Origin of the sequence: Streptomyces sp. NPDC056738, assembly GCF_042790435.1 — a bacterium.
In the GTDB taxonomy this organism is placed as follows: Bacteria; Actinomycetota; Actinomycetes; order Streptomycetales; family Streptomycetaceae; genus Streptomyces.
In genome coordinates, this window is record NZ_JBHTZF010000008.1 from 1 (window position 1) to 57104 (window position 57104).

A 57104-nucleotide genomic window follows, 5' to 3' on the forward strand; every position below is an offset into this window, starting at 1 on the left:
GCCCCGCACCGAGGTGCGGGGCCGCCGACGGCTCTCGGGCGCGAGGACCGGCCGCCCGGTCTCAGGCGTCCGTCTCCTCGAGCGCGGCCAGCACGGCCGGCACCGGGATGCGTCCGGAGGCGACCATCTGGGCTCCGCCGCGTCGCAGCGCGGCGGCGAAGGGCGCCGCCCACACGTTCTCGTAGACCAGGATCCCGGCGGAGTTCCCGGGCTCCAGCGCGTTCCCGGCCTCCGCGATGTCGTCCTCGCCGAGCAGGCCGGAGGACACGCCCTCGAACACGGCGAGGTCGAGGGCTCCGTCGCCGTCGAAGTCGGCGACCTCCATGCCGACCACGGAACCGTCCTCGTCCTTTCTCACGAACAGAAGGTCGAGAATCCGAATGATGCCGCGGTCGACCAGGTCCACCAGGATCGGAAGTCCCTCACCCGTCATTCGATTACCGGGAAACTCCACGACGATATAGTCGATCGGTCCCATCTCGACGAATTCATCTTCGCTCACGGCTTCACCCCTGCGTGGTCATGGTTTTACCCTGCCCCTGATCCATGCCATTGCAGCATCGGTCGGAAGCGGCCGCATTTCGGTACGGCACCTCACGCGGTGAGCTGGTAGATGCTCTTGCCGACCAGCCACAGTCCCAGGAACAGGAACAGCGACACCAGCGCCTGGTCCTGGTGCCGTTCCATCCAGGCACGCAGTCTCCCGAGGCGGATGTGGGCCGTCCGTGGGGCGAACGTCGCGTAGAGCTCCATCGTGAGCAGGCTGGAACTGGCCAGCAGGACGTAGCCCATCAGGGCCGCGTACGACGCCGCGTGGTTGAGGTTCGCGTCCACGACGGTGGAGGCCCCGGCCGCGATCATCCCCCACGGCTGGAGCAGCAGCGCGAGGCCGGCCGCCGTCCAGGGGGAGATGTGTTCGATCCGGGACATGAAGCCGGAGGACGTCGGCCGCTTGCCGAGGTTGCGCCGCCGCCGCTCCGCGTAGAGCACGAGTCCCACGCCGATGGCCAGTTTGCCGGCGAGCGCGGCCGTGGACGGCGCGGACCTCGGGGGCGGTGGCTCGCCGCCGGTCATGAGCAGGACGGCGGCGATGATCGCGACGAAGGAGGCGAGCCAGGTCAGGATGAAGGCGAGGCCCTTCCAGATCCCCCGGTCCGCGGAGAGCACCAGCACGAATCCGGTGATCGGCAGGGGGTCGAGGGTGATCGCCAGAGCGATGAGCAGCAGGTCAAGGACCATCGCCGCCCCCGCCTGGTCCCGCCCGGCCGAGCGCCGCGGTGTCGCGCATGCCCCCATCGTCACCTTCCCCATGCACGTCCACAAATCCGGTCCCCCGCCCGGCACGGCGCGGCCCGGCACCTGCCCGTCGGACCGGACGGCACCCTCCCCGTACGGCCCAACGCCGCCCGTGCCGCGGGGCTCGCGGCCCGGCCGGACGGCACCCTGAGAGCGCGGCCACCCGCGGGGGCCCGGCCGGGGCGACACGGGGAGCGGCATGCGCGCGGACGAGGAACCCGGCTCGAACGGCGGCGGCCGAAGCCGCCCGCGCGGGCGCGTCGCTGCGCTGAAGGCCCGGCTGCTGGGACTGCGCGCAGGCGCCGAGAGACGGTTCCCGGTGATCACCCGCCTCGTCTCGCACATCGGCGCGGTGAACCTGCTGGACTCCGCGACACGGCTCGCCGCGCAGGCGTTCCTGACCGCGGTTCCGCTGCTCTTCGCGGTCGCCTCGTTCGCCCCCGCGCCGGTGCGCGACGAGATCGTCGGCTCGGTGCGGGACATCCTCGGCATCACCGGCGCCGCCGAAGAGGAACTGCGGAAGGTGTCCGGGGCGCGCTCCTCAGGCCTGCGCCAGAGTGTCGGGGCGGTCAGCCTGCTGATGGTGCTGCTCTCCGCCACCGCGTGCAGCAGGGCGATGCAGCGGCTCTGCCAGCGCGCCTGGCGGCTGCCGGCCGCGAGCGCGCGCCTGGCCGTCTGGCGCTGGTTCGTGTGGATCGTGACCATGCTCGTCGTCATCGCGCTGCAAGGACCGCTGCGCACCGGATTCGGGGCGGGGTCCTGGCTCGGCATCCCGCTGCTCCTGGTCACCGAGGTCGGTGTCTGGTGGTGGACCCAGCATCTGCTGCTCGCGGGGCGACTCCCCTGGCTGCCGCTGCTGCCCGGGGCGCTCCTGACCGGCGTGGCCCTCACCGTGCTGTCGGTGATCGCCAAGCTGTACGTGCCCAAGGCGCTCAACAACAGCCTGGAGCGCTACGGATCGCTGGGCGCCGTCTTCACCGTGCTGTCCTGGCTGATCGGACTGTGCGTCGTCATCTCCGCGGGCATCACCGTGGGCGCCGTCATCGCCCGGGAACCCGCCGTGGCCCGCCGTCTGGGCTCGCCCGATTAGGTCGACTCGCCGGACATATCGCCCAGAGCTACCTTGGTGATCCAGGCCGGAAGCCCCCTCCACGGGCGGGCCCGGACCACGATCCGAGGACGGTGACCGGCGGAGTCGACCGCCGGGCGCCAACCGGCGCCAGCCGCGTCGGCGACCACACGCGGAGCGTCCCCCATGACCCCCAAGCATCCGGCCGGCAGCCGTCACTCGCACCACACCCCGGCGGAGCGTGCCGCGCTCGGCAAGGCCGCCCGGTCCGCCGTGCCGCGCTCCAGCCACGCCGACTTCACGCCCTCGCCGAAGCGGCCCGACCCGGTGGACATCGTGGAGGCGCAGTCCGCGACCCGGGTGCCCGAGCTCGTACCGATCCGCTACGGCAGGATGACCGAGTCACCGTTCCGCTTCTACCGCGGAGCCGCCGCCATCATGGCCGCGGACCTCGCCGGCACCCCCCGGTCCGGGATCAGGGCGCAACTGTGCGGGGACGCGCACATGCTGAACTTCCGGCTGCTGGCCTCGCCGGAGCGCCGCATGATGTTCGACATCAACGACTTCGACGAGACGCTGCCCGGCCCCTGGGAGTGGGACGTCAAGCGGCTGTCCTCCAGCCTCGTCATCGCGGCCCGGGCGAACGGCTTCAGCCGCAAGGAGCGGGCCGACATCGTCCGGACGACCGTGCGGTCGTACCGCGAGTGGATGAGGCGTTTCGCCGGGCTCGGCAATCTCCCCGTCTGGTACACGCATTTCGACGAGGACTGGGTGCGGACCCACATCGCCGGAGAGCTGGGCTCTCGGGGCCGCGACCGCTGGAAGAAGACGACCGACAAGGCGCGCAGCCGCGACAGCCTCCAGGCGTTCAACAAGCTCACGCACATAGTCGACGGCCAGGCGCTGATCGCCGCGGATCCCCCGCTGATCGTGCCGCTGCAGGACCTGCTCACCGACGTCCAGCGCGGCGGGCTGGAGAAGCAACTCCGCCGGCTGATCGGCAGCTACGGCCGGAGCCTGCCCTCGGACCGGCGGTTCCTGCTGGAGCAGTACCGGTTCGCCGACGCGGCCCGCAAGGTGGTCGGGGTCGGCAGTGTGGGCACGCGTTGCTGGATCATCCTCATGCTCGGCCGGGACGACTCCGATCCGTTGCTGCTCCAGGCCAAGGAGGCGGACGAGTCGGTGCTCGCCCCGTACGCCGGCGCGAGCGAGTACCGGACCCAGGGCGAGCGTGTGGTCGCCGGTCAGCGGCTCATGCAGGCCACCAGTGACATCTTCCTGGGCTGGGAGCGGGCCGAGGGCATCGACGGCCGCCGACGGGACTTCTACGTACGGCAGTTGCGCGACTGGAAGGGCATCGCCGAACCCGAGCTCATGGTGCCGGCGGGCATGCGGGCCTTCGGCGAGCTGTGCGGGGCCACGCTGGCCCGCGCGCACGCGAGGTCCGGCGACCGGATCGCCATCGCCTCCTACCTGGGCGGGGGCGACGTCTTCGACCGCGCGCTCGTCTCCTTCGCGGAGGCGTACGCGGACCAGAACGAGAAGGACCACCAGGCGCTCGTGGACGCGGTGCGTTCGGGGCGCGTAAAGGCCGAAGCGGCCTGACGCCCCGGCCCCCGGCGGGCACTCGCGGCTCTGCCACGCGCGCCCCGCCGTGCCCCGGTCCCACGCTGACCGCTGCCCGCCGCCCGACGCGCGCCACCCGACCCTTTCACCCCGTCCAGCGCTTCCAGCGCTTTCACCCCTTCCACCCCTTCCACCTCTTCCAGCGCTTCCCCCCCCTTCCGCCCCTTCCGCCCTTCCACCCTTCCGCCCTTCCACCCCTTCCAGCGCTTCCGTCCCTTCCAGGCTTCCGCCCCTTCCGGCGCTTCCCTCCGACAAGGAGACCCGCATGGATCGCTATCCGCCCATCGCCGACCACGGCCTGGTCGGGGACCTGCAGACCGCGGCTCTGGTGTCGTCCCAGGGCGTGATCGACTGGTTCGCGGCACCGCGCTTCGACTCCCCCAGCGTCTTCGCCGCGCTGCTGGACCACGACGGCGGCGGATACTTCCGTCTCGCCCCCGAAAACCCCGGGGGAACCTGGAAGCAGCTCTACTACCCGGACACCGCCGTCGTGGTGACCCGCTTCATGTCACCGGACGGCGTGGGCGAGGTCATCGACTACATGCCGGTCCTCCCGGGCCCGACGCCGACCGACCGGCACAGTCTGGTGCGCGTGGTCCGTTCGGTCCGCGGGACCGTGCGCTTCGGTCTCGAGTGCCGGCCGCGGTTCGACTACGCGCGGGCGGGCCACGAACTCGACCTCACCTCCCTCACGGCGGCCTTCAGGTCCCCGGTGGCGACCGCGCACCTCCAGGGCAACATCCCGCTCGAACGCGACGGCGACGACGTCCGGGGCGGCATCACCCTGCACAACGGCGAGACGGCCGCCGTCGTGTTCACGGTGTGCCGGCCGGGCGGCGAGGCCCCGCCGCCGCCCACCGTCGACGGGATCACCGAGGACCTCTGGAACAACGTCGACTTCTGGCAGAAGTGGGTCCGCACGTCCAACTACCGAGGCCGCTGGACGGAGATGGTGCACCGCTCCGCGATCACCCTCAAGCTCCTGACGTACGCGCCCACCGGGGCGCCGGTCGCCGCCGCGACCATGGGGCTGCCCGAGCAGATCGGCGGTGAGCGCAACTGGGACTACCGGTACACGTGGGTGCGGGACGGCTCGCTGTCGGTGCGGGCGCTGCTCGACCTCGGTTTCATGGAGGAGGCGGCGCACTTCACCCGCTGGCTGGGCGAGCGCCTCCAGGAGCGCGAGGGACCGGAGGACGAGCCGCTGCAGATCATGTACCGGGTCGACGGCGACCCGCATCTGACGGAGGAGATCCTGGAGCACTTCGAGGGCTACCGGGGGTCGTACCCGGTACGCGCCGGGAACGGGGCCGCCGGCCAGTTGCAGCTCGACATCTACGGCGAGGCCCTCTACGCGCTGGCCGAGGGCCGGGCGGTGGGGGAACAGGGCGGATACCACGGCTGGAAGGCGCTGAGCGGCATCCTCGACTGGCTCGCGCACTCCTGGGACCGCCCGGACGAGGGCATCTGGGAGACCCGGGGCGGGCGCAAGGACTTCACCTACAGCCGCGTCATGTGCTGGGCCGCGTTCGACCGGGGCCTGAAGCTGGCCGCGGAGTTCAGCCGGCCGGCCGACACCGCCCTCTGGACGAAGGCGCGGGACGACATCTTCGAACAGGTCATGGCGCGGGGCTGGGACGACACCCATCAGGCGATGGTCCAGCACTACGGCGGCGACGTCCTGGACGCCTCCCTGCTGCTGGCGCCCCGCGTCGGCTTCGTCTTCGCGCGGAGCCCCGGCTGGCTGCGCACCCTGGACGCCATGGAGCGCGTCCTCGTCTCCGACAGCCTCGTCTACCGCTACGACCCGCAGGCCTCCCCGGACGGACTGCGCGGCTCCGAGGGGACGTTCAGCCTCTGCACGTTCCTGTACGTCGACGCGCTCGCCCGCGCGGGACGGCTCCCCCAGGCCCGCTACACCTTCGAGAAGATGCAGACGTACGCCAACCACGTCGGCCTGTTCGCCGAGGAGATCGGCCCGAGCGGGGAGCAACTGGGCAACTTCCCGCAGGCCTTCACCCATCTCTCCCTCATCATGGCCGCGACGACGCTGGACGAGGCCCTCGACGCGCTGCGGCCCTGAACGGCGGGATGTCCGGACCCTGCGGAAGCAGTTCGACGGTCACGAAGGACACCACGGCGGCGAGCACGATCACCGGCACCGTTCCCGAGTTGCCCACGAGGAGTACGACCAGCACGACGCAGCTCACCGGCAGCCTGAGCGCGGCGGCGGACGCGGCGGCCATGCCCGCCGCCATCGCCGGCGCCACGCCGAACCCCGGGAGCGGTGCCAGCAGGGCGCCCGTCGCGCCGCCGAGGAACAGCGCGGGAAACACCGGACCGCCCCTGAGGGTGCCCAGACACAGCGCGTACGCGACGGACTTGAGCAGCACCACGGCCACGAGGCTGCCCACCGACCACGCGTGCGGGTGGGCGGCGAGCTGGGAGAGGGTGGCCTGGCCGGACAGGGCCACGTCGGCCGGTGAACGTCCGGTGAGGGCGGCGTAGAGCGCCGCGCAGCCGCCGGCGCCGAGCGCGCACAGCACCGTGGTCCGCATCGTGTGGGCGGACACGGCGCGGGCCGCGTACCGGCCGCCCATGATCACCCAGTGGACGCCGATCCCGATGACGAACGCCATGAGCACCGACCAGACCACGTCCCCGGTGTCCAGGGTCGAGGGCGCGGGGATCCCGACCCTGAGGCTGCCGGTCGACAGTCCGGTCCAACTGCCGAACCCGGTGAACACGATGGCCCCGACTCCGCTGGCCAGCAGGGCGGGCAGCATCACCGCGAACAACTGCGGTCCGCCCACCCCGGCGACCTCCATGAGCAGCACGGCGGCGACCAGGGGACTGCCGAAGATCGCCGAGATGGCCGCCGCGGCGCCCGCCGCACCGAGCAGGGCCGTGCCCGCCTGGGTCGCGGGAGCCCGTACGAGATCTCGGAACAGCAGCGCCAGGCCTCCGCCGAGGGCGATCAGCGGCGACTCGGGGCCGAGCACGGCTCCCAGCGGAAGGCTGGCCAGCGCGGCGAGCGCGACGCCCGGCAGAGCGGATGTCGTCGTCCCGCCGGCGTGGAGTCCCGAGGCCGGGATGTGTCCGCCCCGGCCCGGAAACCACAGCACGATCAGGCCCACCAGGATGCCCGCCAGGAGCATCGGGGGAAGCGGCCACCACCACGGCGGATCCGACCACCCGAGATCGTGCGGCCACTGCTCCCACATCAGGTGTTCCAGCTCGTGGAGGAGCACCAGGAACCAGAACGCGGCGAGCGAGACCGGGACGCCGATCACGGCGCAGAACACCAGCGCCTTCCGGTAGGCGGGCTGGACCAGCATGTTCCTGAGCTGCTCGGCCTCCGTGGGCTGGTTGCCCGGCGGGGACTCGGCCTCGCCGGACCGCTCGCCCGAAGCGGGCCCGGGCTCCTCGGACTTCGGCTCGGTGATGGGTCTTCTCCTGCACGCGTTCGGAGGGACGGCTCGGGGCGCGAGCGTACCCACGGGATCCGCCGTTGCCGCGCGGCCCGCGCACGGGTCCTCGAAATCCCTCCGGGTGGACGCGTGATCCCCACCCTCACGGCGCAACCCGCGCCGCCGGCGCCGGGGGTACGAGGGACCAGGCTTCCCGCCGTCCGGTCCGCCGGGCGCGGCCAACGTCCTCTCCGTAAGGCCAACTTCACTCCACAGGACGCGGCCTGATGCGTCGTCACGTGTGCCGACCGTCCGGTCCAGGACCTCACCGGTCCCGTACAACCCTTCGGATTCACCGGGAGTCTTCGGACCGTACACATGTCACGGAGAGGAACTCATGTCCCGCTCGCATCACAAGCGTTCCCCGCGTTCCGTCGTCCTCGGCGTCGCCGTCGTCACGGCCGCCCTGGCCGGTGGTCTGCTCGTCACCCTGCCCGACGCCGCGAGCGCCGCCCCGTCGGGCCTCGCCGACGACTTCAACGGTGACGGCTACCGGGACCTGGCGACCGGCGCGCCGGGCGCCGTCGCGAACGGGAAGGCGAAGGCGGGCGCCGTCGTGGTCGACTACGGCTCGGCCGCCGGTATCAGCGCAGCCCGCCACAAGACGACGTCGCAGAGCTCCTCCGGCGTGCCGGGCGACTCCGAGACCTCCGACCGCTTCGGCACCGAGCTCGCCCACGGCGACCTCAACCGCGACGGCTACGGCGATCTCGTGGTGGGCACACCGCTGGAGGACGTCGGCGGCGACGTCGACGGCGGCTCGGTCACGATCCTGTGGGGCGGCTCGTCCGGCCTGTCGGGCGGCACGACGGTCAGCGACCCGAACCCCTCGGGCCACGACCGGTTCGGCCAGTCCCTCGCGGTCGGCGACTTCACCGGCGACGGCAAGGCCGATCTCGCGGTCGGATCCACCGGCAAGGACGTGTGGATCTTCAAGGGCGGCTTCACCAAGGCGGGCGGCGCGGCCGGCAAGGTGCGCTTCGACGCGGGGATCGAGTCCGGCGCGTATCCCGACGGCGCCGTACAACTGGCCGCCGGGGACTTCGACGACGACGGCACGGACGACGTCGTGGTGGGTTCCGCCTCCGGCAACTTCGTCTACCGGGGCACCTCGACCGGGCCCGTCTTCCAGACCGAGGCGGGCCCGGGGTACACGAGCGCGTTCGCCGTGGCCGACTTCGACCGGGACGGACACGACGACCTGGTCGTCGGCACCGACTTCGTCGGCATCGTGAACCCGCCCGCGAAGGGCGGCTACGCCACCGTCTTCTACGGCGGCACGGCAGGCGTCGACACCACGCGCAGCGCCGTCTTCAGCCAGGACACGCCGGGCGTGCCGGGCTCGGACGAGTCCGACGACTGGTTCGGAGCCTCGCTCGCGGCGGGCGACGTCAACGGCGACGGCTACCCGGACCTCGCCGTCGGCGCGGACAACGAGTCCATCGGCTCGGCGGCCGGCGTCGGCAACGTCTGGGTGCTGCGCGGAGGTTCCTCGGGCCTGACGGCGACCCGGGCCCAGTCCTTCAACCAGGGCACCTCGGGTGTGCCGGGCTCGAACGAGTCGTCGGACGGGTTCGGCGACGCCGTCCACCTCGCCGACCACAACCGGGACGGGCGCGCGGACCTGTCGGTGGGGGCGGCCGGAGAGAACAGCGACGACGGCGCCGTGTGGGTGCTGCGCGGCTCCACCTCCGGCGTCACGACCACCGGCGCGGTGAGCTTCGGCCCGGCGTCGGCGGGCGTCGGCCGGTCCGGCGAGGACCCGATGCTCGGGGACGTCCTGTCGGGTTCCTGACATGTCCTGTCGGGTTCCTGACCGGAACGGCCGCCTTCCCTGGTCGCGCGGTCAGGACGGGGGCAGGGGCTGTTCCGTCCAGACCGTCTTGCCGTCGTGGGTGTAGCGGGTGCCCCAGCGCTCCGTGAGCTGCGCGACCAGGAAGAGGCCGCGTCCGCCCTCGTCCGTGCTGAGGGCCCTTCGGAGATGCGGGGACGTGTGGCTGGTGTCGGACACCTCGCAGATCAGGCACTGGGCACGGATGAGGCGCAGGGTGACGGGGCCGTCCGCGTACCGGTAGGCGTTGGTGACGAGCTCGCTGGCGACCAGCTCGGTGGTGAAGGCCAGGTCCGACAGCCCCCATTCGGCCAGCTTCGCCGTAGCCAGCTCCCTGGCGCGGGCGGCGGCGGTGGCCTCCAGAGGCAGGTGCCAGGTGGCGACGTTCTCCGGCGGCAGCACCCGGGTACGGGCCATGAGCAGGGCGATGTCGTCGGTGGGGCGGCGGTCCGTGGGGAGCAGCGCCTCGACCACCTCGTCGCAGGTGCGCTCCAGCGGATCGGCGCAGGGGGTCAGGCATTCCCCCAGCTTCTCCAGTGCGGCGTCGATGTCGCCGTCGCGCGCCTCCAGGAGGCCGTCGGTGTACAGCGTGAGCACGCTGCCCTCGGGGAGGTCGAGGTCGTACATCTCGAACGGCAGCCCGCCCAGGCCGAGGGGCGGCCCCGCGGGCAGGTCGAGCACGGACACCCGGCCGTCCGGCATGGACACCAAGGGGGCCGGGTGGCCGGCGCGTGCCAGGGAGCAGTGCCGGGAGACCGGATCGTAGACCGCGTAGACGCAGGTGGCCCCGAGCACCTGCTCGATCGCCGACTCGTTGCCCTCGGTGTTCGCCTCCATCTCGGCGGCCAGCAGACTGACCAGATCGTCCAGCCGGGCCACCACCTCGTCCGGTTCCAGGTCGAGGCTGGCCAGGGTGCGCACGGCGGCGCGCAGGCGCCCCATCGAGGCCGCGGCGTGGATTCCGTGGCCGACCACGTCTCCCACGACGAGGGCGACCCGGGCCCCCGACAACGGGATGACGTCGAACCAGTCGCCGCCGATGCCCGGTTCACCGCTCGCCGGCAGGTACCGGTGGGCCACCTCGACGGCCGGCAGGTCGGACACCGTGCCCGGCAGCAGACTGCGCTGCAGCGTCAGGGCGGCGCTCTGCTGCTGGGTGAAGCGGCGCGCGTTGTCGATGCAGACGGCCGCGCGCGAGGAGAACTCGTGGGCCACCGCGGCGTCGTCGTCCTCGAAGGGCTCCGCATGGCGCACTCGCCACAGGCTCACCACGCCGAGGACCAGGCCGCGTGCCATCAGGGGCACCGCGATCAGGGAGTGGACGCCGAGCCCCAGGGCGACCTCGATCCGCCGCCGGTCCATGGCGTACCACTCGGGGCGCAGCGACAGCAGCCGTTCGAGGATCGGACGGCGCTCGGCGAGGCACCGCTCCTGCGGAGACCCCGGAAGGAGCGGGACCACCTCGCCCACCTGGAACGGGACCCGTGGTTCCGGCGGTGAAAGGGCCACCCGCAGGAGCGCCCCCGCCATGTCCGAGGGCAGTTCGTCACCCAGTGTCACCGGTTTCAGGAGGTCCACCGAGCAGTGGTCGGCCAGACCGGAGGCGGCCACCTCGGCGAGTTCCCAGGCGGTCTGCGTCACGTCCAGCGAGGTGCCGATCCGGGCGCTCGCCTCGTTCAGGAGGGTGAGTCTGCGGCGGGCGCGGTAGCGCTGGGTCACGTCCTCGATCGTCTCCGCCACGCCGAGAACCCGGCCCGAGGAGTCCTCCATCCGGAACGCGGAGACGGACACCATCCGTTCCTTCCCGGGAGCATGGCGTGTGCGCGCCGACTGCTCGGTGAAGATCAGCGGTTCGCCGGTCTCCAGGACGTGGCGCACCCGTTCCTCGGCCGGACCCGCGTCCTCGTCGACCAGGAACTCACCGGAACTGCGGCCCACCGGCGCCTCGGCCGTGATGCCGCTCGCCTTCTCGATCGCACGGTTGACCCGGATCACCTTCCGGTCCGGGCCGTGGATGGCCAGACCGATCGGGGACCGGTGGTACAGGCCGTCCAGCAGGGCGCGGTCCCGCTGCCAGGCGACGACCTCCGCGGCGGGGGCACCGACCAGGAACCACTCCTGGCGGTCTGCGTCGCGGGCGATCGCGCGGGCCCGGAAGCCCATCTCCACGCGCCGTCCGTCACGGTGCAGGACGGGCACGACTCCGAACCAGCCCCCCGCCCTCATGGCGTCCACGACGACGGACCGCGCCACGGGCAGGTCGCGGGCGTCGACGAGGAGGTCCCGCCACGCCCGTCCGATCACTTCCTTGGCCGGGTAGCCCAGCAGCTCCTGCGCACGCGCGCTCCAGCCGACCACGGTGCCGTGATCGTCGAGCACGGCCGAGGCGGCGTGCCCGAGGGCGAACGGATCCTCCGGACTCTCGCTGAAATGCATAGACGGCGTCCCCATAACCACCCTTTTGTCTCCGTGCCTCCGATGTTCCTCCTCCCGGTCCCCATCCGCGACTCTCTGTCGCCCCCGGATATCCGGTCGCTCCGGGCAGGCGGGCGCCGTACCTTCATGCCCATGAACAGGCCACTCGTCGCCGTCCTCAGTGGGGCGGGTATCTCCACCGACTCCGGGATCCCCGACTATCGCGGGCCAGAGGGGCTGTGGCGCAAGGATCCCGAGGCCGAGAAGCTCGTCACGTACGAGTACTACATGGGTGATCCGGAAATCAGGCGCCGGGCGTGGCTGATGCGGCGGGAGAGCGGTGCCCTGGGGGCCGAGCCCAATGCCGCGCACCGGGCGGTGGCCGAACTGGAGCGGGCCGGGGTCCCCGTGCGGGTGCTCACCCAGAACGTGGACGGGCTGCACCAGCTCGCCGGCATGCCCGAGCGCAAGGTGCTCGAACTGCACGGCACCGCGAGGAGTGTCGTGTGCACCGAGTGCCACGCGCGCGGGCCCATGGAGGACGCCCTCGCCCGGGTCGACGCCGGGGAGGACGACCCGGACTGCCGCGCGTGCGGCGGGATCCTCAAGCCGGCGACCGTCATGTTCGGTGAACGGCTCGACCCCGTCGTCCTCGGCCAGGCCGCCGCCATCGCGAAGGCCTGCCAGGTGTTCATCGCCGTCGGCAGCAGCCTCCAGGTCCATCCGGCGGCGGGCCTCGCCGACGTGGCCGCCGATCACGGAGCCCGGCTCGTCATCGTCAACGCCGAGCCGACCCCGTACGACGAACGCGCCGACGAGGTGATCCGCGAACCGATCGGCACCGCTCTGCCGGAGCTGCTGCGGGGGCTGCACGCGGCGAACCGATAGCCACGCGCGGCCGCTCGCCAAGGGTCCGTTCGAAGGACCGCCGGGAGCGGCGGGCCGGGTGGTGGCAAGGCCTGCTCCTACGTTCGGTCTCATGACGAACGCGTACACAGACCATGCGCAGACGCTCACCCGGCGGGGTGCTCTCGCCGGGCTCGCGGCAGGGGCGGGGGCAGTCGCACTGTCCGCTGCGTCCGCCGCCCCGGCGAACTCGGCACCGGCGTTCGCGACGCAGCGTGACGCCCACCGTCCGGCCCCGGCCCACGCACCCGACGCGTCGCCGACGCCCGGCGCCATGCAGTTGTTCGCGGACCCGGGGCTCAACTTCAACGCGCTGCTCGCGCTCGGGGGCGCCGGGTTCGGCGCGGCCGAGGTCGGCGAGGTGCTGACCGCCGTCAACGCCATCAACGCCGCCGGGGCGAGCGAGCAGACCTACACCGCGGAGTTCCGCCGCTGGGGCGACCGGCTGACGGCCACCCCCTCGCCCCACGAGCAGACGCGCCGCGCCCAGTCGCTGCGCGCCGCCCAGTACTACGGGCAGGCCCTGTTCTTCGTGCTCGGCTCGGAGACCCCGGGTGACGAGAAGAAGATCTATCTGGCGGGGCGCCGCTCCTGGGACACGTTCGCACGGCTGTGCACGCCGGCGGCGATCACCGCCCAGGTCCCGTACCAGGGCGGGATCTCGATCCCCGTCTGGTTCTTCCGCCCCGACGACTCGGGAAGGCCCCGGCCGACGGTCATCCTCACGAACGGGAGCGACGGCCCGAACGTCGACATGTGGACCTACGGGGTCTCCGCCGCGCTCGCCCGCGGCTGGAACGCGCTCGTCTACGACGGTCCGGGTCAGGGCCAGTTGCTCTTCGTCGACCAACTCGTCTTCAGCCCTCGCTGGGAGCAGGTGGTCTCGCCGCTCGTGGACTGGCTGGAGCGCCGCGGGGACGTCGACGCGCGTCGGATCGCGCTGACGGGCCTCTCCATGGGCGGTGACCTCGCACCGCGCGCCGCGGCCTTCGAGCACCGGATCGCCGCCCTGGCCGCGCTGCCGGGCTGCCTCGCCCCGTGGCTCGGCTTCCCGCCGGAGCTTCGGGACATCGTGACGCCGGACAAGGCGGAGACCAACCGCATCTGGAACGAGGAGGTCGCCCCCGGACTGTCGCCGTCCGAGCGGTTCGTCCTCGAGAAGCGGATCGAGCCCTTCTCGATCCCGGCGATGCTCGCCGCCCGCCGGGGCCGGCTCTTCACCGACTTCTGGACACCGGCCCAGCGGATCATGGCACTCGACATCACCCGGATCGTGGGCCGCATCAAGTGCCCCACTCTGGTCCTCGACTACGACGACGAGGTCTTCTACCCGGGTCAGCCGCGCGAGTTCTTCGATCTGCTGCGCACCCGGAAGGAGTTCCGGCTGATGCGGGCGGCCACCGGTGCCCAACTGCACTGTTCGCCGATGGCTCCGCAGCAGCACTGCGAGGTGGTCTTCGACTGGCTGGAGGACACCCTGGGCCGGGGCGACCGCGGCTAGTCCGCGTCAGGCCGTCGCGTTCCCTGCGACGGGATCCTTCCCTACGGGCGGATCCCGTCGCAGGCGATGGGGAGGTGGCGCGGGCCGCGCAGTACGGCGTTCCGGCGGTACGGGGGGACCTCTTCCAGGAGGCGGGGGTTCTCCAGTCTCCGGGCCAGTTCCGACAGGGCGAACTGGGTCTCCAGCCGGGCCAGCGGCGCGCCGAAGCAGCTGTGGATGCCGCTGCCGAGGCCGAGGTGCTGGATGTCCTTGCGGTCCGGGTCGAAGCGGTCCGGGTCCGCGAAGCGCTGGGGGTCGCGGTTGCCCGACGCCAGGACCAGCCAGATGGGGGCGCCCTTGGGGATGGTGACACCGCGGACCTCGATGTCGGCGAGGGCGGTGCGCTGCGGCACCAGTTGCACGGGCGGTTCGAAGCGCAGCAGTTCCTCGACGACGGGCACCGCCAGCCGCGGATCGGCGCGCAGCCGCTGGAGCACGTCGGGATTGCGCAGCAGGGTCAGCATCCCGTTGGTGATCAGGTTGACCGTGGTCTCGTGGCCGGCGATGAGCAGCAGCGCGGCGGTGCTGAGCAGTTCCATCGTCGTCATGGGACCGTCCTCCCCCTCGGCCGTGGCCAGTTGGGAGAGCATGTCCTCGCCGGGGTTCTTGCGGCGCTCCTCGATCAGACCGGCCAGGTACATGCCGAGCTGCATCCGGGCGTCCTGCGTGTCCTCGCCCCGCTGGGCGGTACCGGCGTCCGGGTCGGGGTCCAGGCTCGCGGCGAGGGTGTCCGCCCAGACGTGGAAGCGCGCCTCGTCCTCGCGCGGCACGCCGAGGAGCCGGCAGATCACCGTCACCGGGAACGGATACGAGAACTGCTCGACCAGGTCGATCCGTTCCGGGTCGCCGATGCCGTCGATGAGTCCGGTGACGATGTCGTGGAGTTCTCCGCGCATCCCGTCGACCCGGTGGGGCGAGTGCGGCGGGCCGAAGGGACGGTTCGTCATCCGCCGCAGCCGGTCGTGCTCCGGCGGGTCGAGCCGCAGGAAGCCCGGCGGGAGGGTGCTCTCCTCCGGGGGCGCCCCGGAGGCCAGCGGGTCGGCCGCGTTGGCGGCCAGGTTGCGGGCGTCGGAGCTGATCCGGGGATCGTGCAGCAGGCTGCGGATCTCGTAGTACGTGCTGACCACGTACGGCCCGTCGGCCTCGTGGTGGACCGGCGTCTTCCGCAGCTCCTTGTAGATCGGGTACGGGTCGGCCCGGTTGGCGTAGTCCAGGATCTGGTGCAGCAGCGATGGCGTCATGGCGGGTCCTAGAGTCCTCGTGGCCGTGCGGTCAGTGCGCCGGGGTGAACGTCAGCCGGCGGTCGGCGGGCGAGTATCCGCTGAGGGTCACGGTGGGGCCGTGGGTGGGGACCGAGGGGTCGGGGAAGTCCGCGTCCATCGGCCGCTGTCCGTCCGGGCGCCGGTCGACCGTGGCGAACGCCGGCGGGAACGGCGCGGTGGTCTCGATCAGCTCCTGGTAGAACGGCAGCCACCGGCCGTGGTCGAAGGCGACGGCGCCGATGACGCGCCCCTGGTATCCGTAGACGCCGAGGAACCGGTGGTCCGCCAGTGAGCCCTGGGCGATGAGGATCTCCGTGCCCATCGAGGGGATCCCGACAGATTTGATGTTGATCCCGAACTGCGAGGACCAGAACGCCGGCACCTCCATGTGGGGCAGCCGGTCGCTGCTCTCGCTGAGCATGTTGTGCGCCGCGATCCGGGCCTGCGAGACGGCGTTGCCCCAGTGCTCCAGGGAGAGGAACTGGTAGCCGAACAGGGCGTGCGGGCTGCGCGCGACGTCGCCGGCCGCGTAGATGTCGTCGGTGACGATGCCGCGGATGTCGAAGGCGCGGCAGCCGGCGTCGCAGGCGATGCCGCGGGGTCCGGCGCCGAGTCCGGACCCGGCGAGCCACTCGGTGTTGCGGAGGGCGCCGAGCGAGACGATCACCACGTCGGCCTCGACGGTGGACCCGTCGGACAGGTGCGCGGCGCGCACCCGTCCCGAGGCGTCGCCCTCCAGGCGGGTCACCATGACCCCGCACCGCAGGTCCACCCCGTGCTCGCGGTGCATCTCGGCGGCGACCGCGCCGACCACCCCGCCCAGCGCGCCGACCAGCGGACCGGAACCGCGTTCGGCGACGGTGACGGGGATGCCGCGTTCGCGGCAGGCGGAGGCGATCTCCGAGCCGGTGAATCCGGCCCCGATGACCAGCACCCGCCGGGGCCCCGCCTCCAGCCGTCGCGCGAGGGCGGCGCTGTCGTCCCGGCCGCGCAGCACGAAGACGCCGTCCAGGTCCGCCTCGTCCTCGTGCGGCCACGGTCGCGCCCGGGTGCCGGTGGCGATCAGCAGCCGGTCGTACGGCACCTCGTCGCCGTCGGCCAGGCGCACCCGCCGGGCCGCCATGTCCAGTCCGGTGGCCGGGGTGCCGAGCCGCCAGGTCGCGTCGACGGCCCGGAGCCTGGGCAGCGCGGTGCCCTCGGCGCTCGCACGGCCGAGCAGCACCTGCTTGGACAGCGGGGGCCGGTCGTACGGTTCGCAGGGCTCGTCGCCGATCAGCGTCAGGGACCCGGCGAAGCCCTTGTCCCGCAGGGCTTCGGCGGCCCGCAGACCGGCCAGCGAGGCGCCGACGACGACGATGCGGCCGTCGCGCTTGAGCCGTTCCAGCGAGCTGTCACCGGGCACCGGACACCGCCTCGGCCGGCCCGTCCGCGGCGCGTTGCGTGCCGTCGGTCCCCGCGTCACCGGGTTCCACCGTTCCGGGTTCGACGGCGTCGACGAGCACGGCCTGGACGGGGCAGGCCGCGGCGGCCCGGTCCAGCTTCTCGCGGTGCGCGTCGTCGGCGTCCGGGTCGTACAGCAGGGCCTCCCGGCCGTGCATGGCGAAGATCTCGGGGGCGAGGAACGCGCACTGCGCGTACCCCTGACACCGGTTCAGATCGACGGCAATCCTTACCACGGGATCGGTCCTCTCCAATGGCCCGTTCAACCCTCCTGCGACCACTGTCGGCGGGAGGAGGGGAAGCCGCGACGAGGGCAAGACCGTTCGAGTGAGCGCCGCGACCGGGGCCGACCGCAGTGGCGGGCGCGCCCGGGGGCAGACGGGCGTGCCCGGGAGGTCGGGCGGGCGTGCGCGGGGTCAGGCGGGCGCGTCCTCGCGTACGGCGGCGGGAGGCCGGCCCCGCAGGATGTTCAGGCTGAGGAGCAGCGCCCAGGCCGGGAAGACCATCTCGGACCAGGGCACGCCCGATCCCGCCACGAGCAGGGTCAGCCCCGCGAGGTAGCCGATGACGACGAGGGGGCGCGGGAGGGCGCCCAGACGGCGGCCGATGGTCGAGGTCGCGATGATGAACACCGCCGCCATGCGCATGGCGTACGTGGTCAGCAGGGCGTACGCGAAGTGGCTGCCGAAGGTGGAGTCCTGCCCGCCCTCACCGAGCACGGTCCCGGCCGCCGCGGCGGCGCCGAACAGCATGGCGACGAAGACGACGCCGCTGCCCAGGAACACGGTGGCGACGAACCGGTCCTCGGCCCGGCCGCCCTGCTCGCGGAGGGCGCCCATGAACCACAGGAAGGCGATGCCGGCGAACGGCACCAGTTCCAGCGCCGTACGGACGCCGCTGCGCTGTCCGGCGTCGAGGGTCACGTCGTCCCCGCCGCCGGGCAGGGCGACGCGCACCAGCGTGATCGCGGCGGCCGTCAGGAGCGCGAAGGCAACCCCCGCCACCCCGGCGGCCCGGCGCGTCGCGAGGCGCTTGTGCTTCCGCTCCATGGTCTCCCGCTTTCTGCCTGCTCCCCCTTCGTACAGACATCAGTGATCGCGGGGCCACGCCACCGGGGTCACCCGGGCGGAAGGTCGCGGTGCGCCATACAGGTCACGCGTTCGCGCTCACCTCGACGGAGAGGTCGTTGTCGACGGTGTAGTAGGGGCGCAGGGCGGCACCGCCGACGTCGGCGGGCGGGTAGACGACGATCTCCTTGCGGTCCGCGAGGTCGTCGAGGAGACGGCCGACGCGTATCCGGGGTGCCTCGGCCCCGGGGCGGACGAAGACGTCCCAGACCCCGGCCCCCGACGGTGTCCCGGCCGCCAGCTCCGCGTAGTCGACGGTGAAGGAGAGGCTCCGTCCCTCGTCCTCGGCCCGCGGCTCCACCGTACGGGCGGTGGCACCGGCACCCCGCAGCCGCAGGCTCACGACGGCTCCCTCCTGGAGCGAGGCGCCGTGCAGGCGTGCCCTGACCGTCATCGACCGCCCGGTCACGTCGACCGCCTCGGCCTCCGCGTGGGCGGGGCGCAGCCAGGCGCGCACCGCGAGGTGGCCGTCCTTGGTGACGTAGGGGATCCGGACGGAGACCGGGGACGGGCGGCGGCGACGGTGTCCGTCGACGAGGGCCCGCAGATCGCGCGGGCCGGGGCGCGGACGCTGCCGCTCGGCTCCCGGTTCCCCAAGCAGGTACACGTCCCAGCGGCCCTCGGCGAGCACGAGGTGCGGGTCGAGGACCGCCCGCCGGCGCTCCCCGGCGGGCTCGAAGTCGAGGACGTGGAGGTCCTTTTCGGGCTGTCCCTTCTTCGGGCGCAGTCGCAGCAGCAGCCGCTGCCCTTCGGGCGACCCGGGTGGCAGGTCGAAGGTGATCCGGCCGTCCGTGCCGATGGAGCAGCCGAGGTGCGGGGGCGTCCCCGTGTCCGTGGTCATCGCTGCCTCCGCAGGGTGCGCAGCACTCCGTCGGCGGCGCTGTGCGCCACGTCGCGCAGCGCGAAGCCGTGGCCGGCCAGGACGCGGCGGGCGGCGGAGCGTTCCCGCAGCACCGGCCGGCCGGCCCTTCTCGCCGACACGGCCTCGGCGAACAGGCGTTCCGCCTGGGTGACGACGGGGCCCGGGGCGAATCTGCGCGCGTTCTTCCTGGCCGCACGGCCCGCGCGCAGGCGCCACTCGTCGTCGCGGACGAGTCCCCGCAGCGCCTCGCCGAGCGCGTCGCGGTCCCCGACGGGTACGAGTCGGCCGTCGACGCCGTCCTCGATGATCTCGCCCGGTCCGTGCGGGCAGTCGGTGCTCACGACCGGCAGACCGCAGCTCATCGCCTCGATGATGGTCATGCCGAACGCCTCGTAGTCGGAGGCCGCCACCGCGATGGAACCCTTGACCCACTCCGCCTCCATGGGGGTGGCCGCGCCCATCAGGAGGACCCTGTCGTACAGGCCGAGGTCCGCTATGAGCCGCCGCAGCGGCTCGTGCTCGTCGCCCCTGCCGTAGATGCGCAGCCGCCAGTCGGGATGTTCGGCGGCGACCCCGGCGAAGGCCTCGACGATCAGGTCGTACCGTTTGACCGGGACCAGACGGCCGGCCGCGATGATCACCTTGGCGGATCCGTCGGCGGGCGGCAGCACGGATTCCGGCACGCTGTTGGGAAGCGCCTCCACCCGGACTCCGGGCATCCGCACCTTGCGCCGGTAGGCGGCGGCGTCCGCCTCGGTCACCGTGGTGAGCGTGTCGAGCCGGCGGTAGGCCCGGCGCAGGGCGGAACGCAGCCGGGGCGGATGGTTGTCCAGGGTGAGGTGTTCCTGGCCGACGCGGGCGACGTGCCGCGGGGTCTGGAGCGCCAGATGGACGTTGAGCCCCGGTCTGGTCCCGATCACCACGTCGGCGTCGGTCTGCGCGAGATACGCGCCGATCCGCTGGTCGGTCAACTCGCTGTACTGCCGGTAGCGGTACTCGGCGCGGGGGAACACCCTCGCGGGTCTCAGGTGCGCCGGATGCTCCTTCTCCTGCCGCAGATCCACCAGCGACCTCAGCGAGACCGCGGGGTCCAGGGACAGCGTCGGCCGCTCACGGTGCCGCAGGGCCGAGACGATCTCCACCTCGTTCCGCGCGGCGAGCGCGCGGGCCAGATTGAAGGTGGTGGAGATCGTGCCCCCGATCCCATAGGCGTTGTGGAGCAGAAAGGAGATCTTCATGGCTGTTCAGACTCTGTCAACTCCCCATGGGTTGCGGCCTGTTACCAACAAGTTTCCCCCAGCGGCGGCCATGGGACGGCCGGCGGTCAGAAGAGTGCCGCTCCGCTCTCGAAGTCCAGGAGCTGCCGCTTGCGGTCCAGGCCGCCGCCGTAGCCGGTGAGACCGCCGCTCGCGCCGATCACCCGGTGGCAGGGCACGATGATCCCGATCGGATTCCTGCCGTTGGCGAGACCGACCGCGCGGGAGGCGCCCATGTTGCCCAGGGCTTCGGCGAGTTCGCCGTACGACCTGGTCTCGCCGTAGGGGATCTTCCGCAGTTGGTCCCACACGCTGAGCTGGAAGGGCGTCCCGATCAGGCACAGTTCGACGGTGAACTCCTTCAACTCGCCCTCGAAATAGGCGTCGAGCTGCTCGGTGACCTCGCCGAAGAGGGTGTCGTCGCGCTCACCGAAGGTCTCCTCCGGCGGACGGTGCCGCTGACCGACCATGTGGAGGCCGCACAGGACGCCGTCGTCGTCGGCGACGAGGGTGAGGGGGTCGTAGGGGCTGTCGATGACCGTGTGCCGTTTCACTGGGCGTCCTCGGTGCGTGAGATGCGTGCGGTGCGTGTCGTGCGTGCGGCGGATGTCGCGCCTGCGCTGCGTGTCGTGGCTGTCGTGCGTGTCGTGCTTGCGGCGCGTGCGGTGTCCGGAGCGCCCGTCGGCGTCGGCAGGAAGTTGATCGGGTGGCTGTCCGTGGCCCACAGGTACTGGACCGCGTACGCCCGCCAGGGACGCCAGGCCGCGGCGCGGGCCGTCAGCGCGGCGGGTGTGGACGGAAGCCCCAGCTCCCCCGCGGCACGCCGGATTCCGAGGTCGGTGGGGAGGAAGGCGTCCGGGTCCCCGAGGGCGCGCATCGCGATCACGTCGGCGGTCCAGGGGCCGAATCCGGGGAGCGCGAGAAGCCTGGCCCGCGCCTCCTCCCAGTCGCTCTCCACTCCCAGGTGAAGTGTTCCGTCGGCGAGCTGCCCCACCAGTGTGGTGAAGGTGGTGCGCCGGGTGCGGGGCATCGCGAGCGACTCGGGGTCCACCGAGGCGAGCGCCTCCGGCGAGGGGAAGAGGTGGGTGAGGCCGCCCTCGGGGTCGTCGACCGGATCGCCGTACGCGGCCACCAGGCGGGCGGCGTGGGTACGCGCGGCGGCCGTGGAGACCTGCTGCCCCAGCACCGCCCGTACGGCGAACTCGGCCTCGTCGACCGTGCGCGGCACCCGGCGGCCGGGGGCCTTGTCCACGAGCGGCGCGAGCAGCGGATCCGTGCGGAGCTGGTCGTCGACCGCCACCGGGTCGGCGTCCAGGTCCAGCATGCGGCGGCAGCGGCTGATCGCGACGGACAGGTCGCGCAGGTCGCTGAGGGCCAGCCGGCACGCGATGTGGTCCGGCATCGGTGTCAGACCGACGACACCGTGCCCGTACGGCAGCCGCAGGGTCCGGCGGTACGCGCCGTCGCGCCACTCCTCCACCCCGGGTACGGCGGTGGCCGCGAGGTGCCCGAAGAGGTTGTCGGGGTTGAGCGGGGCGCGGAAGGGGAGCCGGAGGTTCAGGCCCCCCGGCGTGCCCGGGGCCGCGGCGGTGGCTCCGGCCCGGCTCCTGGGCAGCCGGGCGCGCAGTTCGCTCGGGGACAGCGCGAAGACCTCGCGGACCGTGTCGTTGAAGGTGCGGATGGAGGAGAACCCGGCGGCGAAGGCGATCTCGGCCATCGGGAGCGGTGTGGTCTCGATGAGCAGCCGGGCCGTCTGGGCGCGCTGGGCACGGGCGAGCGCCAGGGGTCCCGCGCCGAGTTCGGCGAGGAGCTGCCGCTCGACCTGGCGGGTGCTGTAGCCGAGCCGGGCGGCCAGGCCCGGTACGCCGTCGCGGTCGACGACCCCGTCCCCGATCAGCCGCATCGCGCGGGCCACCAGGTCGGCGCGCTGGTTCCATTCGGGTGAGCCGGGGCTGGTGTCCGGGCGGCATCGCTTGCAGGCCCGGAATCCGGCCTGCTGGCAGGCGGCGGCGCTCGGGTGGAAGATCATGTTCTGGGGCTTCGGCGGCACGACCGGGCAGCTCGGCCGGCAGTAGATCCTCGTCGTCGTCACCGCGGTGAAGAACCATCCGTCGAAACGCGCGTCCTTGGACTGGACGGCACGCACGCAGCGTTCCCTGTCCGTGTGCATCCCGTTCTGCATGCCTCAAGCATCGGGCACCCCGGAGGGCGGGGCTGGCGAGAATCCGACATCGACGTCGGCGCCGCGGGGACCCGCCACGGGCGGACGGAATCCCGTCAGCGGGCCTCCTCGCCCTGCGCGACCTCCACCTGGTGGTGGAATGCGACGACACCCGCCCCCGACGCCCCGGCCGAGACGGCGGCGCAGGCGGCGAGCAGGAGGGCGATCCAGGCGGCGGCCCGGGGGTGGCGCCGGGGGGTGGAGAGCAGGGCGGCGACCCGCTGGGGCACGGGGCCCGTGGTGGCCGCGGGGGCGAAGCCGGGGCGGGCGGAGCGGGCCTCGCCGACGGCCAGGGCGGCCCGGGCGATGGCCCGGGCGGTCAGCCGCCGGTCCCCCACGACGGCGGCCGCGGCCTCGTCCGCTGCGCGCTCCGCCGCGAGCGCGACGGTCGCGCGGACCGTGCGCAGGCCCGGGTGGCAGTGCGCCGCGAGTTCGGCCACGACGAGGAAGCGGTGGTGACCGCCCGCGTTGTGGGCCCGCTCGTGGGCGAAGAGAACCTCGCGCTCGTCGGCGCCGAGGCTGCGCAGCATCGCGGTGGTGACGACGATGCGGTGCGGCCGGCCCGGGAGCGCGTACGCGTCGGGGTGCGGCGACTCGATGACGCACAGGTCACCGGCGGCGGGACGGCGGTCGGCCTGGCTGCGCGCGACGCGGAAGGCGCGGACCTGGCGCAGCGCCGAGCGGACGACGGTCCACGCGCCGACGGTGAGAACACCCGTCGCCGCGGCGGCGGCGGGCAGGACGACGAGGTCCGAGGCCGTGCGCAACGGGTGGACGAGGTCACCGAGGCCGGCGAACAGGGGCACCTTGAGCAGGCCTGTCAGGACGAGCGCGCCCAGCGAGGCCACGGAGGCGCCGGCCAGCACGACGAGCGCGAGGGTCACCGACCACAGCGCGGCCACCGGGGTGAGCCGGTCCAGGCAGCGCCGGGCCAGCGGTCCCAGCGCGAAGGGGACCAGCAGGGGCACCAGCAGGAGAAGGATCATCCCTCACCCGGTTCCGGGCGGGCGCCGAGATCCGGCTCCAGCAGATCCCGCAGGAGCCGCTCGTCGTCGGGGCTGAGCTGGGCGACGAAGCGGGCCAGCGCGGTCTCCCGGTCGTCGTCGCGGTCGAGCTCGGTGTGCATGCGGCGCGCGGTGAGCCCGTGCGGGTCCTGGACGGGGAAGTACGCGTACCCCCGGCCCAGCCGCTCGCGGCCGACGATCCCCTTCTCGTGCAACCGGGACAGGATCGTCGTCACGGTCGTACGGGCCAGACCGGAGTCGAGCTCGGCCTGCACGCGGCCCGGCGTGAGCGGCACGCCCGCGGCCCAGAGCGCCGCCATCACACCGGCCTCCAGCTCTCCCGCCGGCCGGCGTTCGTCCTTGTCACTGCTCATGGGAACGATCCTCACCCCGCCATCGTCTACAGTTCAGTAGACCGTCTACAGAATTGTAGTCAGTCGGGTCCGGGTTTCGACCGTGCCCGCCCTACCAGTATGAGAGGGTCCGCGACGATGGCCGCACCATTGTTCACAGCGTCCGACCTCGCCGTGAATATTCTCAGCGCGCAGTCCCTGCTCGCCGCCTTCGGTGTGCTGGGGGTGGGCGTGGTGATGTTCGCCGAGACCGGCCTGCTGATCGGCTTCTTCCTGCCCGGTGACTCGCTGCTGTTCACGGCGGGCCTGCTGTGCACCGGCTCGGGGCAGAACGGCCTGAAGCTGTCGCTCCCCCCGCTGCTGATCGCCGCGGCTCTGGGCGCCCTGATCGGCGCCCAGACGGGCTATCTGATCGGACGGAAGGCGGGCGGAGCGCTGCTCGCCCGCGGTTCCTCCCCACGGCTGGCGGCGGGCGCGCACCGGGCCGAGGAGCTCCTGGAGCGGTACGGCCACGCCAAGGCGATCGTCCTGGCCCGCTTCGTCCCCGTCGTGCGTACGGTGCTGAACCCGATGGCGGGCGCCCTGGGCGTGCCGGTGCGGACGTTCACCGTCTGGCAGGTCGCCGGCGGCCTCGTCTGGAGCGTCGGCCTCATCCTCGCGGGCTACGCGCTGGGCTCGTCCATCCCGAACGTCGACAAGTATCTGCTCCCGATCGTCGCGCTCATCGTCCTCGTGTCCCTGGCCCCCCTCGCCGTGGAGCTGTACCGCTCGCGCCGCCGGGCCGCCGCCGCGGGCGAGGAGGAGGCCACCGCGGACCAGGAGGAGGTGCGGGGATGATCCTGGCCTTCGACGGATCCCGGATCGACGGCTCCGCCTACCGGTACGTGACTTCTCTCGCCCGGTCCTCCCCCTCGTGGCTCGACGGCACGGTGTCCTTCTGGTCGACGTACGGCCTCGGTCTGTTCGCCGTGCTGATGGTGCTGGCCTGGTGGCGCGCCCGGCGCGAGAGCCCCGGCGCGGCGCTGCTCGCGCTCACCGTCCCCGTCGTCGTGGTCGTGGCGTACGTGGTGGATCTGGGGATGAAGCTGCTGGTGCGCGAGGACCGGCCCTGCCAGACCCTGCGGGTGGCCACGCTGGAGGCGTGCCCGGCCCGAGGCGACTGGTCGTTCCCGAGCAATCACGCGGCGATCGCGGCCGCGGCGGCCGTCGCGCTCTTCCTCCTCTCGCGCCGCCTCGGCACCGTCGCCGTCGTGGCCGCGGGCCTGATGGCCGCCTCCCGGGTGTGGGTGGGCGTGCACTATCCGCACGACGTGGCGGCGGGTCTGCTCGTCGGCACGCTGGTCGCGATGACGATGGTGGCGGCCCTGCGCCGGCTGCCCGACGTGTCGGGCCATCCGCTCACCGCCTCGCGGCTCGGGGTCCTGCTCCTGGCGCCCCGGCTCGCGAAGAGCGGGTGAGCGGGCTGTATGCGCCGGCGGATCCTGGTCGTCGAGGACGACCACGCGCTGCGTGACGTCCTGCGGCGCGGGCTGTGGGACGAGGGCTTCGACACCGTGCCGGCACCGGACGGCGCCACCGCGCTGCGGCTGGCCGGGGACGGCATCGACGCGGCCGTCCTGGACGTCGGCCTGCCCGACGCCGACGGACGGGACGTGTGCCAGGCGATCCGGGCGGGCGGCTTCAGCTCCCCCGTGATCTTCCTGACGGCCCACCACCACCTCACCGACCGGCTGGCCGGCTTCGCCGCCGGAGGCGACGACTATCTGCCCAAGCCGTTCCACCTGACGGAGCTGGCGGCGCGGCTGCGGGCGGCCCTCAAGCGCGCCGGACCGGTCGCGACCGGCACCGCGGGCGACCTGCTGCTGGACCCGGTCGCGCACAGTCTGACCGTGCGCGGCCGTCCCGTCGCGCTGACCCCGACGGAGTTCCGGCTGCTGGCGGCGCTCATCGCGGCGTCCGGCGCGATCGTCGGCCGGCGCGAGCTGACCCGGGCCGGCTGGCCCGAGGGAGCCCAGGTCAGCGACAACACGCTCGACCAGTATCTGACCCGGCTTCGCCGCAGGCTCCGGGACGGCGGCAGCGAGCTGACGGTCACGACCGCCCGGGGCGTCGGACACCGGCTGTCATGAACCACTGTCCCCCGAACGCGCGGCCGAGGCCGGCGGCGGAGCCCGCTACGCCCGCCGTGCCCTGGCGGGCGCGCGCCTCCCGCTGGGCCCCGGCGACCCTGCGCGGCCGGCTCTCGCTGGTCGCGCTGACCGCCGCCACCCTGCTGATGGTGATCCTCACGGTGGCGTTCAACACGGTCGTACGACAGCGCCTCCAGCACCAGGCGGACGACGAGCTGCGCACCCGGGCCACCGCCGTCGCCGCGACCCTCGACATCAGCGGCACCCGGGTGCGCGTCCTGAAGACACCCGGCGAGGAGTGGCTCGACGCGAACGTGTGGATCTACGCGGGCGGGCGGCTCCTGGAGAAACCGCCGACGGCCACCGCCTCGGGTCCGCTCACCCGCGCCGCCGGCGCACTCGCCGCCCGGGGCGGTACGGGCTGCCTCACCTCCGGCGCGCACGGCCCGGTCCGGCTGTGCGCGCGCCCGGTGCCGGGCGACCGCTCCGGCGCGGCCGTCGTCACCGCCCTCGACCTGTCGCCCTACCGCGCCTCGGCCGACACCCTGCTGTTCGCGTCGCTCGCGCTGGACGCCGTCATGCTCGCCTGCGCGTACGCGCTCACACGCCTCGCGGTCGGGCGTGCCCTGCGGCCCGTGCGCACCATGACCCACCAGGCCACCCGGTGGAGCGCGGTGGCCTCCGAGGAACGCTTCGGACACGCCGACCGGCCCGACGAACTCGCCCGGCTGGGCGGATCGCTGGACGCGCTCCTGGACCGCATACGGGCCCTGCTGCGCCACGAGCGGCAGCTCACCCGCGAGCTGTCGCACGAACTGCGCAATCCGCTCGCCCGGATCATCGCCGAGCTCGACTGGCTGCGGTCCCGGCCCCGGTCGGCCGAGGAGACGTGGGCCGCGCACGAGGCCGTGGCGGACGCGGCCCGGTCCATGCGCACGATCTGCGACACGCTGCTCGACGACGCCCGCGACAGCGCCGCCGCCGCACCGGGCACCAGCGAGGTCGTGCCCGTACTGCGCCGGCTCGCGGACCGGGCCGCGACGGCCCGACCGGAGGTGGAGATCGCCGTCCGGGGCCCCGGGGACGGCCCGACGGCCGGGGTGCCGGACGCCCTGACCGTCGGAGTGCCGGACGCCCTGCTGGAGCGCATCGTCAGCCCGCTGCTCGACAACGCCCTGCGACACGCCCGCTCCCGGGTCGCGATCAGGGCCGCGGCGGTGCCCGGGGGCGTCCGGGTGGAGGTCGGCGACGACGGACCGGGCGTTCCGGAGTCCTTCGCGCCGCAGCTCTTCCTGCCGGGGCGCCGCGCCGATCCCGGGGACGGACACGGCGGAGCGGGCCTCGGTCTGCCGCTCGCGCGACGCCTGGCCCGTTCCGCCGGCGGCGAGGTCCATCACGAGGAGGCGGACACCCCGGGCGCGACCTTCGTGGTGGGACTCCCGTCGGGGTGAACGGCCCGGCGACGCGCCGCCCACCCCGACGGCTCCCGCTGCGTGGCTCATGAGGCCCGAGGCTGTCAGCGGACGTCCGAACACATCCTGACCGCCGTACGCCGCGAGCCCCGGGCCCCGCGTGTGCCGGTCACAGCACCCGGCGGCGGATCAGCACGCCCAAGGCCACCAGGCCCGGGAGCAGGGGCAGCCAGACGGTGAGCAGCCGGTAGCCGATCACCGTGGACGCCGCCGCCTCGCCCGGTGCTCCGGCCAGCGTGAGCGCCAGCGCGAGAGCGGCGTCCAGGGAGCCGATGCCGCCCGGGGTGGGCAGCAGGACGGCGGCGCTGCTGGCCGCGAGGTAGACGAGGGCCACCCGGGCCGGGGACAGCGGCAGCCCGATGGCCTGGGCCACGGCGATGACCACGGTGGCGTGCAGCGCGGCGAAGGCCAGCGAGCCGCCCCACAGCGCGGCGGCCCGCGCGGGGAGTTCGTGCACGGCGCGGACGTCCAGGAGCACGCGGCGCAGCGCCCGCCGCAGCGGTCCGGCGAAGAGGGCGGCGGCGAAGGCGGCGACCACGGCACCGGCCGCCCAGGCGGCCACGGTCCAGGCGTTCGCCGTGAGCCTGGGCAGACGGAGCGCGCCGGGACAGGCCAGGGCGAGTCCGCCGATCAGACAGCCGCGTACGACGGTTCCGGCGCAGGCCTTGACCGCGAGCGCGGTGGCGGAACGGGCGAGGGGCAGTCCGCACCGGGTCAGGAAGCGCAGATTGACCGCGCCCGCCCCGAGACCGGAGGGCAGTACGTGGTTGGCGGAGGCGGCCGCGAACTGCACCGCCACCAGGCGCCCGGCGGGCAGCGGCTCCGGCACCGCGCCCTGCTGGGCGAGGGCGGAGCACACCCAGGTCGCGAGGGTGGCGACGGCCGCCACCAGCAGCCAGCCCCGGTCGGCGTGGGCGAGCCGATCGGCTCCCGCCGCGATCACCGGCCAGTGCCGGTGGGCGAGGAAGCCCGCACACACGAGCACGACCAGCGAAAGCCCCGCGTGCCGCCCCACCCGTCCGTCCCGCCCGACGACCCGCCGCCCGACGACCGCCCACCTGCCGCCCGCGGGTGACACCGCCCCTCCGGGCCCGGCCACGGCCTCGGTCCCCCTTTCCGGCAGCCCACACGCCGACTCGGACAGACCGCCCATGGGCTCGCGCACCCCCGACACCGGCTCGCGCATGCCACGCACCGGCTCCGGCACGGCGGCACCCACCACCCCGGGCGGCGACACCCCCGGGGCACCGGACGACCGGCTCCCTTCCGGCGGTGCGAGCGGCTTCGGCCGAGGGGTCACGGCGTGGGGCTCCCCGCACCCGGAGAGACGTAGATGTCGACCGCGCCCGCACGGTGGGGTGCCCAGGCGTGGGCGTATCCGGGAGGCGAGCCGCCCGGGGTGGTGACGACGGCGACCGGCATGCGCCGGACGGAGCGCGCGATGCCGGCCGCGGTGGCGTTGGCGTTGTGCCCGGAGGTCGCCACCGAGGAGCAGCCGGCGTAGAAGGCGATGGGGACGGACCGGTAGCCGGCCAGCGCGCAGGGCGGCCGCACCCCGAGCCGGTGCAGTTCGGCCGCCGTCGCCGCCCAGCCCCGGTGGCTGTCGGCGGTGCGCCGCACCGTGCTCTCCAGCACCGCGAACTGCACGGCCAGATGCGCGGCGAGCCCGAGGGCCACCAGCGTCACGGTCACCGGCCGCCACCGGCCGCCGGGGGCGGTGACGAGGTGGACGAGCGCGTCGGCGACGGGGATCACGGCGAGTGCGTAGACAGGCAGCAGGAAGCGGGGCGCCGCGTATCCGATCATGAGGAGATACGGGACCGAGGCCGTCGTGGCACAGGCCAGGAGCAGCAGGGTGGGTACCGGGCGACGGGCCCGGACGGCGATCACGAGGCCGAGAGCGGCGACCACCGGCAGGACGAACCACCACACCATCACGGCGGGTTCCGGCATCCCGCCGGTGCAGGGCCGGCACAGCACGCGTCCGCCGAGACTGCGCATCTGGTCGCCGACCGCGATGTTCCAGCCGAGGCCGCCCTGGATGCGCGACCCGTCGGAGAGCCGTTGCCCCAGGCCGCCGTAGCTCACGTACGCCTCGACGATCCACTCGACGGCTCCGGCCGACAGACCCGCGACGAGCGCGAGCAAGGGGCGGAACCGCCGCCACCGGGGGGCCGCCACGGTGAGGACGAGGAGCGGCAGGGTCACCCAGACCGCGTCGGGGGGCCGCATCCACGCCATGAGCGCGGCGCTCAGTCCGATCCCCCACAGGGCCGCCCGGTCGCGGCCGCCCGCCTGGGCCCGGAGGAAGCACCCGACGCAGGCCAGGGCGCCGATCGCCACCCAGTAGTTGGGCATGACCTGCGGGCCGTAGAAGACGGTCACCCACAGCGTCCCGAACAGGGCGCCCGCCAGGGCGAGGACGCGCGCGGGGAACAGCCCGCGCCAGACGCGCAGGGCCACGAACAGGCCGAGCCCGGAGAGCAGGGCGAGGTAGATCCGCAGCAGGGTGGTGGAGGAGGACCAGGAGGCCACCGGGGCGACGAGCAGCGAGATTCCCCGGGCCCGTGGCGCGCTGAAGAACGCCGCGGGGGCGTGCGGGGAGACCTGGCTGACGTACACGGTCTCGTCCCAGCCGAGCCCCATGTCCGGGTGCACGAGGACCAGTTGGGCCAGGGTGAAGGCGGCCGCGACCAGCGCGAGGAGACCCAGGTCACCGGGCCGCCGGGACACCCGGGCCGTCCTGTCCGGCGGTCCGGGCCGCCGGATGCCGATGAGCGGGACGTTCAGGGTCTTGGCCATCGTCCACCCTTCAGCCCTACACGCTGTAGGGTTCCTTCACCCTACAAGACGTAGGGTGAAGCCGGGAGCCGGGGAATCACGGACAAACTACCGCTCACCGGAAGAAGGTGCCGAACGGGACGGGCATCCGGGTGCATCCGGGGAACACGCGCCCCCGCGCACCCCCGTCCCGGACCCCGGACCGGCACCGTTCCAGGGTCGACTACGCGCTGTAAGGTGACGGGCATGGCTGGCACAGGTCCCCACGGAAGGGCGGAACGGCGCAGCGCGGGCGAGCTGGAGAGCGAGGTCCTCGCCGCCCTGTGGGCCACCGACGACGCGCTCACGCCCGCCGAGATCCAGGCCGAGATCGGCGGCGGCCTCGCCTACAACACCGTGCACACCATCCTGAAACGTCTGTACGACAAGGGACTCGTGCTGCGGGATGTTGACGGCCGGCGCGGCGCGTACCGCCCCGCCAAGAACGCGGCCGAGCTGACGGCCGAGGCCATGCACGAGGCGCTGGACCGCGGACCCGACCCGATCGCGGCCCTCCAGCAGTTCGTCACCGGGCTCAGCCGCCAGGAGGAACAAGCCCTGCGCGATCTCCTGGGAGGGAACGGGCCGTGAGGATCGACGTCTACGTCCCCCTCGTCCTCGCGCTGCTCCTGACCTCGGTCGCCCCGCTGGTCGGCAGGCGGGTGTCGCCCGGTCTCGCCGCCCGTGCCCTGGTCGCGGCCGCCGTGCTGACCGCGGCCGCGTCCACCTGGGCGCTGCTGCTGCTCGGGGCCACGCTGATCGACCAGGCGCCCGCGGTGATCGCCGAGGCGGGTGAGGAGGGCCGGGTGCTGCCCGAGCCCGTTCCGGAGACCGTCGCCGTGCTGGCGGTGGCCGCCCTCGCCGTGATCGCCCGCCGGCTCCTCCATGTGGTGCGAGCACACATCGCGACCCGCAGGGTCCTGCTCAGGCTGTGCGAGGGTCACCCGCCGGACAGTGAACTCGTCGTCGCCGCCTCGCCGACCCCGCGCGCCTTCGCGATCCCCGGCAAACCGGGCCGGATCCTGGTGACGGCCTCGATGCTCGGCGCGCTGGAGCCCGCCGAACGACGGGTCCTGCTCGCCCACGAGCGCGCTCACCTGACGCACCGCCACGCGGCGCTGTCGACCGCCGTGGCCCTGGCCGCCGCGGCGAACCCGCTGCTCGTACCCGTCCGCGACACCGTCGTCTTCCTGCTGGAGCGGTGGGCCGACGAGGAGGCCGCGAGCAGCGTCGGCGACCGGAACACGACGGCCCGCGCCCTGGCCCGCGCCGCCCTCGTCTCCCAGCACGCCCGCACCGGATGCGCCCTGCACTTCTCCGGACACGCCGTCAGCCGCCGCATCGCGGCCCTGCAGACCGCTCCCCCGCCCGTCGTACGGTCCGTCGGCGCGGCCGTGCTCGCGCTCGGCGCCCTGCCGGCACTGGGCGCGGTCGACGCCACGAGCGACCTGCTGCACCTGCTGTCCGAGACACTGCCGGGCCTGTGACACGGCCAGGTCGGTGACAGCCTGGCCGGTGGCATGGCCCGGGCGGTGACCGGCCCAGTGCGTGACGCGGCCGGTCGGTGACCGGCCCAGTGCGTGACACGGCCGGTCGGTGACCCGCCCGGCCAACAACACGGGCCCGGCGTGTCTTCGCCCGCCGGTGACACCCCTGTCGGTGACCCGGCCCGCCGGTGCCTTCGCCCGCCGGTGATACCACCCACCCTGGCCGACATCACCCGAGCCGACGGCCCGCGCCGCCGGGGAGTCCCACACCCGGCACCGCCCGCCCCGCCGGAAGAACCGGCCGCCGCTCGGCGATGGCGGCGGGTACGGTCGCGGTCATGACACCTTCCGACACGGCTGATCCGGGCGCCTCGCGCTCCGGGCGGGTGCGGTTCGCGACGTTCAACGTGCTGCACGGACGGACGCTGGTGGACGGCAGACCCGTGTCCGTCCGGACCGCGGACGGCCCCGAACTGCCGCTCGTCCGGGCCGTCGCGTCACTGGACGCCGACGTGGTGGCACTCCAGGAAGTGGACCGGCTCCAGGAACGCTCGGGCAAGGTGGACCAGGCCGCCGCCGTGGCCGCGGGGTGCGACGCGCCGCACTGGCGCTACGCCTCCGCCTTCCACGGCATGGCCCGGGGTGCGGGCGGCTGGCTCCCGGAACCCTCCGTACCCGGCCTGCGGGTGTACGGGCCGCGCGAGGCCGAGGCGGGCGACGGCGTCCCCTCGCACGGCGTCGCCCTGCTGTCCCGGCTGCCGGTACGGCACTGGAGGGCACGCCGGCTGGCTCCGGCACCGGTCCCCATGCCGCTGCGGACGCCCGGACGCCGGGGACTCACCGTGTCCAGGGACCAGCCGCGGGCCGCGCTGGCCGCCGTACTGGAGGGAAGCCGGGGGCCGTTCACCGTGGTGGCGCTGCATCTGTCGTTCGTGCCCGGCTGGAACGTGCGCCAGTTGCTCGCCGTCCGCGCCTGGATCGCCGACCTGCCCGGACCCCGGGTGCTTCTCGGCGACTTCAATCTGCCCGGCGCGCTTCCCAGGACGGTCCTCGGCCTCGCCGGACCGGTCGGCGGCGGCAGGGGATCCGGGGGCACCCCGGCGCTGCCGCGCGGCTGGCAGGACCTGGCCCGTACACCCACCTATCCGGCCCACCGCCCCGTGGTCCAGCTCGATCATGTGCTGGCCGAGGGAATCGCTGCGGGAGCGGCCACCGGACCGCACGCGCCGAGCACCCCCGTCTCGGACCACCGGCCCCTGGTGGTCGACCTGCCCCTGTGACCGGACCGTACGACCGGACGACGGCCAACGGTCCGCCCGGGCGGCCCTCGCCTGCCGCCGTCGAGACCGCGCGCCGCTGCCCCGGCCCTGGGCATGGATCAGATCCGGACGCCGAACTGGAAGGGCATGTTGGCGATCGCCTCGTAGCGGACGACCGCGCCGCTGTGCGGGGCGTGCAGCACCTGGCCGCTGCCCGCGTAGAGGCCGACGTGGTGCTGGTCGCCGTAGAAGATGACCAGGTCGCCGATCTGGAGATCGCTCTGCGAGTAGATGCGGGTGCCCGCGTTGGCCTGGGCCTCCGAGGTGCGGGGTATGGTCACGTCGGCCTGGGCGTACGCCCACGAGGTGAGGCCCGAGCAGTCGAACGAGTTGGGACCCGCGTGGGTGTACACGTACGGGGCCCCGATCACGCTCTGGGCGGCGGCGAAGGCGGCGCCGGCACGGCCCGAGCCCTTGCTGTTGCCGAGGTCGACGCGCTGGCCGGCGCGGGTGGCCCGCTCCTGCTCCTGGGTGGCCAGCGCGGCCTTCTCCTGGGCGGTCAGCGTGTTGAGGAGCTTCTGCGCGGAGCCCAGCTTGCTCTGGACTTCCTTCTTCTTCTTGGCGAGCTCGGCCCGGGTGTCGGCGAGGTCCTTGAGCTTCGCGGAGGCCTCGGCACGCTGCTGGGCGAGCGAACGCTGCTTCTCCTGGACCTTCTTGAGCGACTCGACCTGCTGGGCGCTCAACTGGTCCATGGCCGAGGCCTTGTCCAGGAAGTCGTCCGGGTCGGAGGAGAGGAAGAGGGCCACGGAGGGGTCGATGCCGCCGGTGCGGTACTGGGCGCTGGCCATCGAACCGAGACCGTCACGCAGCTCGTTGAGCGCCTCCTGGCCACGGGCGACGTTGTCCTGAAGGGAGTTGATCTCCTTCTGCAGCTTCCGCTGCTTCTCCTTGGCGCCGTCGAGCTTCTCCGTGGCCTGCTCGGCCTCTTCGTAGAGCTTGTCGACCTTGGTCTTGACCTCGTCCTTGTCGGGCTTCTCGGACGGCGCCGCGTTGGCGGCGTTGGCGCTGAGGACAACAGCGGCAGCGGCGGCGGTGGTGAGCACGGTGACGCGGGTACGGCTCGGCTGCTTGGGTCGACGGTGGGACGCCACGAAAGCAGGCTCCTTTTCCTCCGGCCGCCTGCCGAATACGCCGACGGGCGGTGATCCTTCACTGTCACCCCCAACGAGTGAACGACCGAGCAAAGGTTCGGAGGGGGACTGTAGTGACTCAATCTTCATCAGAGCAAGTGGCGTTGTAGCGAACGGCGCTGAGCGACAAAGACGAGTTGCGGCTTTCCTTCGGAGTTCCTGCCGGGTGGGCGCCAGATGTCGGCCTTGGATTCAACCGGTCGGGGCGACACTCCCGGCTCGCGAAGAAATCCCAGGCACGTTCGCGAGGGATGGTGAGTTTCGTCGCGTCGGCGTCAGGCTCGTCATGTCTGAACGTCGGCAGGCTTGTTCTTTTGGGCAGGTACTGCCGGAGCAGTTCCTCGACCGGTCGGGCATCGGCGCTCTGTGAACGCCACCGGCCTTTCGTCACGCGGCGCACCCCGGTGCCGCCGAACGCCCGTTCCCGCGCGGCAGTCTCCCGTTGGGCACGCGTCACCCGCTCGCCCGCGTATGCCATCCTCGACCAGCGCTGTCGCCGGCCGGGTGCATCCAACTCCGTCGAAGCGGATCCGACTCAGCGGGAACCTTCAGCCGGTTGCCGGACACGTATGGAGCATGGAACTGAACCACGCTGGTCCCGCTGCACCGGTCGGAGGGGTCTCTGATCGTGAGCTGTGGGCGAGGGCCGTCGACGGCGACCGGGAGGCGTTCGGCCGGATCTTCGACCGCCATGCGAAGGCCGTCTACAACTACCTGTTCCGGCGGACGGCCGACTGGTCTGAGGCTGAAGACCTCACGTCGACCGTGTTCTTGCACGCGTGGCGTCGGCGATCGGAGACGGTGCTGGACCGCGACTCGGCCTTGCCGTGGCTGCTGGGCATCGCCGACCGTCTGCTGTCGAATGCCTGGCGGCGGCTGAGGCGGGCCGAGGCGTTGTTGCACCGGCTCGTCTCGCATGGCGAGCCGCCGGTGGGCGACCACGCGGACCGCGTCGCCGTCCTGGTCGACGACGAACGTCGTATGTCGGAGATCCACCGGGCACTGGCCCGGCTGCCGCGCCATGAACGAGAGGTCGTCGAGCTCTGCGTGTGGTCGGGACTGGATCAGCAGGCGGCTGCGGCAACGCTGCAGGTGGCGGTCGGAACGGTGAAGTCCAGACTGCACCGCGCGCGGCGCAGGCTGGGAGCCGACCTCGTCGGCGGAGCCCCGGTTTTGGCGTCGTTCAGTTCGAAGAATCCTGTCAACGCGGAAGAGGTCGCACGATGAATGACATGCCGGGCGTTCCCGCGGCTCCTTCCGATCGTGATCTGCCGAACCACCGGCGGACCCGGGAGGAGCTCCTGACCAAGATCGGTCCAGAGGACAACGGTGCTTCGCTGCGGCGCAGGTGGGGAGTGCCGCTGGCTGTCGCCGCCGGCGTCGCGGGAGTGAGTGTCGCGGCCGTGTCCGTGTTCGGCGGGACGGGGGACGCCGAGCCACTTCTCGCCGGGACTGCCGGAAACCCTACGAACGCCGCCGCGTCACCGACGCCGAGCACAACGCGCGAGTTCACGTCGGCCGGAGCCGGCTCAGCGCCGTCTTCGACGCGTACGACTTCCACCGCGGACGCGTTCACCGTCACCAGCGGGACGACGACCCCGGTCGACGCCGGGACCGTCGCCAAGATCCTGGCTTCCTGCCTGGGCTCGGATGCGTCCCGGTACCACGCGGTGGTCGCGGCCCGCGCTCCCATCGCCTCGCGGAGCGGGGACGGCGTGGTCGTCGCCGTCAACTCCGACGATCAGTATGTGCAATGCGAGTCAAAGGGCGACAAGGGAAGCAGCCAGGATTCTCCGCCCACGTTCATCAACAATCGCCTGTGGGGCACCGGTCATTCGATCGAGTATTTCGACTCCACCCTCGAGCCCGCCGGCAAGGGGCGGTACCTCATGCTGGGTGCCGGGCATTACACATCCGACATCACCAAGGTCGCGATCAGCTACGGCGACAACCCGAAACAATATCCAGCGGTCATGGCAGGCGGCGCATTCGTCTACGCGGCGGCTCTCTCCACGGAAAACCCTGACTCCCATTTTGTGGGCCCGAGCCCCTACGTCCACGCCTACAACGCATCCGGCGAGGAGATCTACAACCAGAAGACGGACCCGCAGTTCACCGACAAACAGTAGGCCGGATATTTCGACCGACCCTCAGGTGGACCCGAGGCCGCTCGCATCAATGTTGGTCATCGGGCGGCTGAACGGGGCGCCGCGGGTGGCGGGCGCGCGTTCAGCCGCGCGCCGGCGAAGGGCAGGATTCGTCGAGCCGTGCCGCCAGGGCGACCACTCGGTCAGCTGCTTGCCGGTGAGCCTTTCCGGACCTGGGTCCGCGCTGGTGAGGTGGGGGGACGGCCTGCCTCACCGGCCCTTGGTGACAAGACCCGGGCCGAGCAGGTGGCAACCGCCCCCATGCGCGGCCATATGGATGGCATTTGCTCCAAAGGCCTGCCAAAGCCCTGTGCTCCACGGCGATGTTCGTTCTCGGTGGGTCATTCTTCGGTGCTGCGAGCACGTATGAGGGCCGCCCGGCACGGGGCACGGGAGCGCGCGTCGCCTTCGTCCACGCCCTGTTCACCGGTGCCCCGGACCGGCCGGCCGCCATCCCCACTCTTCGCACCAGGAGCAGCACCATGACCGTCCGCAAGGTCCGCCTCGCAGTTGCCGCCGTCACGACGGCCGCGGTGGCGGCGCTGTCCGCCGCTCCGGCGGCGACCGCGTCCGCCCCCGCTCTCCCCCACAGCCCGGCACACCCCCGCAGCGGGGCGGTGTTCGTCCAGAGCGACAACACCACCGCGAACACCGTCGTCGCCTACCACCGTTCCTCCGACGGCACGCTCAGCCGGCGTGGCGTGTACCCGACGGGGGGCCGCGGCGGCGTGCTGGACGGCTCGGTGGTGGACCACCTGGCGTCCCAGGGGTCGCTCGCCTACGACCGCAAGGCGGGGCTTCTCTACGCCGTCAACGCCGGCAGCGACACGCTCACCCTCTTCGCGGTGCACGGCGACCGGCTCGAACGTCTCCAGATCCTCCCCACCGGCGGCGACTTCCCCGTCAGTGTCACGTTCCACGGCAACCGGGTGTGGGTGCTCAACGCCCTTGACGGCGGCTCCGTCCAGGGCTTCGTCCGCACCGGTCACCGGCTGGAGGGGGTCGACTCCTGGCACCGCCGGCTCGGCCTGGACCCCGACGCCACCCCGCAGTTCACCCACACCCCCGGGCAGATCTCCTTCACACCCGACGGCTCGAAGCTCGTCGTCACCACCAAGGCCGGCGCCGACAGCATCGACGTCTTCCGGCTGAACCGCCGCGGCACGCCCGTCGGCCGTCCCGTGGTCACCGCCACCCCGGGCGCCGTGCCGTTCGGCTTCACCTTCGACCCCGCCGGACGGCTCCAGGTCACCGAGGCCGGACCCAACGCCGTCGAGACCTTCGCCCTCCACCGCGACGGCACCCTCACCTCGCTCGGCCAGGTCCTCACCGGCCAGGCCGCCACCTGCTGGATCGTCGCCACCGACCACAAGCTCTACGCCTCCAACGCCGGCAGCGGCTCGCTGTCCGGCTACCGCGTGCGCCGCGACGGCACCCTGGCCGCCCTCGGCAACACCCCGACCGACCCCGGAACGGTCGACGCCGCCGTCTCCTCCGACGGCCGCAACCTGTATGTGCAGACCGGCGCGCAGGGCCGCGTGAACGAGTTCCGGATCAACCGCGACGGCTCACTCACCCGCATCGGATCGGTCACCGTGCCCGGCGCCGTCGGCGGCGAGGGCATCGTCGCCGGCTGACCCGAACACCGGCGTACGTCACCCCGGCGCCTGCGCCGCATGCCGTCCCCGGCCCGCCTCGCACAGGGGCCGGGGCGGCGGCGTACTCCTCGTCGGTGCCGTGGGTCAGCCAGTGCCGCCCCGAGGTCGGTCGAGTGGGCCGGGCGGAGGGATCGGCGGGCAGAACCGCTTCAGAGACGGGGCTCCAGCACCTCGAGGGCTCCCGTCTCGGTGTCGTAGCTGCGCAGGGTGGTGAGCTGGACCGACACCGGCGGCGCCGGGAGCAGGCCGGGGATCCGCCGGCCGGCGAAGGCGTCCGCCCGCCGAGAGCGGCCGAGGGTGACGTGCGGGCTCCAACGCGCCGGATCGTGCAAAGGGTTGAGGGTCTCGGACGGACTGTCGGAGGCCACCGCGTCCCACACCAGGCCATGCAGGCCGGCCAGGGCGGAATCGAGATCAAGGGCCCAGGCCAGTACCGAGGTCGGCCGTTCGAAGCGGACCAGGCCGGTGAAACGCACCGGCAGGGGCAGGGCTGCGGCCGCCTCGGCCAGCTCCCAGCGGATCGGGGCGGTCAGCTCCGGGCAGGCGGCCAGGGTGAGATGGGGGCTGTTGGTCGGTGAGCGGTGGCGCGCCTGGCTGGGCAGGCCCGCGTCCGCCAACCGCCGCCAGGCCTCCCGGACCGCCAGGTCCGCCGCTTCGTCCAGCAAGACCTCGACCGTGCGCACCGGCGCAGCCTACCGGTGACGGCCTGCGGATCGGTCACCCCGGCTGCTCGACGACTGTGCCGCCTCCCCCTGCCTACGCCCGCGCGCCGCCCTGCGGTCGGACTTCCCTCCGGTCGGAACAGGCACAGCGCGGTGAGCGAGGCTTTCTGTCGATGCGGGAGTCGATGTCCGTCAGACGGCGACGATGCCCTCCATGCCGGACTCACCGAACCGGGCCAGGCCCGTGCCGACCGTCGTGATCTTGGTGAGTGAGCCGTCGGCCTTCACCTGGAAGCCGTCGATGGTCCCGGAGACGGCGTTCTGGACGTAGACGAACCGCTCGTCCCTGGTCACGGCGAGGTCGATCACGCCCTGCGACTTGGCCGAAGGCGGCGTGGCGATGCCCACGTCGTTGGTCAGGGAGAGCCGGCCGTGGCTGTCCATGCGGTATCCGGTGACGGTGGAATTGCCGGTGTTGCCGCCGTAGAAGTGGTTGCCGGCGCGCTCGAGCCAGCACAGGGTCTCCTGGCCGTTGGGCAGGGGCTTCTGGAGGACCTTCAGGGTGCCGTCGTGCCGCACCTTGTACGTGGTGACCGTGGACTTCGCGGCCTCGGCGACGAGCATCCGCTTCCCGGTCGCGTCGAAGCTGATCGCGAACGGGACGGCGCCGGCCGACTTGTTGACCACGGGTGCGGCGACGGCCGGCAGGCCATTCCGCTTCAGGGGAAGTACTTCGACGGTGTCGGCGGACTTGGTGGTGACGACCAGGTCGCGCCCGTCCGGGGTGAACGCGACCTCGCCCGGAGAGCTGGAGAACAAGGGGATGTCCTTGTTGTCCAGACCCAGGTAGCGGCGGGACCCGGCCAGCGGCCGCAGCCCCTCGCCGGTCATCTCGAATCCCTGGACGCTGCCCCGCCCGCCCGCGTTCATCACGTACGCGACCCTGCCGTGCACGGCTATGGAGGCGGGGAACTTGCCGCCGGAGCTGACGACATGCCGGTTCTTGAGCCGGCTCCCCTCGACTTGGAAGGAGGTGACCGTGCCGCTGCCCGCGTTGACCGCCAGCAGCATTCCCGAGGTGTCGTCGTAGACGAGTGAGCCCTGGGAGGCGAGCGAGTCGGTCGGGGCGTCGACCTGGTCACCGCCCTTGCCGCCGGTGGCGTAGGTCCCCGAGGCGTTCAGCGTGCCGTCCTCGCCGCGAGCGAACACGTGGATGGTGTTGCCGCCCAGCTCGTTGCCCTGGACGAAGACGGCGTGGTCGGCCCCGGGCGCGCTCCCGGCGTGCTGGCCGGCCGATGCCGCGGTCACGGCCACCGTGGCCGCCGCCGCGACGGCAAGGGCCCCGCCGCCGATCATGATCCGCCGAGTTCGCGACCCCGCCCGATGGCCGCCCCGGACGGCGGCGGGTCGACTCGTACGGCGATGGTTCTCGGGGGTGCTGTTCATGTGCGCTTCCCGTCCTCGTGAGGTGTCTTCGCGGTGCGGTCCGCTGCTGCGCGGACCACACCAGAGTGGACGGTGAGGCTGGTGTGGCGGCACGGAAACTGCGGCCGCGTCAGACTCTCGTAAGACCGTTCTCGACCGGGGGTGACATGGCGGCGCCCGCCCGGGCCGATGTCCTACGGAACCCTTGCGCGCTCGTCTCCCGCGGACTCAACACGTCCATGCTCACAGGCGTGTTGACCATGCGAAAGCTCGCCGTCGTCACCGCCAACCCGCTGGTGGTGGCCGCAGCGGGCGCAACGCATCCGCGTGGGCTGTTCCGCTCGACGGCATCGGAGTGGACCCGGCTGCACATCGTGCTCCTGCCGGTCTTCCCCCTGCTCGCCGTCGGCCTCCTGATACCTCTGTGGCACCGGTCTCGCCCCGGCCTCGCGGGCGTCGCCACGATGGCGACCTGGGCGGGCGCCTTCGGCTACGCCGCCTTCCACACTGGTCCTGACGCGGACGCCGACGTGGCGGTCCGGGCGGCTCTACGTCACCATCATGCAAGGGCAGGCACCGCGCCAGAACGGTCCCTCGACTCGCACGACAGCGCTTTTGACACTGGCGCAGCTACGGGCCATCGCCACCAGCCCGCGGTGGTGGTGACGCCCGCGGTCGCCGTGCGGCCGGCCCGCACGGCTCAGGCCGCGTACCGACCCGCCGAACGCGACGGGCACCTCGTCACAGACGCCCCGCGAACGCGTCGTACGCCCGCTCGTCGAAGAGCACGAAGCGGACCTCCGCGACGTCGGTCTCGGCGGCCCGGACGGTCTCCACCGCGATGCGCGCGGCGTCGTCCATCGGCCAGCCGTAGATGCCCGCGGAGACGGCGGGGAAGGCGACCGTACGCGCCCCGAGCTCGTCGGCGACCTTCAGCGACTCGCGGTAGCAGGAGGCCAGCAGCTCCGAGCGGTCGTCCTCCTGGGAGTAGCGGGGACCGACGGTGTGGATCACCCAGCGGGCGTCGAGGTCACCCGCCGTCGTGGCGACCGCACGGCCGGTGGGCAGGCCCTTGCCGAGATGGCCGGCCCGCAGGTCGCGGCACGCGGCGAGGATGGCCGGGCCGCCGCGACGGTGGATGGCTCCGTCGACGCCCCCGCCGCCGAGCAGCGAGGAGTTCGCCGCGTTGACGACGGCGTCGACGCTCTGCCGGGTGATGTCGCCCTGTGTCAGCGTGATCGTGGTCATGACTCTCTGAGCCTCCTCCAGACGGCCTTCGCCGCGTTGTGCCCGGACATTCCGTGCACTCCGGGACCGGGCGGGGTGGCCGAGGAGCACAGGAAGACGGCGGGGTGCGGGGTGGCGTACGGGTTCGGGGACAGCCTGGGGCGCAGCATGAGCTGGAGTCCGGAGGCGGCGCCGCAGGCGATGTCACCGCCCACGTAGTTGGCGTTGCGGGCGGCGAGGACGGGCGGTCCGGCGGTCGCGCGGGCCAGGACGCGGTCGCGGAAGCCGGGCGCGAACCGTTCGAGCTGGCGCTCGATGGCGTCGGTGAGGTCGCCGGTCCAGCCGTTCGGGACATGGCCGTAGGCCCAGAAGACCTGCTTGCCCTCGGGGGCCCGGGAGGGGTCCACGACGCCCGGCTGCACGGTGATCAGGAACGGCGCGTCGGGCGCCCGGCCCTCGCGCGAGGCCGCCCGCAGCGCGGTGCTGATCTCCGCCCGGCTCGCCCCGACCTGGACCGTCCCGGCGACGCGCGCCTGCTCGGCGGTCCAGGGCACGGGCCCGTCCAGCGCATAGTCGATCTTGAAGGCGCCCGCTCCGTACCGATAGCCCTCGTAGTACCGCCCGAAGCCCGCGATACGGGCCAGGGCCTTGGGCGAGGTGTCGAAGACGTACGCCCGTGCGGGGGGCAGGTCGTCCAGGCGCTTGACCTCGTAGTCGGTGTGGACCGTGCCGCCGAGGTCCTGGAGGTACGCGGTGAGCGCGTCCGCGATGGACTGGGAGCCGCCGCGCGCGACGGGCCAGCCCCGGGCGTGCGCGGCCAGCGCGAAGACCAGGCCGACGGCGCCCGTGCCGATTCCCTCCAGCGGCGCCATGACGTGCGCCACCAGACCGGCGAACAGGGCTCTGGCCCGCTCGTCGCGGAAGCGGCGCATGAGCCAGGTGGACGGTGGCAGACCGGTCAGGCCGAAGCGGGCGAGGGTGACGGGGTCGCGGGGCAGCGAGGTCAGCGGCAGCGACATGAAGTCGTGCGCGAGGGTGTCCCACTTGCTCAGGTACGGCGCGACGAGCCTGCGGTACGCGCCCGCGTCCCGCGGCCCGAAGGAGGCCGCCGTCTCGGCCACGGACCGCGCGAGCACCGCCGCCGAGCCGTCCGGGAACGGGTGCGCCATGGGGAGCTCCGGGTGCAGCCACTCCAGGCCGTACCGGTCGAGGGGCATCGCGCGGAAGGCGGGTGAGTTGATGCCGAGCGGATGCGCCGCCGCGCAGGGATCGTGCCGGAATCCGGGCAGGGTCAGCTCTTCGGTGCGCGAGCCCCCGCCCACCGTGTCACGGGCCTCGAACACGGCCACGGAGAAGCCCCGGCGGGCCAGCTCCACGGCGGCCGTCAGTCCGTTCGGCCCCGCACCCACCACGACCGCATCGAGCATCGACGGCACCTTCGGACTCCTTTGTCAGCCGACGGCCACTGAGCATCAGGATATGCCGGAGCACCGACAGCCTTGACGGCACGGGGCGTTGGACCGAAACGCCCCGCGCCGTACGCCCGGCCGCCACCGAGGGAACCGGGACCTTCGCGGGCCGCGGAGGCCCACTCGGGCCCGGCCGTGGGGCCCGCCCTCAGGCGCGGGCCGCCACCCAGTCCGGCTGTGCCGTCAGCAGGCCGGTCACCCGGCGGGCCGTGGCCTCGTCCCGGGCCGCCGTGAAGGGCAGCGCGTTGCCCCCGGTGACGCGGAAGGGCTCGCCGGTGAGCGTCAGGTGGGCACCGCCCGCCTCCTCGACCAGCAGCAGCCCCGCCGCGTGGTCCCAGGCCGCCTCCCAGCTGAAGGCGACCGCGTCCAGCTCCCCGCGGGCGATGGCCAGATACTCCAGGCCCGCCGAACCGCACGGGCGCGGGACGACACCCTCCGTCCACAGTCCGAGGAGGGCGCGCTTCTGCTCGTCCGTGGTGTAGTCCGGGTGCGAGGTCGCGATGTCGAGGTCGCGGCCCTCCTCGGGCGATCCGGAGCGCAGCGGCACGCCGTCGAGCACGGCCCCCCGCCCCCGGATCGCGGTGGCGAACTCGCCCCGGGCGGGCGCGTACGTCCAGGAGGCGAGCACCACGCCGTCCAGCACGAGCGCGACCAGCGTGCAGAACCCGGGGTCGCCGTGCACGAACTGCCGGGTGCCGTCGACCGGGTCGACGATCCAGACGGGCGCCGTGCCGCCGATCGCCTCGTAGGTCGCGGGGTCGGCGTGCACCGCCTCCTCGCCGACCACGACCGAACCCGGCAGCAGTGCGGTGAGGGCCTCGGTGAGGTACTTCTCGGCCAGGCGGTCGGCGTCCGTCACCAGGTCGTGCGGGCCGGACTTCTGGTCGATCTCGTCCGCGGAGAGCTGCCGGAACCGGGGCATGATCTCCGCGGCGGCGGCCTTGCGGATGGCGTCTTCCACGTCGGCCGCGCGCTGTGCGAGAAACTCGTCGATGGTTTCGATGTCTTCGATCATGGCTCCATGACAACACGCCTCACTGACAATCCTCACCCCTCCGGGGTACTCCAGGTGGAATCACCATGAACTCCCGGGGCGGCGCGATCATCAGCCCGGCCGCCCCTCCCGGCCGGGGAGGACCTCAGCGGCCGACCGCGTACCCCTGCATCCCGCGCGGATTGGCCGCCGCCGACAGGATGCCGGTCCGCGGATCGCGGGCCACCGCGCACAGCCGTCCCTCGGACCAGGCCTCCGCGACCGTGACGTCGTGGCCCCGGCGGCGCAGCTCCTCGACGACCTCCGGGTCCGTGCGGGACTCGACGGTGAGGCTGCCCGGACGCATGCCGCGCGGGTAGAAGGAGCCGGGAAAGCTGTCGTTGTGCCAGTTCGGGGCGTCGATCGCGCCCTGGAGATCGAGCCCGCCGCGCACCTCGGAGCGGAGCGCCACGGACAGGAAGAAGTGCGTCTGCCACTGGTCCTGCTGGTCGCCGCCGGGGGTGCCGAAGGCCATGACGGGCACGCCGTCGCGCAGCGCCAGGGAGGGCGTCAAGGTGGTGCGCGGCCGGCGGCCCGGGGTCAGGGAGTTGGGCAGCCCCTCCTCCAGCCAGGCCATCTGGAGCCGGGTGCCGAGCGGGAAGCCGAGTTCCGGGACGACCGGGTTGGACTGGAGCCAGCCGCCGCTGGGCGTGGCGGCGACCATGTTGCCCCAGCGGTCGACGACGTCCAGGTGGCAGGTGTCGCCCCGGGTGCCTCCGTCCGGTGCCACCTCGGGTTCCGCCGCCGCTCGGGCCATGGTGGGCTCACCGGCGCCCGGCACCGCGAGCGCGTCGAAGCCGGGCTCGTCGGCGGCCGCCACGCGCGCGTGCCCGCTCAGCCGCGGTTCACGGCCGCCCGGACCGCCGGGACGCAGTTCGTACGACGCCTTGTCCCCGACGAGCGCCCGGCGGGCCGCGTTGTAGGGCTCCGACAGCAGCTCGCCGAGCGGCACCTCGGCCGCGTCGCCGTACCAGGCCTCCCGGTCGGCCATGGCGAGCTTGCAGCCCTCGACGAGCAGGTGGACGTACTCGGCGGAACCGTAGCGGGGCAGTTCGGGCGGGAGCAGCGCGAGCTGCTGGAGCAGGACGGGGCCCTGGCTCCAGGGGCCCGCCTTGCACAGGGTCCAGCCGCGCCAGTCGTACGTCGCCGGGGCCTCGTACGTCGCGGACCAGCCCGCCAGGTCGGCGGCGGTCAGGGTGCCGGTGTGGCGCTCGCCGCTGGTGTCCATGGTGGGCCGGGCGGCCTGCCGGACCAGGGCCTCCGCGATGAATCCGGAGCGCCACACCTCCCGTGCCGCCTCGATCTCGGCCACCCGGTCCCCCGCGCCGGAGACCTCGTCGAGCAGCCGTCGCCAAGTCGCGGCGAGGGCCGGGTTGCGGAACAGTTCGCCGGGGCGCGGTGACCGGCCGCCGGGGAGGTACACCTCGGCCGAGGAGGTCCACTCCGTCTCGAAGAGGGCGCGTACGGCGTCCACCGTCTCGCCGACGCGTTCCACGGGCGCGTGCCCGTCCTCGGCGTATCCGACGGCGTACTTCAGGACGTCGGCGAGGGTTTTGGTGCCGTGGTCGCGCAGCAGCAGCATCCACGCGTCGAACGCGCCCGGCACGGCGGCGGCGAGCGGGCCGGTGCCGGGTACGAGGTCCAGACCGAGGCTCCTGTAGTGGGCGACCGTCGCTCCGGCGGGCGCGACGCCCTGCCCACACAGCACCCGCACGGGTCCGTCCGCGGGGGCCAGGATGATCGGGACCTCGCCCGCGGGTCCGTTGAGGTGGGGTTCCACGACGTGCAGCACGAAACCGGCCGCGACGGCGGCGTCGTAGGCGTTGCCGCCGTCCTCCAGGACCGCCATCGCGGACTGCGAGGCGAGCCAGTGGGTGGAGGACACCATCCCGAAGGTGCCCTGGAGGGTCGGTCGGGTCGTGAACATGCCTGCCACCTCACGGTTCGGAGCGATGGGCCTCGGTCCCGACTATGGCATCCGTCCCGGCCCGGACCACAGGGCGGGCGGTGGTCAGGTCACGGGCGCCCAGGCCGTGGTCCCCAGGACGTTCTCGGGACCGATGTCGAGGGGGTCGGGCAGCCGGAGGGTGACGGCCGGCCGGCCCCGCTGCGGTGCGACCCGCAGGGACACGCCGTCCTCGGCGTTCATCCGCCAGTACAGGGAGGCCCGCGCGCTCTCGCCCGGCTGGAGCGTGAAGGGCTCGGGGCCCGGGTCCGCGGGGGCCATGGGCACCTTGTCCGTCCCCGCCACGGCGCGCACGCCCGTGATCGGGGCGCCGTCGCGGTCCAGGACGTGGACGACGGCCGGGCGGCCGTTCACCTTGTACGGGTGCTTGCCGCAGACGGTGAGGGTCAGGGTCATCCCGCGCAGCCCCATGGCCGCGTCGACGGGCCCCGTCTCCAGGCGCACGCCGGACGACGGGCAGGGGCCCGGCCGCGTCGGCTCGGTCTTCGACGGCTCGGGCAGCTCGATGACGAGAGAGTCACCGGGGGTGCCGGACGGGTCCGGGAGATGGGCGGCGTCGGTTCCGACGACGCTCGGGACGGGGTCCGGGACGGAGGTCCGCCCGGGGTCGCGCTCACGGTCGATCTCGGCGGACAGGCCGCAGCCCGTGACGGTCGTCGCGACCAGGCACAGGAGCAGGACCGGGCGCACCCACTTCTCCCGGAGCGCGGCGCTGCGGGACGGGGCGCGACGCGCGGGTAAGGAGACGGTGGGGACTTCGGAGCGGGCCGGGGGTCCGGAGGGGGCGGCCGCGCCGGCGCGGCGCCGGTTCGTCGCGATCATGGGCCGATCATGGCACGAAAGCTCCGCGGAGGGCATCGCTCCGCCCGCCCCGGCGTACGTGGCGGAGGCCCGACTCGCCTGAAAACAGAGCCAGTTGAAGGCGAGCCTCGGCCGGGCGGCCACGCCGTCGCATGGTCGGGGCACTGCGTCCGGCATCCCCGGAGCCGGGGACGGGCCGATCACCATGGGACACGGCAGGAAGAAAATGACGATCATCGGATCGAACAAAACCGACATGTTGCCGCAGCGGCAGTCAATCGACGCCAAGGTGAGTCACCGTCATCACACGGGCATGCCGCCCGTCGGCCCTTCCGCCCCACGGCGTCTCATGTGACACTGGCGTCCCGTCCGCAGTGCGGACTCCTCCGCACCATCCCCCACGAGAAGTGCGCTTTGGGTTCTCTTCCTCTGCCGCTCGCGCTCGCCGCGCGCCTGCTGCCCGTCGCCCTGCTCGCCTCCGCGGGCTGGGCCCTGGCGACCGGCCCGTCCGAAGCGACCCCCAACGCCGAGGACAAATCGACGCAAAAACAGACATCCGACACGCCGTCGGCCCCTTCGGCCTCGGCTGCCGTCAAGACGTTCGCCGCGTCGCCCGCGCCCTGTGGCGGGGTCCAGGTCGCGACGATCAAGTCCCTGGTCCCCGGCGCCAAGACGGCCGGCCAGGAGATCGCGTCGACCGACAAGGCGGTGCGCCGCACCTGCTCGTGGAACGCCCTGAAGGGCTTCGACTACCGCTGGCTCGACGTCTCGTACGAGATCAAGGACTCGAACGCGGCGGCGGAGAAGGCCTACAAGGACCGGGTCGCCGACAAGAGCGGCGGCGGCGCGGTGCCCGGTCTCGGCGACTCCGCCTACTCGGTGGTCAACCTCAGCACCGAGGACAAGCAGGAGACCCGCGAGGGCGTGGTCATCGTCCGGGCGTCCAACGCCCTGGTGGTCGTCACCTACAACGGCAGCGACTTCGAGACCAAGAAGGCGCCCGGCAGCGACGAGATCAACAAGGGCGCCATCAAGGCGGCCAAGGAAGCGGTGGCGACGCTGAAGGACGGCCAGAGCCAGAAGAGCTGACCGTCCTCCGGTCGCCGCCGGTCCGCAGCCGGCGGTCCGCGATCCTGATCCGCGATCCGTGATCCGTGATCCGTGATCCGTGATCCGCTTTCAGGCTGCGGCCGGTCCGCGTCAGTCCGCGACGGCGTCCTTCCCGCGCGTCAGCATGAGCACGAGGTACAGCACCATCGAGGTGCCGAGACCGACCGCCCATCCGTAGTCGGCCAGCGACTCCAGCGCCGGGACGGGCCGTCCGTCGATCAGGGGATGGAAGTCCGCGCCGCCGACGGCCAGGACGCCGCCGGTGAGGAAGGCGACCACGGCCCGCCAGTTCCAGCCGCCGTCGTACCAGTACCGGCCGCCCGTGCGATACAGGTCGGCGAGGTCGAGCCGGGTGCGGCGCAGGATCCAGTAGTCGGCGATGAGGATGCCGGCGACCGTCCCCAGCAGACCGCCGACCAGCCCGAGCCAGGTGAAGATGTATCCCTGCGGGTCGGCGTACAGCTTCCACGGGAAGATCAGCACGCCCAGGACACAGGTGGCGAGTGCGCCGGTCCGGAAATTGATCTTCCGCGGGGCGATGTTGGAGAAGTCGAAGGCCGGGGAGACCAGGTTCGCCGCGATGTTCACGGACAGGGTCGCGACCAGCACCGTGACCAGGGCGAAGAGGATGCCGACGACGTTGTCCGTCTTGGCGGCGAGCTGGACCGGGTCCCAGATCGCCTTGCCGTACACGGCCTGCGAACCCGAGGTGACCATGACGGACAGGAAGGCGAAGAGCGTCATGGTGGTGGGCAGCCCCAGGGCCTGCCCGATCGTCTGAGCCTTCTGGCTCCTGCCGTAGCGGGTGAAGTCCGGGATGTTCAGCGACAGGGTGGACCAGAAGCCGATCATGCCCATGAGCGAGGGCCAGAACAGCTTCCAGAAGTCCCCGTCCCAGCCGAGCTTCGAAGGCTGGTCGAGCAGGGGCCCGAAGCCGCCGGCCTTGTCGCTCATCCACCACAGCATCACGCCGGCGCCGACGAGCACGAAGGGCGCGGCCCAGTTCTCGAACCGGCGGATGGTCTCCATCCCCCGGTAGATGATGGCGACCTGGAGCGCCCAGAAGACGGCGAACGACAGCCACATGGTCCAGGCGTGACCGCCGATCTCGGAGGCGCCGGCCCAGCCGTCGCCGAAGAGCTTGCCCGCGAGGAAGTAGATCGCCTCGCCGCCGATCCAGGTCTGGATGCCGAACCAGCCGCACGCCACCAACGCCCGCACGACAGCGGGGAGGTTGGCCCCGCGGACCCCGAAGGAGGCGCGGGCGAAGACGGGGAAGGGGATGCCGTACTTCGGACCCGCGTGCCCGGTGAGCAGCATCGGGACGAGCACGATCAGGTTGGCGAGCGCGATGGTGAGGACGGCTTGCTTCCAGTCCATGCCGACGGCTATCAGACCCGAAGCCAGCGTCCAGGAAGCGGTGTTGTGGGCCATGCCGACCCACAGGGCCGAGAAGTTGTACGTGGTCCAGGTGCGCCGCTCGACCGGAACCGGCAGCAGGTCGTCGTTGGCGTAGGGACCGGTGGGCGCGGGGGCGTCGGGCGCGATCTCCACCCGGCCGTCGGGGAGCGTGACTTGTCCGGCGGGCGGGCCGCCTGGGGAGACAATTTCTGTCATGAGCAGGCCAATCAATGAGGAGTGACGGGAAAGGCCGTGCGGGGGACGGACTCGGGGGGGGTGCGCGCAGTGCGCCCTGATCCCCTTCCCGGGACGGCGGGAAGGGGAGACTGGGGGGACCTTCGGTTACTGCCCGTTGACGCCGGGGATGACCCGCGCTCCGTACGCGTCGATCGTCGCTTCCTGGGCGTCGTGCATGTCGTAGACCGCGAACTGGTCGACGCCGAGCGCCCGCAGCGCGTTCAGCTTCTCGATGTGCCGCTCGGCCGTGCCGATCAGACAGAACCGGTCGACGATCTCGTCGGGCACGAACGCGGCGTCGGGGTTGTCGGCCCGGCCGTGGTGGGAGTAGTCGTAGCCCTCACGGGCCTTGATGTAGTCCGTGAGTTCGTCAGGTACGGCCGCCGAGTGCTCGCCGTACTTGGAGACCAGGTCGGCCACGTGGTTGCCGACCATGCCGCCGAACCAGCGGCACTGCTCGCGCGCGTGGGCGAGCGCTTCGGGCGAGTCGTCCTGCGTGATGTACGCGGGCGCGGCCACGCAGATCTTCACCTCGGCGGGATCGCGGCCGGCTCCGGCCGCCGCGTCCTTCACGGCCTTGACCATGTACTCGGTGAGGTAGAGGTCGGCGAGCTGGAGGATGAAGCCGTCGGCCTCCTCGCCGGTCATCTTCAGCGCCTTCGGGCCGTACGCGGCCATCCAGACCGGCAGTTCGGCACCCGGGGTCACCCAGGGGAACTTGACGACCGTGCCGCCGAGGTCGGCCTCGTCGCCCCGGGCGAGGGCGCGGATGACCTTCATCGCGTCGCTGATCCGGGCCAGGGTGTTGGGTTTGCGTCCGGCGACACGCATCGCCGAGTCGCCGCGCCCGATGCCGCACACCGTGCGGTTGCCGTACATGTCGTTGAGCGTCGCGAAGGTGGAGGCGGTGACCTCCCACGTGCGGGTGCCCGGGTTGGTCACCATCGGGCCGACCGTCAGCGTCTCGGTGTTGGCGAGAATCTGACTGTAGATCACGAAGGGTTCCTGCCAGAGCACGGCGGAGTCGAAGGTCCAGCCGTACGTGAAGCCGTTGGCCTCGGCCCGCTTCATCAGGTCGATGACACGGGAGGCCGGGGGGTCTGTCTGCAGGACGAGTCCGAAGTCCATGGCGCCACTCCTGGTCGCTCAGAGAAGGTACTGACAGGTGGAACGGGGGGTGTAGACGCCGTGGCCCGCGCGCCCGGTGAACTCCCGGTCGGTGATGACCATCTCGCCGCGCGAGAGCACCGTCTCGACCCGGCCGGTGACGCGCTTGCCCTCGTACGCCGAGTAGTCGACGTTCATGTGGTGGGTCTCGACCGACATGACCTGCTCGGCGTGCGGGTCGTAGATGACGATGTCGGCGTCGGCACCGGGCGCGATGGTCCCCTTCTTCGGGTACAGGCCGAACATCCGGGCCGGCGTGGCGCAGGCGATCTCGATCCAGCGGCGCCGTGAGATGTGCCCGTCGACGACGGCCTGGTGGAGGAGGTCCATGCGGTTCTCGACGCCGGGAAGGCCGTTGGGGATCTTCGAGAAGTCGCCGCGGCCCAGTTCCTTCTGGCCGGTGAAGCAGAACGGGCAGTGGTCCGTCGAGACGACCTGGAGGTCGTTGGTGCGCAGACCGCGCCACAGGGCCGCCTGGTGCTCCTTGGGGCGAAGGGGCGTGCTGCACACGTACTTCGCGCCCTCGAAGTCCGGTTCCGCGAGGTTGTCGGTCGACAGGAACAGGTACTGGGGGCAGGTCTCGCCGAAGACGTTCAGGCCCTCGTCGCGCGCCCGGGCGATCTCGGCGACCGCCTCGGTCGCCGAGACGTGCACGACGTAGAGCGGGGCGCCCGCGACCTGGGCGAGCTTGATCGCGCGGTGGGTGGCCTCGGCCTCGAGCAGCGCCTTGCGCACCTCCCCGTGGAAGCGCGGGTCGGTCTCGCCCCGGGCCAGCGCCTGTTCGACGAGGACGTCGATCGCGATGCCGTTCTCGGCGTGCATCATGATCAGGCCGCCGTTCTCGGCGGAGCGCTGCATCGCGCGCAGGATCTGGCCGTCGTCGCTGTAGAAGACGCCGGGGTAGGCCATGAACTGCTTGAAGGAGGTGACCCCTTCCTCGACCAGCAGGTCCATCTCCTTGAGCGTCTCCTGGTTCACGTCGGAGACGATCATGTGGAAGCCGTAGTCGATGGCGCAGTTGCCGTCCGCCTTGGCGTTCCAGGCGTCGAGGCCCTCACGCAGGGAGCGGCCGACGCTCTGGACGGCGAAGTCGATGATGGTGGTGGTGCCGCCCCAGGCGGCGGCCCGGGTGCCGGTCTCGAAGGTGTCGGAGGCGAAGGTGCCGCCGAACGGCAGCTCCATGTGGGTGTGGGCGTCGACACCGCCCGGGATCACGTACTTGCCGGTGGCGTCGACGGCCCGCTCGGCGGTCCACGACTCGGCCGCGGGTGTGCCCGTCGCGGCGAGGGCGGCGACCCGGCCGTCCTCGATCAGGACGTCGGCGTGGATCTCGTCGGACGCGGTGATGACGAGACCACCCCGGATGACGGTACGGCTCATGCTCCCTCTCCTTCCGGTCGTGGGTGCGCTGAGGGGTTGTGGGGCTTGTCGGGGGCTGGGGTCGGTGCTGTCGCGCGCGGCGGCCCGTGGGCCGGCCGGTTGCGGCGGTCCGCGGGGCGGACCGCGCCGGCCGCCGTGCCGCGGTCCGGGCGATCGCGGACCCGTGGCACCGGCGGCCGGTGCCGAGGCGGGCGGCGCCGGTGGCGGTGGGGGCACCGGCGCCGCCCGCCCCGCCGCTACGGCGCGGTCAGCGGCGCGTACGTCCCCGGGGCGCGGTCCCGGTAGAACTGCCAGCGGTCGCGGACCTCGCGGAGCTTGGCCAGGTCCAGGTCGCGGACGACGAGTTCGCTCTCCTTGTCGCTCGCCACCTCGCCGACGAACTGGGCCTCGGGGTCCACGAAGTACGAGGTCCCGTAGAAGTCGTTGTCGCCGTACTCCTCCTGCCCGACCCGGTTGATCGCACCCACGAAGTACTCGTTGGCGACGGCCGCGGCAGGCTGTTCCAACTGCCAGAGGTAGCCCGACAGTCCGCGGGAGGTGGCCGAGGGGTTGAAGACGATCTCGGCGCCCGCCAGACCGAGCGCCCGCCAGCCCTCCGGGAAGTGCCGGTCGTAGCAGATGTAGACGCCGATCCGGCCCACGGCCGTGTCGAACACGGGCCAGCCGGAGTTCCCGGGCCGGAAGTAGAACTTCTCCCAGAATCCCGGTACTTGGGGAATGTGGGTCTTGCGGTACTTGCCCAGGTAGGAGCCGTCGGCGTCGATCACGGCCGCCGTGTTGTACAGGACGCCGGGCTGTTCCTCCTCGTACATCGGCAGCACGAGGACGAGGCCCAGTTCCTTCGCCAGCGCCTGGAAGCGCCGGACGATCGGGCCCTCGGGGATCTGCTCGGCGTACGCGTAGAACTCCTTGTCCTGCACCTGGCAGAAGTACGGTCCGTAGAACAGCTCCTGGAAGCACAGGACCTGTGCGCCCTGCGCGGCCGCGTCGCGTGCCGCCTGCTCGTGGACCTGGATCATCGATTCCTTGTCGCCGGTCCACGCGGTCTGGAAGACGGCGGCTCGGATCACTCTGCTCATCGGGACCTCCGGTCGCTCGGTGTGCGAGGAGACTAGAAAGCCCCGGAGCGTTCTTTGAGTTGCACCGTGTCACGTCCGAAGTGCTGTGCCGTTCCACGGTGTCACCTCCGCGTCGTCCCGTGTTTCGCCTGACTGGTCATGTGTTTCACCGCTGTTGCGCGTCGTGCGCGAGCAGCGCGATGTGGACGGAGGCGGCCTGTTCGAAGTCGTCGAGGTCGACACCGAGGCGGGCCTGTATGACCTCCAGCCGGCGGTAGAGCGCGGGCCGGCTGACATGGTGGAGCTGCGCGGTGCGCGACTTGTTGCGGCCGGTGGCGAGATAGGTCCGCAGCACGGGCAGGAGCCGTGGATCGGCCTGCGATCCGCCCAGCAGCCCGTCGAGTTCGCGTTCCGCGAAGGACTGGACGTTCGGGTCGTCCCGCAGCAGCCGGACCAGGCCGCGCAGATGGACGTCACGCAGCCGGACCAGCGCGGGCCGGTCCTGGTCGGCGGGCGGGTCGCCGGCGGCCTCGGCGACGTGCAGGGCCTCACGCAGTCCGTCGGGCACGTCGTCCCAGGCGGTACGGGGCGCGGCGGCGGCCACGGTGGCCGGGGCCCCGGTCTCGTTCCGCAGCCGTACCGCGAAGTGCTCGGCCAGGGCCTCCGCGTCCTGGTCGCGCGGGACGCTGAGGAGCAGCGCGGTGGCCCCGTCGGACAGTTCGGCGACGAGCCCCGGCAGCCCCAGCAGGCGCAGCACACGGTCGAGTTGGGCCGCGTCCCCGTCGCGCACCACCAGGGGCACGAAGGTGCGGCGGTTCACGGGCAGTCCGGCGGCCCGCGCTCGCGGCAGGAGCTGGCGGGCCGGTACGACACCGCTCACGAGGTCGGTCAGCAGGCCCTGCGCGGACTCCTCCTCCCAGGAGTGGGCGGGGCCGGCGAGCATGCGGTGCAGGACCAGCGCCTCGGCGGCCCGGTCGGCGAGCAGCCGTCCGGTCGCCACGTCGCCCCGGTGGCCGCACAGCACGATGCGGCCCCATCGCTCCCCCCGTCCGCCCAGTTCGGCGCGGATCCATCCGTCGCCCTCGCTGCCTCCCCCAGTGCCTGGACGGCCTGGGTGGTACCCCCATGCCTGCCGGGCGATACGGTCCCAGTCGCGCAGCACGTCGTCGACGGCGGAGCGTTCTCCGGCGGTGGCGAGAACCCGGTGGGCGAGATTGGTGACGACGACGGGGCAGGCGGCGTGCACGGCGATCTCGTCGAGCAGACGCTGGAGCGGGGCACCCGTGGTGATCAGCCCGGTGAGCGCGGTGCGTACGGCCTCCGAGAGGCTCACGGCCGCGAACTTGTGCCGCACCAGCCGGGACTGGACCTCCTCCGTCAACTCGGCGAAGGGGAAGGGTCGGTGGAGCACCACCATGGGCAGGCCGCAGCGTTCGGCGGCCCGGCGCATCACGTCCGGGGGCGCGGGGAAGGCCCGGCCGAGCCCGAGGACCACGGCCGCGGCCTCGGCGCGGTGCAGCGAACGGATGTACTCCGCCTGGGCGTCGGGGTCGCCCACGAGCAGCACTCCGGTGGTGAGGACCATTTCACCGCCGCTGAGCATGACGCCCACGTCGGCCGCCTCGGCCACGTGCACCCAGCGCACGGACCGGTCGAGATGGCCGGCGCCCGCCACCACCTCGGGCTCCCCGGCGAGCACCCGGTCCAGCGCGAGGACCTGGCGTACCGAGAGGGCGGGTTCCAGGACGGTGGTCATGGCGCGGTGTTCCCCTTCGTCCGTGGCTCGGTTCGCCTCCGGAGCGCTGCGGGCGGCCGCGGGGACCCGGCGCGCACCCGGATCCCCGGGTCTTCGCGCGCCGCGTCGTCGAGACCGCCGCCCCGTCGGCTCACCCGCCCTTGCTCATCTCATCCGTCACTGGGCCCGTCTCAGGGCGCGTTCCAGGATCGCCGCGCCCTCCTCCGCCTCCGCGACGGTGAGGGAGAGCGGCGGGGCGATCCGCAGCACGCTGGTGTCGTGGCCGCCGCCCTTGCCGATCAACAGGCCTTCCTCGCGGGCCGCTTCGAGGACCGCCGCGGCTCCTTCGGGGTGCGCCAGGTCGGTTCCGGGCTTCACCAGTTCGATGCCGATCATCAGTCCCCGGCCGCGCACCTCCCGTACGCCGCCGAACTGCGCGGCGACCGCGCGGAGCCGCTCGATGAGCAGACCCCCGACGCGCCGGGCGTTGCCCTGGAGGTCGTGTTCCAGCAGGTAGGTGAGATTCGCGAGCCCCGCCGCCATCGTGACCGGTGAACCGCCGAAGGTCGAGATGGAGTTGGAGTCGAGGCAGTTCATGATCTCGGCGCGGGCGACGACTCCGCCGATGGACATGCCGTTGCCGATGCCCTTGGCGAAGGTGAGCATGTCGGGAGGTCCGGCGGCGGCGTGGGCCTGCCAGCCCCAGAAGTGCTCGCCGGTGCGGCCCCAGCCGGTCTGCACCTCGTCGGCGATCCACAGGACGCCGTGCTCGTCGAGGACGTCGCGGAAGGCCGCGTACAGGCCGTCGGGGGGCGCGGTGAAGCCGCCGACGCCCTGGATCGGTTCGGCGATCAGCGCGGCGGGCGCACGGACATGGCCGAGCAGGTCCTTGAGGTCCGCGACGCAGGCGTCGGTGAACGCGGCGTCGTCGAGGTCGGCGTAGGGCCCGCGGGTGCGGACACCGCCGTGCACGTACAGCGTCTGCAGCGGTGACAGGGAGGTGGGCGACCAGCCCTTGTTGCCGGTGATCCCCACCGCGCTGAACGACCGGCCGTGGTAGCTGTTGCGCATGGCGAGGATCTGGTTGCTGCGCCGGTGGGTGGTGGCGAGCAGCAGGGCCGTGTCGTTGGCCTCGGTGCCGGAGGTGGTGAAGAAGACGCGGGCGTCGGGGATGCCGGACAACTGGGCGACGCGTTCGGCGAGTTCGACCATCGGCCGGTTGAGGTAGAGCGTCGAGGAGTGGATGATCCGGCCGGCCTGCTCGCTGACGGCCTTGGTCACCTCGGGGAGGGCGTGCGCGGTCATCGTGGTGAGGATGCCGCCGAAGAAGTCGAGGTACTTGTTGCCGTCGGCGTCCCAGACGTGGCGGCCCTCGCCGTGGGTGATCTCGATCGGGTCCTCGTAGTAGAGGGCGAGCCAGTCCGGCAGGACGGCCTGGTGGCGGGTGTACAGGTCGGTCACGGCTGCACCAGCCCTTCGTAGGCGTCGGGGCGCCGGTCGCGGTAGAACGCCCACTGTTGGCGTACTTCCTCGATGAGGCCGAAGTCCAGGTCGCGGACGATGAGTTCCTCGGCCTTGTCGCTCGCCCGCTCGCCCACGAACTGGCCCCGCGGGTCGACGAAGTACGAGGTTCCGTAGAAGTCGTTGTCGCCGTACTCCTCCTGCCCGACCCGGTTGATCGCGGCGATGAAGTACTCGTTGGCGACGGCCGCCGCGGGCTGTTCGAGCTGCCAGAGGTGGGCGGAGAGGCCGCGGGAGGTGGCGGAGGGGTTGTAGACGAGCTGGGCGCCGTTCAGGCCGAGCTGCCGCCAGCCTTCGGGGAAGTGCCGGTCGTAGCAGATGTAGACCCCGACCCGGCCGACGGCCGTGTCGAAGACGGGCCAGCCGAGGTTGCCGGGCTTGAAGTAGTACTTCTCCCAGAACCCCTTCACCTGCGGGATGTGGTGCTTGCGGTACTTCCCGAGGTAGGTGCCGTCGGCGTCGATCACGGCCGCGGTGTTGTAGTAGAACCCGGACTGCTCGACCTCGAACACGGGTACGACGATGACCATGCCGGTCTCGCGCGCGAGCTCACACATCCGGGTGACGGTCGGCCCGTCCGGGACCGGCTCCGCCCAGGCGTAGTGCTCCGGCTCCTGGACCTGGCAGAAGTAGGGGGCGTTGAAGACTTCCTGGAACCCGATGACCTTGGCACCCTGCCGGGCCGCCTCACGGGCGTGTTCCTCGTGCTTGGCGACCATGGATGCGGTGTCGCCGGTCCAGGTGGCCTGGACCAGGGCGGCACGTACGACGTTGCCCATGAGCTGCTCCTTCGACGGGACGTCAGAGAGCCTCTACGCCCGTAGACAAAGGCTGTAGAGGCTCGAAAGTAAGCCCCCCGGACAGCCTTGCCAAGACCATCGTCGTTAACCCGCTGAGTCGATCACGTTTCTGACCCTCACGGGTGAGTGACGTGGCCGCCGAAGCCGGAGGTACGGCCGATCGTGGGAACGCCGGCGGACCGGGCCGCGGCCGCCGCGCGGCACGGGCGGCCGCCGGATCGCGGGCGGCGTCGGGCTCCGGGGCGCGTTGCGTGCGGGGGGGCGCTGGGCGC

General features: G+C 72.6%; 47 protein-coding genes and 1 pseudogene. 17 read left to right on the forward strand and 31 right to left on the reverse strand.

Features of this window, described 5'->3' with window-relative positions:
• Positions 1–61: 61 nt before the first annotated feature.
• Together ACFRIC_RS21625 and ACFRIC_RS21630 are read right to left on the reverse strand one after the other, a co-directional pair.
• Positions 62–478, reverse strand: a complete 417-nt coding sequence (locus ACFRIC_RS21625) for a DUF6325 family protein (RefSeq protein WP_382788735.1) — start codon at positions 476–478, stop codon at positions 62–64.
• A 116-nt stretch (positions 479–594) separates the two neighbouring features.
• The gene (locus ACFRIC_RS21630; protein ID WP_382788737.1) at positions 595–1239 is read right to left on the reverse strand and encodes a GAP family protein; all 645 of its coding nucleotides are present in this window, start codon (positions 1237–1239) and stop codon (positions 595–597) included.
• A 256-nt stretch (positions 1240–1495) separates the two neighbouring features.
• Between ACFRIC_RS21630 and ACFRIC_RS21635 the strand changes: the two genes are divergently transcribed.
• The 3 genes from ACFRIC_RS21635 (at position 1496) to ACFRIC_RS21645 (ending at position 6074) form a co-directional block, all read left to right on the forward strand.
• Positions 1496–2386: a YhjD/YihY/BrkB family envelope integrity protein gene (locus ACFRIC_RS21635; protein ID WP_382788075.1), complete on the forward strand. Its 891-nt coding sequence runs from the start codon at positions 1496–1498 to the stop codon at positions 2384–2386.
• 165 nt (positions 2387–2551) lie between these two features.
• The gene (locus ACFRIC_RS21640) at positions 2552–3970 is read left to right on the forward strand and encodes a DUF2252 domain-containing protein (RefSeq protein ID WP_382788077.1); all 1419 of its coding nucleotides are present in this window, start codon (positions 2552–2554) and stop codon (positions 3968–3970) included.
• A gap of 286 nt (positions 3971–4256) precedes the next feature.
• Positions 4257–6074, forward strand: a complete 1818-nt coding sequence (locus ACFRIC_RS21645; RefSeq protein ID WP_382788079.1) for a glycoside hydrolase family 15 protein — start codon at positions 4257–4259, stop codon at positions 6072–6074.
• On the opposite strand, the gene ACFRIC_RS21650 is transcribed toward ACFRIC_RS21645, so the two are convergent.
• On the reverse strand, positions 6025–7329 hold the full coding sequence (locus tag ACFRIC_RS21650; protein ID WP_382788739.1) for a chloride channel protein: 1305 nt from the start codon (positions 7327–7329) through the stop codon (positions 6025–6027). The two genes, ACFRIC_RS21645 and ACFRIC_RS21650, sit on opposite strands and share 50 nt — an antisense overlap.
• A 469-nt stretch (positions 7330–7798) precedes the next feature.
• Between ACFRIC_RS21650 and ACFRIC_RS21655 the strand changes: the two genes are divergently transcribed.
• Positions 7799–9256, forward strand: a complete 1458-nt coding sequence (locus ACFRIC_RS21655; RefSeq protein ID WP_382788081.1) for an FG-GAP-like repeat-containing protein — start codon at positions 7799–7801, stop codon at positions 9254–9256.
• 51 nt (positions 9257–9307) lie between these two features.
• On the opposite strand, the gene ACFRIC_RS21660 is transcribed toward ACFRIC_RS21655, so the two are convergent.
• Positions 9308–11728, reverse strand: coding sequence for a SpoIIE family protein phosphatase (locus ACFRIC_RS21660; protein ID WP_382788083.1), 2421 nt, complete (start codon positions 11726–11728; stop codon positions 9308–9310).
• Between the two features lie 132 nt (positions 11729–11860).
• Here ACFRIC_RS21660 and ACFRIC_RS21665 point away from each other — a divergent pair, with 132 nt between their 5' ends.
• On the forward strand, positions 11861–12595 hold the full coding sequence (locus ACFRIC_RS21665; protein ID WP_382788085.1) for an NAD-dependent deacetylase: 735 nt from the start codon (positions 11861–11863) through the stop codon (positions 12593–12595).
• Positions 12596–12686: 91 nt separating this feature from the next.
• Positions 12687–14114, forward strand: coding sequence for an alpha/beta hydrolase family protein (locus ACFRIC_RS21670; RefSeq protein ID WP_382788088.1), 1428 nt, complete (start codon positions 12687–12689; stop codon positions 14112–14114).
• Positions 14115–14155: 41 nt separating this feature from the next.
• Here the strand turns inward: ACFRIC_RS21670 and ACFRIC_RS21675 are convergent, their stop codons facing one another.
• The 10 genes and pseudogenes from ACFRIC_RS21675 to ACFRIC_RS21720 form a co-directional block, all read right to left on the reverse strand.
• Positions 14156–15394, reverse strand: a complete 1239-nt coding sequence (locus tag ACFRIC_RS21675; RefSeq protein WP_382788090.1) for a cytochrome P450 — start codon at positions 15392–15394, stop codon at positions 14156–14158.
• Between the two features lie 31 nt (positions 15395–15425).
• Positions 15426–16817 carry an NAD(P)/FAD-dependent oxidoreductase gene (locus tag ACFRIC_RS21680; protein ID WP_382788092.1) on the reverse strand — a complete coding sequence of 464 codons (1392 nt, stop codon included), beginning with the start codon at positions 16815–16817 and terminating at the stop codon, positions 15426–15428.
• The gene (locus tag ACFRIC_RS21685) at positions 16807–17091 is read right to left on the reverse strand and encodes a ferredoxin (protein WP_382788094.1); all 285 of its coding nucleotides are present in this window, start codon (positions 17089–17091) and stop codon (positions 16807–16809) included. The genes ACFRIC_RS21680 and ACFRIC_RS21685 overlap by 11 nt, the downstream gene beginning before the upstream one ends.
• 180 nt (positions 17092–17271) lie before the next feature.
• On the reverse strand, positions 17272–17904 hold the full coding sequence (locus tag ACFRIC_RS21690) for a hypothetical protein (RefSeq protein ID WP_382788096.1): 633 nt from the start codon (positions 17902–17904) through the stop codon (positions 17272–17274).
• Positions 17905–18007: 103 nt separating this feature from the next.
• A complete protein-coding gene (locus ACFRIC_RS21695) occupies positions 18008–18823 on the reverse strand; it encodes a hypothetical protein (RefSeq protein ID WP_382788098.1) in 816 nt (271 codons plus the stop codon).
• Positions 18820–20082: a glycosyltransferase family 4 protein gene (locus ACFRIC_RS21700; protein ID WP_382788100.1), complete on the reverse strand. Its 1263-nt coding sequence runs from the start codon at positions 20080–20082 to the stop codon at positions 18820–18822. Before ACFRIC_RS21700 ends, ACFRIC_RS21695 begins: the two co-directional genes overlap by 4 nt.
• A gap of 86 nt (positions 20083–20168) precedes the next feature.
• Entirely contained in the window at positions 20169–20654 is a 486-nt protein-coding gene (locus tag ACFRIC_RS21705) for a methylated-DNA--[protein]-cysteine S-methyltransferase (protein ID WP_382788102.1), read from the reverse strand.
• Positions 20655–20788: 134 nt separating this feature from the next.
• A pseudogene (locus ACFRIC_RS21710) lies at positions 20789–22282 on the reverse strand (AlkA N-terminal domain-containing protein); the annotation flags it as partial.
• A 95-nt stretch (positions 22283–22377) separates the two neighbouring features.
• Positions 22378–23307: a M48 family metalloprotease gene (locus ACFRIC_RS21715; RefSeq protein WP_382788104.1), complete on the reverse strand. Its 930-nt coding sequence runs from the start codon at positions 23305–23307 to the stop codon at positions 22378–22380.
• On the reverse strand, positions 23304–23699 hold the full coding sequence (locus ACFRIC_RS21720) for a BlaI/MecI/CopY family transcriptional regulator (protein ID WP_382788106.1): 396 nt from the start codon (positions 23697–23699) through the stop codon (positions 23304–23306). The genes ACFRIC_RS21715 and ACFRIC_RS21720 overlap by 4 nt, the downstream gene beginning before the upstream one ends.
• Before the next feature lie 99 nt (positions 23700–23798).
• Between ACFRIC_RS21720 and ACFRIC_RS21725 the strand changes: the two genes are divergently transcribed.
• From ACFRIC_RS21725 to ACFRIC_RS21740, 4 genes are read left to right on the forward strand one after another with little or no spacing between them, the layout of a single operon-like run.
• Positions 23799–24515, forward strand: coding sequence for a DedA family protein (locus tag ACFRIC_RS21725; protein WP_382788107.1), 717 nt, complete (start codon positions 23799–23801; stop codon positions 24513–24515).
• On the forward strand, positions 24512–25135 hold the full coding sequence (locus ACFRIC_RS21730) for a phosphatase PAP2 family protein (RefSeq protein ID WP_382788109.1): 624 nt from the start codon (positions 24512–24514) through the stop codon (positions 25133–25135). Before ACFRIC_RS21725 ends, ACFRIC_RS21730 begins: the two co-directional genes overlap by 4 nt.
• Positions 25136–25144: 9 nt before the next feature.
• Positions 25145–25807, forward strand: a complete 663-nt coding sequence (locus ACFRIC_RS21735) for a response regulator transcription factor (protein WP_382788111.1) — start codon at positions 25145–25147, stop codon at positions 25805–25807.
• Positions 25804–27258 carry a sensor histidine kinase gene (locus tag ACFRIC_RS21740; protein ID WP_382788113.1) on the forward strand — a complete coding sequence of 485 codons (1455 nt, stop codon included), beginning with the start codon at positions 25804–25806 and terminating at the stop codon, positions 27256–27258. The genes ACFRIC_RS21735 and ACFRIC_RS21740 overlap by 4 nt, the downstream gene beginning before the upstream one ends.
• A gap of 130 nt (positions 27259–27388) precedes the next feature.
• On the opposite strand, the gene ACFRIC_RS21745 is transcribed toward ACFRIC_RS21740, so the two are convergent.
• Positions 27389–28465, reverse strand: coding sequence for a YbhN family protein (locus ACFRIC_RS21745; protein WP_382788115.1), 1077 nt, complete (start codon positions 28463–28465; stop codon positions 27389–27391).
• Between the two features lie 110 nt (positions 28466–28575).
• Positions 28576–30081 (reverse strand): hypothetical protein, encoded by a 1506-nt coding sequence (locus ACFRIC_RS21750; RefSeq protein WP_382788117.1) that lies wholly within the window; start codon positions 30079–30081, stop codon positions 28576–28578.
• 225 nt (positions 30082–30306) lie between these two features.
• Between ACFRIC_RS21750 and ACFRIC_RS21755 the strand changes: the two genes are divergently transcribed.
• From ACFRIC_RS21755 to ACFRIC_RS21765, 3 genes are all read left to right on the forward strand, one after another.
• On the forward strand, positions 30307–30690 hold the full coding sequence (locus ACFRIC_RS21755; protein ID WP_382788119.1) for a BlaI/MecI/CopY family transcriptional regulator: 384 nt from the start codon (positions 30307–30309) through the stop codon (positions 30688–30690).
• Positions 30687–31586, forward strand: a complete 900-nt coding sequence (locus tag ACFRIC_RS21760; RefSeq protein ID WP_382788121.1) for a M48 family metalloprotease — start codon at positions 30687–30689, stop codon at positions 31584–31586. Before ACFRIC_RS21755 ends, ACFRIC_RS21760 begins: the two co-directional genes overlap by 4 nt.
• A 338-nt stretch (positions 31587–31924) precedes the next feature.
• Positions 31925–32866 (forward strand): endonuclease/exonuclease/phosphatase family protein, encoded by a 942-nt coding sequence (locus ACFRIC_RS21765; RefSeq protein WP_382788123.1) that lies wholly within the window; start codon positions 31925–31927, stop codon positions 32864–32866.
• Positions 32867–32964: 98 nt separating this feature from the next.
• On the opposite strand, the gene ACFRIC_RS21770 is transcribed toward ACFRIC_RS21765, so the two are convergent.
• The gene (locus ACFRIC_RS21770) at positions 32965–33996 is read right to left on the reverse strand and encodes an NlpC/P60 family protein (protein WP_382788125.1); all 1032 of its coding nucleotides are present in this window, start codon (positions 33994–33996) and stop codon (positions 32965–32967) included.
• 615 nt (positions 33997–34611) lie between these two features.
• On the opposite strand from ACFRIC_RS21770, the gene ACFRIC_RS21775 reads away from it, so the two are divergent.
• The 3 genes from ACFRIC_RS21775 (at position 34612) to ACFRIC_RS21785 (ending at position 37819) form a co-directional block, all read left to right on the forward strand.
• Entirely contained in the window at positions 34612–35262 is a 651-nt protein-coding gene (locus ACFRIC_RS21775) for an RNA polymerase sigma factor (RefSeq protein ID WP_382788127.1), read from the forward strand.
• Positions 35259–36164, forward strand: a complete 906-nt coding sequence (locus ACFRIC_RS21780) for a hypothetical protein (protein WP_382788129.1) — start codon at positions 35259–35261, stop codon at positions 36162–36164. Before ACFRIC_RS21775 ends, ACFRIC_RS21780 begins: the two co-directional genes overlap by 4 nt.
• A gap of 500 nt (positions 36165–36664) precedes the next feature.
• On the forward strand, positions 36665–37819 hold the full coding sequence (locus tag ACFRIC_RS21785) for a lactonase family protein (RefSeq protein WP_382788131.1): 1155 nt from the start codon (positions 36665–36667) through the stop codon (positions 37817–37819).
• A gap of 170 nt (positions 37820–37989) precedes the next feature.
• Here ACFRIC_RS21785 and ACFRIC_RS21790 read toward each other — a convergent pair whose 3' ends face one another.
• The 7 genes from ACFRIC_RS21790 to ACFRIC_RS21820 all read right to left on the reverse strand — a co-directional run bounded on the left by ACFRIC_RS21790 (position 37990) and on the right by ACFRIC_RS21820 (position 46444).
• Complete coding sequence (locus tag ACFRIC_RS21790; protein ID WP_382788133.1) at positions 37990–38523, reverse strand: 2'-5' RNA ligase family protein; 534 nt, start codon at positions 38521–38523, stop codon at positions 37990–37992.
• A 171-nt stretch (positions 38524–38694) separates the two neighbouring features.
• The gene (locus tag ACFRIC_RS21795; protein ID WP_382788135.1) at positions 38695–39948 is read right to left on the reverse strand and encodes a lactonase family protein; all 1254 of its coding nucleotides are present in this window, start codon (positions 39946–39948) and stop codon (positions 38695–38697) included.
• 720 nt (positions 39949–40668) lie between these two features.
• Positions 40669–41175 (reverse strand): O-acetyl-ADP-ribose deacetylase, encoded by a 507-nt coding sequence (locus tag ACFRIC_RS21800; RefSeq protein ID WP_382788137.1) that lies wholly within the window; start codon positions 41173–41175, stop codon positions 40669–40671.
• Positions 41172–42581, reverse strand: a complete 1410-nt coding sequence (locus ACFRIC_RS21805) for a phytoene desaturase family protein (protein ID WP_382788139.1) — start codon at positions 42579–42581, stop codon at positions 41172–41174. The genes ACFRIC_RS21800 and ACFRIC_RS21805 overlap by 4 nt, the downstream gene beginning before the upstream one ends.
• A gap of 190 nt (positions 42582–42771) precedes the next feature.
• Positions 42772–43638, reverse strand: coding sequence for an inositol monophosphatase family protein (locus tag ACFRIC_RS21810; RefSeq protein ID WP_382788141.1), 867 nt, complete (start codon positions 43636–43638; stop codon positions 42772–42774).
• A 124-nt stretch (positions 43639–43762) separates the two neighbouring features.
• Positions 43763–45583 carry a gamma-glutamyltransferase family protein gene (locus ACFRIC_RS21815; RefSeq protein ID WP_382788144.1) on the reverse strand — a complete coding sequence of 607 codons (1821 nt, stop codon included), beginning with the start codon at positions 45581–45583 and terminating at the stop codon, positions 43763–43765.
• Positions 45584–45667: 84 nt separating this feature from the next.
• Entirely contained in the window at positions 45668–46444 is a 777-nt protein-coding gene (locus ACFRIC_RS21820) for a DUF4232 domain-containing protein (protein WP_382788146.1), read from the reverse strand.
• Between the two features lie 393 nt (positions 46445–46837).
• Between ACFRIC_RS21820 and ACFRIC_RS21825 the strand changes: the two genes are divergently transcribed.
• Positions 46838–47512: a hypothetical protein gene (locus ACFRIC_RS21825; RefSeq protein WP_382788148.1), complete on the forward strand. Its 675-nt coding sequence runs from the start codon at positions 46838–46840 to the stop codon at positions 47510–47512.
• 111 nt (positions 47513–47623) lie between these two features.
• Here the strand turns inward: ACFRIC_RS21825 and ACFRIC_RS21830 are convergent, their stop codons facing one another.
• The 7 genes from ACFRIC_RS21830 to ACFRIC_RS21860 all read right to left on the reverse strand — a co-directional run bounded on the left by ACFRIC_RS21830 (position 47624) and on the right by ACFRIC_RS21860 (position 56811).
• Positions 47624–49150, reverse strand: a complete 1527-nt coding sequence (locus tag ACFRIC_RS21830; RefSeq protein ID WP_382788151.1) for an NCS1 family nucleobase:cation symporter-1 — start codon at positions 49148–49150, stop codon at positions 47624–47626.
• 126 nt (positions 49151–49276) lie between these two features.
• Entirely contained in the window at positions 49277–50299 is a 1023-nt protein-coding gene (locus tag ACFRIC_RS21835) for a TIGR03842 family LLM class F420-dependent oxidoreductase (RefSeq protein ID WP_382788153.1), read from the reverse strand.
• Positions 50300–50317: 18 nt separating this feature from the next.
• Positions 50318–51718 (reverse strand): dihydropyrimidinase, encoded by a 1401-nt coding sequence (hydA, locus tag ACFRIC_RS21840; protein WP_382788155.1) that lies wholly within the window; start codon positions 51716–51718, stop codon positions 50318–50320.
• Between the two features lie 236 nt (positions 51719–51954).
• A complete protein-coding gene (locus ACFRIC_RS21845) occupies positions 51955–52797 on the reverse strand; it encodes a nitrilase-related carbon-nitrogen hydrolase (protein ID WP_382788157.1) in 843 nt (280 codons plus the stop codon).
• Positions 52798–52942: 145 nt separating this feature from the next.
• On the reverse strand, positions 52943–54532 hold the full coding sequence (locus ACFRIC_RS21850) for a PucR family transcriptional regulator (RefSeq protein WP_382788159.1): 1590 nt from the start codon (positions 54530–54532) through the stop codon (positions 52943–52945).
• 156 nt (positions 54533–54688) lie between these two features.
• Positions 54689–55972 carry an aspartate aminotransferase family protein gene (locus tag ACFRIC_RS21855; RefSeq protein ID WP_382788161.1) on the reverse strand — a complete coding sequence of 428 codons (1284 nt, stop codon included), beginning with the start codon at positions 55970–55972 and terminating at the stop codon, positions 54689–54691.
• Positions 55969–56811, reverse strand: a complete 843-nt coding sequence (locus tag ACFRIC_RS21860; RefSeq protein ID WP_382788163.1) for a nitrilase-related carbon-nitrogen hydrolase — start codon at positions 56809–56811, stop codon at positions 55969–55971. Before ACFRIC_RS21860 ends, ACFRIC_RS21855 begins: the two co-directional genes overlap by 4 nt.
• Positions 56812–57104: the final 293 nt, after the last annotated feature.

Bases quoted from the DNA above. Each gene is read 5' to 3' on its own strand.
- ACFRIC_RS21755 (WP_382788119.1), top strand. From the start codon at position 30,307: ATGGCTGGCACAGGTCCCCACGGAAGGGCGGAACGGCGCAGCGCGGGC.
- ACFRIC_RS21665 (WP_382788085.1), top strand. From the start codon at position 11,861: ATGAACAGGCCACTCGTCGCCGTCCTCAGTGGGGCGGGTATCTCCACC.
- ACFRIC_RS21805 (WP_382788139.1), bottom strand. From the start codon at position 42,581: ATGCTCGATGCGGTCGTGGTGGGTGCGGGGCCGAACGGACTGACGGCC.
- ACFRIC_RS21725 (WP_382788107.1), top strand. From the start codon at position 23,799: ATGAGAGGGTCCGCGACGATGGCCGCACCATTGTTCACAGCGTCCGAC.
- ACFRIC_RS21690 (WP_382788096.1), bottom strand. From the start codon at position 17,904: ATGGAGCGGAAGCACAAGCGCCTCGCGACGCGCCGGGCCGCCGGGGTG.
- ACFRIC_RS21765 (WP_382788123.1), top strand. From the start codon at position 31,925: ATGACACCTTCCGACACGGCTGATCCGGGCGCCTCGCGCTCCGGGCGG.
- ACFRIC_RS21800 (WP_382788137.1), bottom strand. From the start codon at position 41,175: ATGACCACGATCACGCTGACACAGGGCGACATCACCCGGCAGAGCGTC.
- ACFRIC_RS21670 (WP_382788088.1), top strand. From the start codon at position 12,687: ATGACGAACGCGTACACAGACCATGCGCAGACGCTCACCCGGCGGGGT.
- ACFRIC_RS21785 (WP_382788131.1), top strand. From the start codon at position 36,665: ATGACCGTCCGCAAGGTCCGCCTCGCAGTTGCCGCCGTCACGACGGCC.
- ACFRIC_RS21795 (WP_382788135.1), bottom strand. From the start codon at position 39,948: ATGAACAGCACCCCCGAGAACCATCGCCGTACGAGTCGACCCGCCGCC.
- ACFRIC_RS21745 (WP_382788115.1), bottom strand. From the start codon at position 28,465: ATGCGCGAGCCGGTGTCGGGGGTGCGCGAGCCCATGGGCGGTCTGTCC.
- ACFRIC_RS21650 (WP_382788739.1), bottom strand. From the start codon at position 7,329: ATGCTGGTCCAGCCCGCCTACCGGAAGGCGCTGGTGTTCTGCGCCGTG.
- ACFRIC_RS21730 (WP_382788109.1), top strand. From the start codon at position 24,512: ATGATCCTGGCCTTCGACGGATCCCGGATCGACGGCTCCGCCTACCGG.
- ACFRIC_RS21715 (WP_382788104.1), bottom strand. From the start codon at position 23,307: ATGATCCTTCTCCTGCTGGTGCCCCTGCTGGTCCCCTTCGCGCTGGGA.
- ACFRIC_RS21660 (WP_382788083.1), bottom strand. From the start codon at position 11,728: ATGCATTTCAGCGAGAGTCCGGAGGATCCGTTCGCCCTCGGGCACGCC.
- ACFRIC_RS21845 (WP_382788157.1), bottom strand. From the start codon at position 52,797: ATGAGCAGAGTGATCCGAGCCGCCGTCTTCCAGACCGCGTGGACCGGC.
- ACFRIC_RS21645 (WP_382788079.1), top strand. From the start codon at position 4,257: ATGGATCGCTATCCGCCCATCGCCGACCACGGCCTGGTCGGGGACCTG.
- ACFRIC_RS21640 (WP_382788077.1), top strand. From the start codon at position 2,552: ATGACCCCCAAGCATCCGGCCGGCAGCCGTCACTCGCACCACACCCCG.
- ACFRIC_RS21775 (WP_382788127.1), top strand. From the start codon at position 34,612: ATGGAACTGAACCACGCTGGTCCCGCTGCACCGGTCGGAGGGGTCTCT.
- ACFRIC_RS21850 (WP_382788159.1), bottom strand. From the start codon at position 54,532: ATGACCACCGTCCTGGAACCCGCCCTCTCGGTACGCCAGGTCCTCGCG.
- ACFRIC_RS21740 (WP_382788113.1), top strand. From the start codon at position 25,804: ATGAACCACTGTCCCCCGAACGCGCGGCCGAGGCCGGCGGCGGAGCCC.
- ACFRIC_RS21625 (WP_382788735.1), bottom strand. From the start codon at position 478: ATGGGACCGATCGACTATATCGTCGTGGAGTTTCCCGGTAATCGAATG.
- ACFRIC_RS21695 (WP_382788098.1), bottom strand. From the start codon at position 18,823: ATGACCACGGACACGGGGACGCCCCCGCACCTCGGCTGCTCCATCGGC.
- ACFRIC_RS21655 (WP_382788081.1), top strand. From the start codon at position 7,799: ATGTCCCGCTCGCATCACAAGCGTTCCCCGCGTTCCGTCGTCCTCGGC.
- ACFRIC_RS21820 (WP_382788146.1), bottom strand. From the start codon at position 46,444: ATGATCGCGACGAACCGGCGCCGCGCCGGCGCGGCCGCCCCCTCCGGA.
- ACFRIC_RS21720 (WP_382788106.1), bottom strand. From the start codon at position 23,699: ATGAGCAGTGACAAGGACGAACGCCGGCCGGCGGGAGAGCTGGAGGCC.
- ACFRIC_RS21835 (WP_382788153.1), bottom strand. From the start codon at position 50,299: ATGGACTTCGGACTCGTCCTGCAGACAGACCCCCCGGCCTCCCGTGTC.
- ACFRIC_RS21630 (WP_382788737.1), bottom strand. From the start codon at position 1,239: ATGGTCCTTGACCTGCTGCTCATCGCTCTGGCGATCACCCTCGACCCC.
- ACFRIC_RS21635 (WP_382788075.1), top strand. From the start codon at position 1,496: ATGCGCGCGGACGAGGAACCCGGCTCGAACGGCGGCGGCCGAAGCCGC.
- ACFRIC_RS21735 (WP_382788111.1), top strand. From the start codon at position 25,145: ATGCGCCGGCGGATCCTGGTCGTCGAGGACGACCACGCGCTGCGTGAC.
- ACFRIC_RS21700 (WP_382788100.1), bottom strand. From the start codon at position 20,082: ATGAAGATCTCCTTTCTGCTCCACAACGCCTATGGGATCGGGGGCACG.
- ACFRIC_RS21675 (WP_382788090.1), bottom strand. From the start codon at position 15,394: ATGACGCCATCGCTGCTGCACCAGATCCTGGACTACGCCAACCGGGCC.
- hydA (WP_382788155.1), bottom strand. From the start codon at position 51,718: ATGAGCCGTACCGTCATCCGGGGTGGTCTCGTCATCACCGCGTCCGAC.
- ACFRIC_RS21860 (WP_382788163.1), bottom strand. From the start codon at position 56,811: ATGGGCAACGTCGTACGTGCCGCCCTGGTCCAGGCCACCTGGACCGGC.
- ACFRIC_RS21815 (WP_382788144.1), bottom strand. From the start codon at position 45,583: ATGTTCACGACCCGACCGACCCTCCAGGGCACCTTCGGGATGGTGTCC.
- ACFRIC_RS21810 (WP_382788141.1), bottom strand. From the start codon at position 43,638: ATGATCGAAGACATCGAAACCATCGACGAGTTTCTCGCACAGCGCGCG.
- ACFRIC_RS21830 (WP_382788151.1), bottom strand. From the start codon at position 49,150: ATGACAGAAATTGTCTCCCCAGGCGGCCCGCCCGCCGGACAAGTCACG.
- ACFRIC_RS21750 (WP_382788117.1), bottom strand. From the start codon at position 30,081: ATGGCCAAGACCCTGAACGTCCCGCTCATCGGCATCCGGCGGCCCGGA.
- ACFRIC_RS21780 (WP_382788129.1), top strand. From the start codon at position 35,259: ATGAATGACATGCCGGGCGTTCCCGCGGCTCCTTCCGATCGTGATCTG.